The organism is Pseudomonas sp. S31 (assembly GCF_016648105.1).
Classification (GTDB): domain Bacteria; phylum Pseudomonadota; class Gammaproteobacteria; order Pseudomonadales; family Pseudomonadaceae; genus Aquipseudomonas.
Map to the genome: position 1 here is coordinate 111,908 of NZ_JACVVE010000007.1, position 55,385 is coordinate 167,292.

A 55,385-nucleotide genomic window follows, 5' to 3' on the forward strand; every position below is an offset into this window, starting at 1 on the left:
AATCATCGGCCACCTGGCAACCCCACTTCAGCCGCTACCTTTCAAAGGGAGGTTCAATTTCAAGGAAGATCACAATGCCGTTAGCCGAATCCCATCGATTGCGCCGCGGGCGCTTTTCCGAGCCAGGCAGGCTCTACATGCTGACCACCATCACGCACCAGCGAAAGCCGCTCTTCCTCGACTTCCACCATGCCCGTCTGGTGGTCAAACATCTGCGGATCTCAAATGACATTCAGGACTGCCGGTCGTTGGCATGGGTAGTGATGCCTGACCATCTGCATTGGCTGATCGAACTGAAGGAAGTGACATTGGGAACACTGATGCGCAAGTTTAAATCACGCACAGCGATTGCATTGCGCAAGGCAGGGATCAGGCACAAGCCGATATGGCAATCCGGTTACCAGGACCATGCGCTGCGGCAGGAAGAGGGAGTAGTGCATGTAGCCCGGTACATTGTTGCCAATCCCTTGAGGGCTGGATTGGTCAGGAGTGTCAGGGATTATCCACATTGGGATGCAGTATGGCTTTGAATCGGTGGTGGGGCCTTCGCGGGCTCGCCCGCTCCCACAGGGATTATCATAAACCTGAAGGTTTTGACCTCCCCTGTCCCACAGGACCCACCACAACCCTGAAGGCTGTGATGTCCCTGTGGGAGCGGGCAAGCCCGCGAAAAGGCCCGATCAGGCCGACGCGGCAACCTGGCCCGGGCGCTTGACCTGTGGCTGCGAGGCATTGGCCGCGGCACCTTCCTCGATGGCCTGCTGGATGGCCTTGCGGCGGCGCTCTTCGGCCTGGCGGCTGAAGTACCAGACGAAGAACGTCACCAGCGACACCGACAGCAGGATCAGGCTGGCCACGGCGTTGATCTCCGGCTTCACGCCCAGGCGCACGGCCGAGAACACTTCCATCGGCAGCGTGGTCGAACCGGGGCCGGAGACGAAGCTCGCCAGTACCAGGTCGTCCAGCGACAGGGCGAACGACATCATGCCGCCCGCCGCCAGCGATGGCGCGATCATCGGGATGGTGATCAGGAAGAACACCTTCCACGGCTTGGCACCGAGGTCCATGGCCGCTTCCTCGATCGACAGGTCCAGCTCACGCAGGCGCGCCGACACCACTACCGCCACATAGGCCGCGCAGAACGTGGTGTGGGCGATCCAGATGGTGACGATGCCACGTTCCTCGGGCCAGCCGATCATCTGCGCCATGGCCACGAACAGCAGCAACAGCGACAGACCGGTGATCACCTCAGGCATCACCAGCGGCGCGGTGACCAGGCCACCGAACAGCGTACGGCCCTTGAAGCGGGTGACCCGGGTCAGCACGAAGGCCGCCAGGGTACCCAGCGCCACAGCGGCCACCGCGGTGTAGCAGGCGATTTCCAGCGAGCGCATCACCGAACCCATCAACTGGGTGTTGTCGAGCAGGCCGACGTACCACTTCACCGACCAACCGCCCCACACCGTCACCAGCTTGGAGGCGTTGAACGAGTAGATCACCAGGATCAGCATCGGCAGGTAGATGAACAGCAAGCCGAGCACCAGCATCAGCTTGGAGAAACTGAAGCGTTTCATGCGCGGCCCTCCATTTCTTTGGCCTGGCTGCGGTTGAACAGCAGAATCGGCACGATCAGGATCGCCAGCATCACCACCGCCAGGGCCGAGGCCACCGGCCAGTCACGGTTGTTGAAGAACTCCTGCCACAGCACCTTGCCGATCATCAGGGTTTCCGGGCCGCCGAGCAGTTCAGGAATCACGAACTCGCCCACCACCGGGATGAACACCAGCATGCAGCCGGCGATGATGCCGTTCTTCGACAGCGGCACGGTGATCTTCCAGAAGCTGTTGAAGGTGCTCGAACCCAGGTCGGACGCCGCCTCGAGCAAGCTCGCATCGTGCTTCACCAGGTTGGCGAACAGCGGCAGGATCATGAACGGCAGGTACGAATAGACCACGCCGATGTACACCGCCAGATTGGTGTTGAGAATCTGCAGGGGCTGGTCGATCAGGCCGGTCCAGAGCAGGAAGCCATTGAGCAGGCCGTTGTTGCTGAGGATGCCCATCCAGGCATAGACACGGATCAGGATCGCGGTCCAGGTCGGCATCATGATCAACAGCAGCAGGACCGTCTGGGTCTCCTTCTTGGCGTTGGCGATGGCATAGGCCATCGGGTAGCCGATCAGCAGGCACAGCAGGGTGCTGAAGAAAGCCATCTTCAGCGAGCCCAGGTAGGCCGAGAGGTACAGTTCATCCTCGGTGAGCAGGCCGTAGTTGGCCAGGTTCAGCACCAGCTGGATCTTGTCCTCGACGTAGCTGTAGATCTCGGTGTACGGCGGGATCGCCACGTCGGCTTCGGCGAAGCTGATCTTCAGCACGATGAAGAACGGCAGCATGAAGAACAGGAACAGCCAGATGAACGGCACGCCGATCACCACATGCCGCCCCTGCGGGGTGATGCGCTGGAAGGCTCGCTTGAGCTTGCGCAGTTTCATGACCGCAGGACCACGCCGCTGTCGTCTTCCCACCACACGTACACTTCATCGCCCCAGGTCGGGCGGGTGCCCTGGCGCTCGGCGTTGGCGACGAACGACTGGACGATCTTGCCGCTCGGCAGCTCCACGTAGAACACCGAGTGGCCACCGAGGTAGGCGATGTCGTGGACCTTGCCGCGCGACCAGTTGTGCTCGAACTCCGGCTGCTGGGTCGTCACCAGCATCTTTTCCGGGCGCAGGGCGTAGGTGATGTGCTTGTCCTCGACCGACGTCGAGACACCATGCCCGACGTAGATCTTGCGCTCGAGCTCAGGCGAGGCGATCAGCGCATGACCCTCGGCATCGTCGATGACCTCGGCCTCGAACAGGTTGACGTTGCCGATGAATTCACACACCAGGCGGCTGGTCGGGGTCTCGTAGATGTCCACCGGCGAGCCGATCTGGGCGATCCAGCCCAGGTGCATGATGGCGATGCGCTGGGCCATGGTCATGGCCTCTTCCTGGTCGTGGGTCACCATCACGCAGGTCACGCCCACGCGCTCGATGATCTCCACCAGCTCCAGCTGCATCTGCGAACGCAGTTTCTTGTCCAGCGCGCCCATCGGTTCATCGAGCAGCAGCAGCTTCGGCCGCTTGGCCAGCGAGCGCGCCAGGGCCACCCGCTGGCGCTGGCCACCGGACAGCTGGTGCGGCTTGCGCTTGGCGTACTGGGTCATGTGCACCAGCTTGAGCATCTCGGCCACGCGGGCGTCGATCTCGGCCTTGGGCATCTTGTCCTGCTGCAGGCCGAAGGCGATGTTCTGCGCCACGGTCATGTGCGGGAACAGCGCATAGGACTGGAACATCATGTTGATCGGCCGCTCGTAGGGCGGCATGTCGGTGATATCGACGCCATCGAGGAAGATGCGCCCCTCGGTGGGGCGCTCGAAGCCTGCGAGCATGCGCAGCAAGGTCGACTTGCCGGAACCGGAGCCGCCCAGCAGGGCGAAGATCTCGCCCTTGCGGATTTCCAGGGACACATCGTCCACGGCGACCGTTTCGTCGAATTTTTTCGTGACCCGGTCGATCTTGACCAGCACCTGCTTGGGTTGCTGGCCACCCTCGAGGGCTTTCTTATAGGCACCGGAGGCGACTGCCATGAGTGAAACTCCCAACAAGATTGGTATACCCGCCGCCTTGTACGCAAGGCAGGCGGCGGGCCTGGATGGTGTTACTTGCCCGACTTGATCTTGGTCCAGCTACGGGTCATCAGACGTTGCACCTTGGGGGGCAACTCGGAATTGACGAACATCTTGTCCAGCACTTCCTGCGGGGGGTAGACCGCAGGATCGGTGCGTACGTCCTGGTCCATCAGGTCGCCAGCCTTGGGGTTGGGGTTGGCATAACCGACATAGTCGCTGACCTGGGCGATAACCTCAGGCTTGAGCAGATAGTCGATGAGTGCATGGGCCTCCTTGACGTTCTTGGCGTCCTTGGGGATCGCCAGCACGTCGAACCAGAGGTTGCCGCCTTCCTTGGGGATCGCGTAGGCCAGGTTGACGCCCTTCTTGGCCTCTTCAGCGCGGGACTTGGCCTGGAATACATCGCCGGAGAAACCGGCCGCGACGCAGATGTCGCCGTTGGCCAGGTCGGTGATGTACTTCGAAGAATGGAAGTAGGTGACATAAGGACGCACCGCCAGCAGTTTCTGCTCGGCCTTGGCGTAGTCCTTGGGGTCGGTGCTGTTGGGGTTCAGGCCCATGTACTGCAGCACCGCCGGAAGCATTTCGTCCGCCGAGTCGAGGAAGGCCACGCCGCAGCTGGACAGCTTCTTCATGTTCTCGGGCTCGAACAGCACCGCCCAGGAATCGATGTGATCGACGCCCAGCACGGCCTTGACCTTGTCGACGTTGTAACCGATGCCGTTGGTGCCCCACAGATACGGCACCGCATACTGGTTGCCCGGATCGTTCTTTTCAAGGCGCTTCATCAACGCCGGATCCAGGTTGGAATAATTGGGCAGCAGGCTCTTGTCGAGCTTCTGGAATGCGCCCGCCTTGATCTGCTTGCCGAGGAAATGGTTGGACGGCACGACCACGTCGTAGCCGGTGTTGCCGGCCAGGAGCTTGCCTTCCAGGGTTTCGTTGGAGTCGAACACGTCCTGCACAGGCTTGATGCCGGTGGCTTTCTCGAAGTCCGCGAGCGTGGTCGGCCCGATATAGTCTGACCAGTTGTACAGGTGCACCGTCGGCGCCGCTTGGACGCTGCAAGCCAGCGTCAGACCTGCTCCAGCCATCAAGGCCTTGCGCAATACAGAAATAGACAAGTGGGTGATCCTCACAATCATTGCCTTCGGTGGCGGCATGCTTACCGGCCTGCGCGCGACCGCATACGCAAAACCGGCGCGCAACTTACCTTCGCAGCTTCGATGCCGCAATCATCAATTGCCTTAAACTGCCTCCGGGCCGGAAAACCCCGGCCCAGAGGGCACCGCATCGGGTTTACTTGCCCGACTTGATCCTGGTCCAGCTACGGGTGATGTCACGCTGAACCTTGGCATCAGGTGCGGCGATGGCATACAGCTGTTTCTTCACGTCAGCAGGCGGATAGATGCTCGGGTCGCTGGCGATGTCCTTGTCGACGAACTGGGTCGCGGCCTTGTTGCCGTTCGGGAAGCGCACGGCGTTGGTGATCTCGGCCATGATCTCCGGCTGCATCAGGAAGTCCATGAACTTGTAGGCGGCTTCCTTGTGCTCGGCATCTTTGGGGATGGCGACCATGTCGTAGAAGGTACCGGCACCTTCTTTCGGAATGATGTAGTCGACCTTGACCTTGTCGCCCGCTTCATGGGCTCGGGCCTTGGACTGCTCCAGGTCACCCGAGTAGCCGACGGCCACGCAGATGTTGCCGTTGGCCATGTCGCCGATGTACTTGGACGAGTGGAAGTAGGTGATCGAAGGACGGATGCTCAGGAACAGGTCCTCGGCGGCCTTCAGGTCTTTCTTATCGGTGCTGTTGGTCGGCTTGCCCAGGTAGTGCAGCGCGGCCGGCAGCATCTCGGTCGGGGCATCGAGGAAGCTCACGCCGCAGCTCTTGAGCTTGGCGATGTTCTCGGGCTTGAACACGGCATCCCACGAGTCGATGTGGTCGACGCCCAGCGCGGCCTTGACCTTCTCCGGGTTGTAGCCGATGCCGATGGAGCCCCACATGTAGGGGAAGGCGTACTTGTTGCCCGGGTCGCTGGCATCACCCACGGCCTTGAGCAGGTCTTCGTCGAGGTTCTTCCAGTTCGCCAGCTTGGATCGGTCCAGTTCCTCGTAGACGCCGGCCTTGATCTGCTTGGCCAGGAAATTGTTGGACGGCACCACGATGTCGTAACCGGACTTGCCGGCCAGGAGCTTGGCTTCCAGGGTTTCGTTGCTGTCGAAGACGTCGTACTTGACCTTGATGCCGGTCTGCTTCTCGAACTTGGCGATGGTGTCCGGGGCGATGTAGTCCGACCAGTTGTAGACGTTCAGCACCTTGTCCTCAGCCTGCACAGCGGTCGCCATGGCACCCATCAGGGCGGCGGCCAGCAACGTCTTGCCCATTTTCTTCATGCGTAATGCTCCAGAATTTTTTGTTTAGCCATCTGTTCAGCGGCCAGGTCCCACGGTGCAAGCGCTGGGCGACTGAAACAGCCGCTAGTCTGGCAAGTTACAAGGCGCGGTTTCAAGGAAACCAGCCCCTTGTAACGACTTAATGTCACATTGCTAGCCTAGCAGCTGATCATTTGATCGCTTCCAGGGTCAGATCCAGGCATTTGCGTGCCTTTTCCACCAGCTCGTCGACCTCCTCATGGCTGATCACCAGAGGCGGCGCGATGATCATGGTGTCCCCCACCGCGCGCATGATCAGGCCGTTGTCGAAGCAGAAGTTGCGGCAGACCATGCCCACGCCCTTGCCCTCGTAACGGCTTCGAGTCGCCTTGTCCTTGACCAGTTCGATCGCACCGAGCAGGCCCAGGCCGCGTACCTCGCCCACCAGTGGGTGGTCCTGCAGCTCACGCAGACGTTTTTGCAAGTAGGGTGCCACTTCCGTGCGGGCCCGCTCGACGATCTTCTCGTCGCGCAGGATGCGCAGGTTTTCCAGGCCCACCGCGGCCGCCACCGGGTGCCCCGAATAGGTGAAGCCATGGTTGAAGTCGCCGCCTTCGCTGAGCACCTGGGCGACCTTGTCACGCACGATCACACCGCCCATGGGGATGTAACCGGAGGTCAGGCCCTTGGCGATGGTCATCAGGTCGGGCTCGAGGTCGTAGTAGTCGGAGCCGAACCACTCGCCGGTACGGCCGAATCCGCAGATCACCTCGTCGGCGACGAACAGGATGTCGTACTTGGCGAGGATCTCCTTGACCTTCGGCCAGTAGCTGTCCGGCGGGATGATCACGCCGCCGGCGCCCTGGATCGGCTCGGCGATGAAGGCGGCGACGTTGTCCTCGCCGACTTCGAGAATCTTCTGCTCCAACTGCTCGGCCGCCCACACGCCGAACGCATCCGGGGTCATGTCGCCGCCTTCACCGAACCAGTAAGGCTGCGGGATATGCACGATGCCCGGGATCGGCAGGCCGCCCTGCTCGTGCATGCCGCTCATGCCGCCCAGGCTGGCGCCCGCGACGGTAGAGCCGTGGTAGCCGTTGATACGACCGATGATGGTCTGCTTGTGCGGCTTGCCCTTCAGCGCCCAGTAATGGCGGACCATGCGCAGCACGGTGTCGTTGCCTTCGGAACCGGAGCCGGTGAAGAACACATGGGTCATGCCCTCGGGCGCCACCTCGGTGATCGCCTTGGCCAGTTCCAGCGCAGGCGGGTGGGCAGTCTGGAAGAACAGGTTGTAGTACGGCAGCTCGCGCATCTGCTTCTCGGCCGCCTGCACCAGCTCTTCCCGGCCATAGCCCACCGCCACGCACCACAGGCCGGCCATGCCATCGAGGATCTTGTGGCCTTCGCTGTCCCACAAATGCACACCCTGCGCCTTGGTGATGATGCGCGGCCCCTTCTCCTTCAGCTGCTTGTAGTCAGAGAAAGGAGCAAGGTGGTGCTCGCCGCTCAGGGTCTGCCATTCACGGGTTTGCGGGTTGTTGACGCTCATGTGCCTCTCCAGTTTCCAGCGCCCGCCCACAGGCGGCCTCAGGGTTGATCAGACGGCGAACAGCAGGAACTCACGCTCCCAGGAGCTGATGACGCGCTTGAAGTTCTCGTGCTCGGCTCGCTTGGTGGCGACGTAGCCGGTGATGAATTTCTTGCCCAGGTACTGCACCAGCGCACGGCTGTTTTCCATGCGCTCGAGGGCGTCTTCGATGGTCAGCGGCAGGCGCAGGTTGCGCCGCTCGTAGCCACGGCCCTGTACCGGCGCGCTGGCGGCGATGCCTTCGACCATGCCGATGTAGCCGCACAGCAGGCTGGCGGCGATGGCCAGGTAGGGGTTGGCGTCGGCGCCCGGCAGGCGGTTTTCCACCCGGCGGCTCTGCGGGCCGGCATCCGGTACGCGCAAGCCCACGGTACGGTTCTCCTCGCCCCACTCGACGTTCACCGGCGCCGAGGTGTCGGGCAGGAAGCGGCGGAACGAGTTGACGTTGGGCGCGAACAGCGGCAGCGCCTCGGGGATGAACTTCTGCAGGCCACCGATGTGGTGCAGGAACAGCTCGCTCATGCTGCCGTCTTCGTTGGAGAAGATGTTCTTGCCAGTGGCCACGTCGACCACGCTCTGGTGCAGGTGCATGGCACTGCCCGGCTCGCCGGTCATGGGCTTGGCCATGAAGGTGGCGGCCACGTTGTGCTTGAGCGCGGCCTCGCGCATGGTGCGCTTGAACACCAGAATCTGGTCGGCCAGGTGCAGGGCGTCGCCATGACGGAAGTTGATCTCCATCTGCGCCGTGCCGTCCTCGTGGATCAGCGTGTCGAGGTCCAGTTGCTGCAACTCGCACCAGTCGTAGACGTCCTCGAACAGCGGGTCGAATTCGTTGGCCGCTTCGATGGAGAACGACTGGCGACCGGTTTCCGGGCGCCCGGAGCGGCCTACCGGCGGCTGCAGGGGGAAGTCCGGGTCTTCGCTGCGCTTGGTCAGGTAGAACTCCATCTCCGGCGCGACGATCGGCTGCCAGCCTTTGTCGGCGTAGAGCTTGAGAACCTTTTTCAGGACATTGCGCGGCGACAGCTCGACCGGGTTGCCCTTCTTGTCGTAGGTGTCGTGGATCACCTGGGCGGTCGGCTCTATGGCCCACGGCACCAGGAACACGGCGTCCTCGTCGGGGCGGCAGATCATGTCGATGTCGGCCGGGTCGAGCAGTTCGTAATAGATGTCGTCGTCGACGTAGTCACCGGTCACGGTCTGCAGCAGCACGCTTTCGGGCAGACGCATGCCTTTTTCGGCGATGAACTTGTTGGTGGGCGAGATCTTGCCGCGGGTGATGCCGGTCAGGTCGCTGATCAGGCATTCGACTTCGGTGATCTTGTGCTCTTTCAACCAATCAGTGAGCTGGTCGAGGTTGTTACTCATAAATACCTCAGGAGGTAAGGTGGTCCGCGCGTTGATTCTGGATGGAGTACATTGCTAAAGCAAAAACCCCCGCGCAGGAGCACAGTGGATACACTGAAAACAGAGTACCTCGGATGAGCAGTTTGGGCAGAAAGAGGTTGGAGCGGGCGAAGGGTCACAGCGACGGAAGGGCTGAAGGCCATTTTCGTCAATTATTGCGGCCAGCGTAGGCAGCACAGCCCGAGGGCGTGCAAGGACGGCGAATTTACCCGAACGCACTGCGCAGGCAGCGCTTTCAGGTCGCGACAAGCGGACCATGTGACCCTCGTATTATTGTGTTCTGGGTTGCTCCCGAGCTTAGCCTTGTTCATTTTTTTACACAACACCTCCGTAAAAAATAAAACACGGAGCGTCGGAGATAGCCCTTCACGGGTGAAATAGCGGATAATGGCACGCCCCGATATGCAGCAAATCTGCCGTCGATGTGCCATTTCAGGGCATCATGAGGCTGGCTTGACATCAGTATGTCTTTTCGATTGACTGGACCTGCAAGCCCCCCTTGATTGATATTTTTAACAACAAAGGTGTTGCATCATGTCGGTACCCCCGCGTGCCGTTCAGCTTAACGAAGCGAACGCGTTCCTTAAGGAACATCCTGAGGTTCTCTACGTTGACCTTCTGATTGCAGATATGAATGGTGTGGTGCGTGGCAAGCGCATCGAGCGCACCAGCCTCCACAAGGTTTACGAGAAGGGCATCAACCTGCCTGCCTCCCTCTTCGCCCTGGACATCAACGGTTCCACCGTCGAAAGCACCGGGCTGGGCCTGGATATCGGCGATGCCGACCGCATCTGCTATCCGATCCCTGACACACTCTCCAACGAGCCGTGGCAGAAGCGCCCGACCGCGCAGCTGCTGATGACCATGCACGAGATCGAAGGCGAGCCGTTCTTCGCCGACCCACGCGAAGTGCTGCGCCAGGTGGTGAGCAAGTTCACCGAAATGGGCCTGACCATCTGCGCCGCATTCGAGCTGGAGTTCTACCTGATCGATCAGGAGAACGTGAACGGCCGTCCGCAGCCGCCACGCTCGCCGATTTCCGGCAAGCGCCCGCAATCGACCCAGGTCTACCTGATCGACGACCTCGACGAATACGCCGACTGCCTCCAGGACATCCTCGAGGGTGCCAAGGAGCAAGGTATTCCGGCCGACGCCATCGTCAAGGAAAGCGCCCCGGCGCAGTTCGAGGTCAACCTGCACCATGTCGCCGACCCGCTCAAGGCCTGTGACTATGCGGTGCTGCTCAAGCGCCTGATCAAGAACATCGCCTACGACCATGAAATGGACACCACCTTCATGGCCAAGCCCTATCCGGGGCAAGCAGGCAACGGCCTGCACGTTCACATCTCCGTGCTGGACAAAGATGGTAACAACATCTTCACCAGCGAGGATCCCGAGCAGAACGCCGCGCTACGTCACGCTGTCGGCGGTGTGCTCGAGACCCTGCCCGCTTCCATGGCGTTCCTCTGCCCGAACGTCAACTCGTACCGCCGTTTCGGCGCTCAGTTCTACGTGCCGAACGCGCCGAGCTGGGGCCTGGACAACCGCACCGTGGCCCTGCGCGTACCGACCGGCTCGCCGGACGCCGTGCGCATCGAGCACCGCGTGGCCGGCGCCGACGCCAACCCGTACCTGATGATGGCCGCAGTGCTGGCGGGCGTGCACCATGGCTTGACCAACAAGGTCGAGCCGGGCGAGCCGATCGAAGGCAACTCGTACGAGCAGCTGGAGCAGAGCCTGCCGAACAACCTGCGCGATGCCCTGCGCGAGCTGGACGACAGTGAGATCCTCAACAAGTACATCGATCCGAAGTACATCGACATCTTCGTCGCGTGCAAGGAGAGCGAGCTGGAGGAGTTCGAGCACTCGATCTCCGACCTCGAGTACAACTGGTATCTGCATACCGTGTGAACGAAAACGCCGCCCTTCGGGGCGGCGTTTTTCATTCCGGATCGAGTCGCCTGCTTCGCGGGTGAACCCGCTCCTACAGGTCTGCGGATACCCTGTAGGAGCGGGTTTACCCGCGAAAAGGCCAGTGCAGGCTTACAGGGATTTCTCGAAAATCTTCGAATTCCGCTGATAGTTGTACAACGAAGCTCGCGCCGACGGCAGGCGCTCCACGCCACTGGGCGCAAACCCCCGCTCGCGGAACCAGTGCGCGGTACGCGTGGTAAGCACGAACAAGGTATTGAGCCCCATCTGCCGCGCCCGGCTCTCGATGCGCTCGAGCAACTCGTCGCCGCGCCCGCCATGGCGATACTCCGGGTTCACTGCCAGGCACGCCAGCTCCCCGGCCTCGGAATCGGCAATCGGGTACAACGCCGCGCAAGCGATGATCATGCCCTCGCGCTCGACCACGCTGAACTGCTCGATTTCCCGCTCCAGCACCTCACGCGAACGGCGCACCAGGATGCCCTGCTCTTCCAGCGGGCTGATCAGCTCCAGCAGGCCGCCGACATCGTCGATGGTCGCCTCGCGCACCACTTCGAACTGCTCCTGGGACACCAGGGTGCCCCCACCGCCGCGGGTGAACAGCTCGGTCAGCAGTGCGCCATCCTCGGCATAGCTGACGATATGGCTGCGCGGCACCCCGCCCTTGCAGGCCTCGGCAGCGGCGTCGAGCAATTCGCCCTGGTAGTCGCTGCCCAGGCGCGCCAGGTGCGGCGCCACCTGCTGCGGACGCAGCTCGCGCACCAGGTTGCCTTTGTCGTCGAGCAAGCCCGATTCGGCGCCGAACAGCAGCAGCTTGTCGGCGCCCAGTTCGATCGCCGCACGGGTGGCGACGTCCTCGCAGGCCAGGTTGAAGATCTCGCCGGTCGGCGAATAGCCCAGCGGCGACAGCAGCACGATGGAGCGTTCGTCGAGCAGGCGGCCGATGCCCTTGCGGTCGATCCGCCGGACTTCGCCGGTGTGGTGGTAGTCGACCCCCTCGACCACGCCGATCGGCCGTGCGGTGACCAGGTTGCCGCAGGCCACGCGCAGGCGCGACCCCTGCATCGGCGAGGCGGCGATGTCCATCGACAGGCGCGCCTCGATGGCCAGGCGCAGCGCACCGACCGCGTCGATCACGCAGTCCAGGGTGGCGGCGTCGGTGATGCGCAGGCCGCGGTGATAGTGCGGGCTCAGGCCGCGGGCCGCCAGGCGGCTCTCGATCTGCGGGCGCGAGCCATGCACCAGCACCAGGCGCACGCCAAGGCTGTGCAGCAGGACCAGGTCATGGACGATATTGCCGAAATTGGGATGTTCCACCCCATCGCCGGGGAGCATGACCACGAAGGTGCAGTCGCGATGGGCATTGATGTACGGGGAGGCATGACGCAGCCAGTTGACGTAGTCGGGCATGACAGGGCCTGTGGATAAAGTGGACTTCGATCAGTGGAGTAACTCGGCGTTCAGGATCATCGTCGGAACAGGCTTGCGGTCACGCGCGGTCTCCTCTAGGCAAAGACGAAGTAGCTCGATGGACGTTTACTGCAGGCAATAGTGCCTGATCAGGTCACGCAATAGACGCACGGTAGGCTCGATGCGTGACATTTCAAGGTATTCCCCCGGCTGGTGGGCGCAGGCGATGTCGCCGGGGCCCAGTACCAGGGTCTCGCAACCCAGCTGTTGAAGATAAGGCGCTTCGGTGCCGAACGCCACCGCCTCGGCGCGATGCCCGGTGAGCCGCTCGGCCACCTGCACCAGCTCGGCGTCGACCGCCTGCTCGAACGGCGGCACCGCCGGGAACAGCGGCGCGTAGTCGATGCGCACCTCATGGCGCTCGGCCACTGGGCGCAGTTTTTCGCCGATGGCGGCGCGCAGTTGCTCGATATCCATGCCCGGCAACGGCCGCAGGTCGAATTCCAGGGCACACTGGCCGCAGATGCGGTTGGGGTTGTCGCCGCCGTGGATACAGCCGAAATTCATCGTCGGCGTGGGCACGCTGAACTGCGGGTTGCGGTAGGTTTCCTGCCATTGCCGACGCAGGCCCATCAATTCGCCCATCACCTCGTGCATCGCCTCCAGCGCGCTATGGCCAAGGCTCGGGTCGGAGGAATGGCCACTGCGCCCGAGGATATCGATGCGGTCCATGAGGATGCCCTTGTGCATGCGGATCGGCCGCAAGCCGGTAGGCTCGCCGATCACTGCCGCGCGGCCAAGCGGCCGGCCAGCCGCTGCCAGGGCGCGCGCGCCGGACATCGAGCTTTCTTCGTCGCAGGTGGCGAGGACCAGAAGCGGCTGCTTGAAGTCATGCTCCAGCAGCGGCAGCACAGCCTCGATGATCAGCGGGAAGAAGCCCTTCATGTCGCAGCTGCCAAGGCCGACCCAGCGGCCATCGATTTCAGTCAGCTTGAGCGGGTCGCTGGCCCACAACTGCTCGTCGTAGGGCACGGTGTCGCTGTGCCCGGCCAGCACCAGGCCGCCCGGGCCGCTGCCGCGGCTGGCCAGCAGGTTGAACTTGCCTGGGCCGACTTGCTGGATGTCGCAACTGAAGCCCAGGTCGCCCAGCCAGCCGGCCAGCAGGTCGATGACCTGGCGGTTGGACTGGTCCAGGGACGGCTGGGTGCAACTGACCGAGGGCGCGGCGATCAACGCGGCGAACTGGTCCTTGAGTCTCGGCAATGGCATGCGCGTGCTCCTCGAAAGCGTCACCCATCATAGGACTATCCGCCGTTCGGAATAAACCGTTGGCGGCGGACTGCTGTAGACTCTCTGGCAATGATGCCCTTCCCATAGAGCCTGCAATGCCCACAGAAACCGAACTCAAGCTCCGCGCCAGCCGCGAGACCCTCGCCGCCCTGCGCGAGCACCCCCTGCTGAAGAAGCGCAACAAGTCAGGCTGGCAGACCCGCGAACTGCTCAACCAGTACTTCGACACCCCCGAGCGTGACCTCAGCGCCGCCCGCGTCGCCCTGCGCCTGCGCCGCGACGGCGAGGTCATCATCCAGACCCTCAAGTGCCGTGGCCAGAGCGTCGCCGGCCTGTCCGAGCGCAACGAATTCGAGTGGCAGCTGGACAAGGTCAAGCTCGACCTGAAGAAGCTCGACGGCACTTGCTGGCCAGAGCAACTGGCCGGGCTCGACAAGAAGACCATCAAGCCACTGTTCACCACCGATTTCACCCGCGAGTACGCCGAAATCGCCTGGGGCCGTGGCAAGAGCAAGGTGGTGATCGAAGCCGCCCTGGACCAGGGCTTCGTGATCGCCAGCAAGCGCAAGGAAGAAATCTGCGAGCTGGAGCTGGAACTGCGTGAAGGGGCACCCGAAGCCTTGCTCGAACTGGCTTGCGAGCTGGCCGCCAGCCTGCCGCTGATGCCCTGCGACATCAGCAAGGCCGAGCGCGGCTATCGCCTGCTCGAGCCCGACAGCTACGAACTGGGCCTGCCCAGCACCGAGCTGGACGCGGAAATGGCCGTGGACGACGCCTTCTCGGCGCTCGCCTGGCAGCTGCTGGGCAGCAGCCAGCGCCTGGCCGAGCAGTACCGCCACAATGGCCACTGGCGCCTGCTGCAGGACTGGGTGCAGTGCCTGGCCGAGCTGCGTGCGCTGGTCGCCAGCCTGGGCCAGGCCGCACCACGGGCCACTACCCGCGAACTGCGCGCCAGCCTCGACGCGCTGCTCGAAGACTGGCGCCCGCTGGTGCAGGCCGGCAACGACGACGAAGACATCCGCCGGGCCGCGCCCGAGCAGTTCATCGAAGAGCTCGAGGACGTGCGCTGGGGCCAGTTCTCCCTGAACACCTCGCGCTGGTTGCTGGCCCGAGCCTGGACTGCCGAGCGCAAGGGCCGTGGCGAGCGCCAGGGCAAGGCGCAGCTGGCCAGCTGGCTGGCCCACCTGCTGGGCGAGGAAGGCCGTGCGTTGAAGCTGCCGCTGTACACCCAGCGTCCCGAAGACCTGGCTGAACAGTTGCCACGCATCGAGCAGCTGCTGGCCTGGCTGCATCACGCCCGCCAGGTGCTCGACGCACCGCAGATGGACCGCCTGTATGGCGACCTGAAAAAGCTGCATGAGCTGGCCGAGCAACCGTTGAGCGACGAGCTGCTGGAGGCGCGTATCGAGCAGGCACGCGTGGTCGACCAGAGCCGTGGTTGGAAGCATCTGCTCAAAGGTTGATCGGCGGTGCAATTCGCGGGTAAACCCGCTCCTACAGGTACACCGCAGCCCTGTAGGAGCGGGTTCACCCGCGAAAAGGCCGTCTGCAGCCGCTCCCCTCCAGCAATCCCCAGAAACGCTTCGCCCGCATCGCCCATCGCACCGCCGACTAGCCTTCACCAGGTTCCCGCTACCTGGCACGGAGGCCACCATGCATGACCCTCAGACCAAAGCCCTCGACCTTCGCCGCGTGCTCGATGCGCTGCTGGCCGACCAGCACCTCGACGCCGACGACGCCCTGCAGGTGCTCGAACAGGCCAAACCCTGCCCGGCCGTCCACCCACTGGAAGCCATTGCCGCCGCTGGCCTGGCAGACCGCCGCCAACCCGGCCAGCAGCTCGACCTCGAGCGACTCTGCCTTTGGCTGGCCGGCAAGGTCGGCCAACCCTACCTGAACATCGACCCGCTGCACCTGGACCTGGCTCAGATCGGCAGCCTGATGTCGCTAGCCTTCGCCCAGCGCCATGGCATCCTGGTCGTGGCCACCGACAGCGAAAGCGTCACCATCGCCAGCGCCCAACCTTACCAGGGTGACTGGCAGGCCGACCTGGCGCGCAGCCTCGGCAAGCCGATCCGCCGCGTGCTGGCCAGCCCCACGCAACTGCGCCAGCTGGCGCAGTCGGTACTGCGCCTGGCCCACTCGGTGCAGGGCGCGCAGCACCAGCAACCGGCCCGTCTGGGCGAGCTGGAACAACTGCTGGAGCTGGGCAGGCGCCAGGTCGAGGCCAGCGCCGACGATGCCCATATCGTGCACATCGTCGACTGGCTGCTGCAGTACGCCATCGAGCAGCGTGCCAGCGATATCCACCTGGAGCCGCGCCGCGACCAGGGGCACCTTCGCTACCGCATCGATGGGCTGTTGCACACGGTGTACCGGTTTCCGGCAGGGGTGATCCTGGCCCTGGTCAGCCGCCTCAAACATCTCGCGCGTATGGATGTGGCGGAAAAACGCCGCCCCCAGGATGGCCGGGTGAAGAGCCGCCTGCCCGGCGGTGACGAGGTCGAGTTGCGCCTGTCCAGCCTGCCCACGCCCTTTGGCGAAAAGCTGGTGCTGCGCCTGTTCGACGCCCGGCAACCCCTGCAAGGGTTCGAGCAGTTGGGCCTCGAAGGCAAGCAGCTGGCACAGTGGCAGACGCTTCTGGCACGGCGCCAGGGCATCATCCTGGTGACCGGGCCCACCGGCTCGGGCAAGACCAGCACGCTGTACGCCAGCCTCCGGCAACTGGCCACGCCGCAGGTCAACCTGTGCACCATCGAGGATCCCATCGAGCGCCTGGAGCCTGCCTTCAACCAGATGCAGGTCCAGCCAGCCCTCGACCTGGGCTTCGCCAACGGCGTGCGTGCCCTGCTACGCCAGGACCCGGACATCATCATGATCGGCGAGATCCGCGACCGAGAGACCGCCCAGGTGGCGGTGCAGGCGGCATTGACCGGGCACCTGGTGCTGTCCACGCTGCATACCCAGGATGCCTGTGGCGCGGTCATCCGCCTGCAGGAACTGGGCGTGGCCGACTACCTGATCAAGGCCACGCTGGTCGGCGTCATGGCCCAGCGCCTGGTGCGCACGCTGTGCGCCAGCTGCCAGGGCCGCGCGGCCGCTAGCGATGGCCAGCCCTGTCGCGATTGCCGGGGCACCGGGTTCCAGGGCCGCACCGGGTTGTTCGAGGTGTTGGTGCTCGGCGAGGGCCTGCGCAGGCTGATCGGCCCAGGCACCGACCTGAGCCGCCTGCGCCAGCAGGCCAAGGCCGATGGGCTGGTGGATCTACGCGCCAGCGGGCAGGCCAAGGTAGCCTGCGGAGCGACCTGCGCGGGTGAACTGCTGCGCGTCTGCGGTTGAGCAAAATATCCTTGTGCACGAGGAACTTGGAGCAGGCGCGCAGGACTAACCGGCACTCTATCGCCCTCATATCCAGAGGTAATTCACCATGCGTCTCAAAACCCTCGTCGCAGCCACTGCCCTGGTCGCCCTGCCCCTCGGCTCGGCCGTTGCCGACACCTTTTGGCGCAATGTCATGACGTCCGGCGCGACCACCGCGTCCAGCTACATCACCTCCCACGATCACAAGCTGGTATTGGCGGCGCAAGACGACGCCGGCAGCTTCGTCGCCAGCGGCGGCGAAATCCGCGGCCCGTTCCTCGAAGCGGCGATTCGCCAGGTGCGCGCCGAGCAGCCTGGGCTGCAAGCCAGCGACATGGAGCTGGCCAATGCCATCCTGGCCAAGAACGCCCTGGCGAACTAAACACGGCCCCTTTGTAGGAGCGGCCTTGCGCCGCGAAGGCCGCTCCTACAGTGTGTTGCATCCAGCCTTCAGCGATACGCCTCGACCGGCACGCACGCACAGAATAGGTTGCGATCCCCATACACGTTATCGACCCGGTTCACTGCCGGCCAGTACTTGTGCTGGCGTGCATGAGCGCTGGGGGCGATGCCCTGCTCCAGGCTGTAAGGCCGGTTCCACGGCGCCAGTACGTCGGCCAAGGTATGTGGCGCGTGCTTGAGGGGGTTGTCCTCGGCCGGCCAGGTACCGTCCTGCACCCGATCGATTTCCTCGCGAATCGCCAGCATCGCTTCGACGAAGCGGTCCAGCTCGGCCTTGGACTCGCTTTCGGTCGGCTCCACCATCAAGGTACCCGGCACCGGGAACGACATGGTCGGTGCATGGAAGCCATAGTCCATCAGGCGCTTGGCCACGTCCTCCTCGGTGATGCCGGTCTGCGCCTTGAGCGGGCGCAAGTCGAGGATGCATTCGTGGGCCACGCGCTGGTTGCGCCCGCGATACAGCACCGGGAAGGCGCCGCTCAGCCGGCTGGCCAGGTAGTTCGCCGAGAGGATCGCCACTTCGCTGGCATCGGCCAGCTGCGGCCCCATCATGGCGATGTACATCCAGCTGATCGGCAGGATGCTGGCACTGCCCCAGGGCGCAGCACTGACCGCGCTGTTGTTCGGGTCCAGTCCAGGTACCGGAACCACCGGGTGGCTGGCGACGAACGGCCTCAGGTGGGCGCGCACGCCGATCGGCCCCATGCCCGGGCCGCCACCGCCGTGGGGAATGCAGAAGGTCTTGTGCAGGTTCATGTGCGACACATCGGCGCCGATGTCGGCCGGGCGCGCCAGGCCGACCTGGGCATTGAGGTTGGCGCCGTCCATGTACACCTGGCCACCGTGCTGGTGGACCACCTCGCAGATTTCGCGGATACCCTCTTCGTACACCCCGTGAGTCGACGGGTAGGTGACCATCAGGCAGGACAGCTTGTCCCCGGCGGCACTGGCCTTGGCCTTGAGATCGGCCAGGTCGATGTTGCCGTCATCGTCGCAGTCGACGATCACCACCGCCATGCCGGCCATCTGCGCCGAGGCGGGGTTGGTGCCGTGGGCCGATGAAGGAATCAGGCACAAGGTGCGCTGGGGCTGGTGGCGGCTGCGGTGATAACGGGTGATCGCCATCAGCCCGGCATACTCGCCCTGGGCGCCGGAGTTGGGCTGCATGCAGATGGCGTCGAAACCGGTGATGGCGCACAACCAGCTTTCCAGCTCGTCGATCATGGCCTTGTACCCCGTGGCCTGGGCCGCCGGGGCGAAGGGGTGCAACAGGGCGAAGCCGGGCCAGGTGATAGGGATCATTTCACTGGTGGCGTTCAGCTTCATGGTGCACGAGCCCAGCGGGATCATCGATTGGTTCAGCGCCAGGTCCTTGTTCTCCAACTGCTTGAGGTAACGCAGCATCTCGGTTTCGCTGTGGTGCAGGTTGAACACCGGGTGGCCGAGAAACGCCGAACGCCGCACCAGTGCGGCCGGGATGCCTTCAGGCAAGGCTTGCTGGTCGAGGGTGGCGATGTCGAGCCCGTGATCGACGCCGAGGAAGATGTCGAACAAGCGCAGCACGGTCTGTTCGTTGCAAGTCTCGTCGAGGCTCACCCCCAGGTGGCCGCGACCGAGGATGCGCAGGTTGATCCGCGCCGCCTCGGCGCTCTCGATGATCGCCGCCTGGGCGCCACCGACGTCCAGGGTCAAGGTATCGAAGAAATGCGCGTTGAGCCGCTTGATGCCCTTGGCCTCCAGGCCTGCCGCGAGGATGAAGGCCAGCCGGTGCACGCGCTGGGCGATGCGCCGCAACCCCTCGGGGCCGTGATAGACAGCGTAGAACCCGGCGATGTTGGCCAGCAGCACCTGCGCCGTGCAGATGTTGGAGTTGGCCTTCTCGCGGCGGATATGCTGCTCGCGGGTCTGCAAGGCCATGCGCAGCGCAGTGTTGCCACGGGCATCGCGCGACACGCCGATGATCCGCCCGGGCATGGCCCGCTTGTAGTCGTCGCGGCAGGCAAAATAGGCCGCATGCGGGCCACCGTAGCCCATGGGCACGCCAAAACGCTGGGTGGAGCCGAGCACCACGTCGGCCCCCTGCTCGCCGGGTGGCGCCAGCACCACCAGGCTGAGCAGGTCGGCAGCGACGCAGGCCAGGGCCTGCTGGGCGTGCAACTGGTCGATCAGCGGGCGCAGGTCGCGGACCTCGCCATGGGTATCCGGGTATTGCAGCAAGGCGCCGAATACCGAGTGCTTGGCCAGGTTGTCGACGCTGTCGACCACCAACTCGAAGCCGAAACCCTCGGCACGGGTCTTGAGCACCGACAGAGTCTGTGGGTGGCAGTGCTCATCGGCGAAGAAGGCGTTGCTCTTGTTGCGCGCTACCCGCTTCGCCAGAGCCATGGCTTCGGCGGCCGCAGTGGCCTCATCGAGCAACGAGGCATTGGCCAGGGCCAGGCCGGTAAGGTCGATGACCATCTGCTGGAAGTTCAGCAGCGCCTCCAGCCGGCCTTGGGCGATTTCCGGCTGATAGGGCGTGTAGGCGGTGTACCAGCCCGGGTTCTCCAGTACGTTGCGCAGGATGACGGTGGGCGTGATGGTGCCGTGATAGCCCATGCCGATCAGGCTGGTCCACACTTGGTTCTGCTCGGCATAGCCGGCCAGCTTGGCCAGGGCGGCCTGTTCGTCCAGGGCCGGCGGAAGGTCGAGGGGGCGATTGAAGCGGATGCCGGGGGGAACGGTCTGCTCGATCAGCTCGTCGCGGCCCTTGAGGCCCAGGACGCCGAGCATGGCCTGCTGCTCCTGGGCATCAGGCCCAAGGTGGCGTTGCAGGAACGGGTTGAGCTGTTGCAGTTGATGCAGGGATGGCGACTGGGACATGACGACGCTCGCTTCCTGGAACAGGCCTCATGGAGACCCTTAAGTCTAGGAAGGGATCGGCGTTGGCGTGGGAAACTTTGCTTTTGCAGGCCCGGCCCTTTCGCGGCTGCCGCTCCTACAGGTAGGGTACCGCCGCCGAAAGCGGCGCAGGCCCTGTAGGAGCGGCTTTAGCCGCGAAGAAAGCGACGCGGTCTTACTCGCCGATGAGGGCCTTGTAGCCAGCGGCATCCAGCAGCTTGTCCAGCTCGGCCACGTCGCTCGGCTTGAGCTTGAAGATCCACGCATCGTAAGGCTTTTCGTTGAGCCGTTCCGGGCTGTCGGCCAGCTCTTCGTTGACCGCGATCACTTCACCGGCAACCGGTGCGTAGATATCCGAAGCGGCCTTGACCGACTCGACCACGCCTGCGGCATCGCCAGCGCCGAATACCTTGCCGACTTCGGCCAGCTCGACGAATACCACGTCACCCAAGGCTTCCTGGGCGTGGTCGCTGATGCCTACGGTCACTGTGCCGTCGGCTTCCAGGCGTGCCCACTCGTGGCTTTCGGCAAAACGCAGGTCGGCGGGGATTTGGCTCATGTCTTGTATTCCTCGTTTGGGTCAGCGGTTCGGCCCGCCGTTTGATGTTCAGATCAGGATCTTGCCATGGCGCACGAAGGTCGGCTTGACCACCCGCACCGGGTACCACTTGCCGCGTATCTCGACCTCGGCACGGTCACCCGTGGCCATCGGCAGGCGCGCCAGGGCAATGGATTTGCTCAGCGTAGGCGAGAAACTACCACTGGTGATCTCTCCTTCGCCAATCCCGGCGACACGTACCACTTGGTGAGCACGCAGTACACCACGCTCCTCCAGCACCAGGCCAACCAGTTTGCTCTGCACGCCCTGCTCGATTTCCGCCAGCAACGCAGCGCGGCCGACGAAGTCGCGCTCGGCCGGCTCCCAGGCGATGCACCAGCCCAGGTTGGAGGTGAGGGGCGTGTGGGTCTCGTCGATGTCCTGGCCGTAGAGGTTCATGCCGGCTTCCAGGCGCAGCGTGTCGCGCGCGCCCAGGCCGCTGGGGGCGATGCCCGCACCGACCAGGTCGTTGAAGAAGCCCACCGCCTGGTCGCCCGGAAGGATGATCTCCAGGCCGTCCTCACCGGTGTAGCCGGTGCGGGCGATGAACCAGTCGCCTTCGCTGACGCCTTCGAACGGACGCAGCTCGCGGATCACGGCCGCGCGCGAGGCGCTGAGCAGCGCAGCGACCTTGTCGCGGGCATGTGGGCCCTGGATGGCGAGGATGGCGAGGTCCGGGCGCACCACGAAAGCCACCGCGAAACCTGCGCGCTGCTGCTCCAGCCAGGCCAGTACCTTCTGCCGCGTGGCGGCGTTGGTGACCAGGCGGTAGCCGGTTTCGGTGCTGTAGGCGATGAGGTCGTCGATGACCCCGCCCTGTTCGTTCAGCAACGGGCTGTACAGGGCTTGGCCGATGCCGTCGAGGCGGGCCACGTCGTTGGCCAGCAGGCGCTGCAGCCAGGCCCGGGCGCCTTCGCCGGTGACATCGATGACGGTCATGTGGGAGACATCGAAGACGCCACAATCGCTGCGGACCTGATGATGCTCCTCGACCTGCGAACCATAGTGCAGGGGCATGTCCCAGCCGCCGAAGTCGACGGTCTTGGCGCCGAGTGCCAGGTGCAGGTCATACAATAGCGTGCGCTGTCCCATGGGTTTCTCCTTCCGGGCGTGGCGAAGCGGCGGGTGATGACGTCTTGCCGTCAGCTCTTGTTGTGGGTGCCGCCGCGAGAATGCCGCGCATTGTAGCCGCAAGGACGCAGGCTGGCACCTTTAGTGACTGTGACCTGGGCGCCTGGCGGAACGGCGGATCAGCCCGATGACCGGCAGCAGGCCCACCAGCACCAGGGTCAGGGCCGGCAGCGAGGCCCGTGCCCATTCGCCCTCGCTGGTCATCTCGAACACCCGCACGGCCAGGGTGTCCCAGCCGAACGGGCGCATCAGCAAGGTGGCCGGCATTTCCTTGAGCACATCGACGAACACCAGTAGCGCGGCACTCAAGGCACCGGGCACCAGCAGCGGCAGGTAGACCTTGAAGAACAGCTTCGCTCCGCCCACCCCGAGGCTGCGCGAAGCCTCGGGCAGCGATGGGCGGATGCGCGCCAGGCTGCTTTCCAGCGGCCCGTAGGCCACGGCGATGAAACGCACCAGGTAGGCCAACAGCAAGGCACCGATGCTGCCCAGCAGCAGTGGCTTGCCGGCGCCACCCAGCCAGGTCGAGAGCGGGATCACCCAGTGATTGTCGAGGTAGCTGAAGGCCAGCATGATCGCCACCGCCAGCACCGACCCGGGCAAGGCGTAACCCAGGTTGGCGATGCCCACGCCGGCGCGAATCGCCCCGCTGGGTGCCTGGCGCCGGGCGAAGGCCAGCAGCAAGGCCACGCACACGGTCAGCAGCGCGGCCAGGGCGCCGAGGTACAAGGTGTGCATGACCAGCCCGACGTAGCGCTCATCCAGGTCATGACGACCCCGTTGCCAGCACCACACCAGCAACTGCAGCAGCGGGATGACGAAGGCGCAGGCGAACACCAACAGGCACCAGCCGCTGGCCAGCGCGGCCTTGGCGCCACGCAGGTGATACAGCGCCTGGCCGCGCGGGCGTTCGTTGGCGCTGTGGCTGGCGCCGCGGGCACGGCGCTCGCCGTACAGCACCAGCATCACCGCCAGCAACAGCAGGCTGGCCAGCTGCGCCGCGCTGGACAGGCTGAAGAAGCCATACCAGGTTTTGTAGATCGCCGTGGTGAAGGTGTCGAAGTTGAACACCGCCACCGCGCCGAAGTCGGCCAGGGTTTCCATCAGCGCCAGGGCGATACCAGCCCCGATGGCCGGGCGCGCCATCGGCAGGGCCACCCGCCAGAATGCCTGCAGCGGCGACAGCCCGAGCACCCGTGCCGCTTCCATCAGGCCCTTGCCCTGGGCCAGGAAGGCAGTGCGCGCCAGCAGGTAGACGTAGGGGTAGAACACCAGCACCAGGACGACGATCACGCCGCCCGTGGAGCGCACCCGCGGCAGGCGCATCGGCCCGAACGCCTCGCGCAACGCGCTCTGCACGGGGCCGGCGAAGTCCAGCAAGCCGACGAAGACGAAAGCCAGCACGTAGGCGGGAATGGCGAACGGCAGCATCAGCGCCCAGTCCAGCCAGCGTCTGCCGGGGAACTCACAGAGGCTGGTGAGCCAAGCCAGGCTCACCCCGAGCACGGTGACACCCGCGCCCACGCCCAGCACCAGGGTCAGCGTATTGCCGAGCAGGCGGCTCATCTGGGTGTCGAGCAGGTGCGACCAGATCTGCGCGTCGATCGATTGCCAGGAAAGCAGCAAAACGCTCAGGGGCAGAAGCACCAGAGCGGCGATCAGGGTGACCGGGAGGTACCAGCGGCGTTGGGGGGAGTGGGGCACAGCTAGGGTCTCGATTGCGATGGCGACCGCTCTGCGGTCGTTCGCGGGTAAACCCGCTCCTACAGGAATCGGCGCTGACCGCGTTCCTGTAGGAGCGGGTTTACCCGCGAATGGGCCGTTAAAGACCCAGGAAGGATAGAGTCAGGTGCTCAGTTCCAGCCAGCCCGATCCATCAGGCGAATGGCCTCGGCCTGGCGCTTGCCGGCAATCTCCACCGGAATGCTGTCGGCCTTGAAACTACCCCAGGCCGCCACCTCGTCCGAGGGCTTGACCTTTGGGTTGGCCGGGAACTCCTGGTTGATGTCGGCGAACAGCTTCTGCGCCTCCTCGCCGGTCATCCACTCGACCAGTGCCTTGGCCGCTTCCGGGTGCGGTGCATGCTTGGTCAGGCCGATGCCCGACAGGTTGACGTGCACGCCGCGGTCGTTCTGGTTGGGCCAGAAGATCTTCACCGCCAGCTTCGGATTGGCCTTGTGCAGGCGCCCGTAGTAGTAGGTGTTGACCACGCCGACGTCGCACTGGCCGGCCTCGACGGCCTGGATCACCGCGTTGTCGTCGGAGAACACATCGGTGGACAGGTTGTTCACCCAGCCCTTGACGATCTGCTCGGCCTTGGCCTCGCCGTGGGTCTCGATCAGCGTGGCGGTCAGCGACTGGTTGTAGACCTTCTTCGCCGTACGCAGGCACAGGCGGCCTTCCCACTGCTTGTCGGCCAGGGCTTCGTAGGTGCTCAGCTCCTCGGGCTTGACCCGATCGGTGGCGTAGACGATGGTCCGCGCGCGCAGGCTCAGGCCGGTCCAGTCGTGGGACGAGGCGCGGTATTGCGGTGGGATGTTCTGGTCGATGACGCTGGACCTGATCGGCTGCAGGATGCCCATCTGCTCGGCTTGCCAGAGGTTGCCGGCGTCCACGGTCAGCAACAGGTCGGCCACGCCGTTCTGGCCCTCGGCCTTGATGCGCTGCATCAGCGGCGCTTCCTTGTCGGTGATGAACTTGATCTTGACCCCGGTCTTGGCGGTATAGGCATCGAACACCGGCTTGATCAGCTCGTCGATCCGCGAGGAATACACCACCACTTCATCCGCCGCCTGGGCGGTGCCGCCGAACAGGGTCAGGGCCAGGGCGGCCAGTAGAGACTTGCGTGGCAACATGGGAAGCGCTCCTCGGGATCGTCTAGAGGTGCGAATGGTAGTGAATCCCATTTTCCGACTCACCCATCGAGCAGTTACCGGATGTTGCAGGGGGCTGCTGCGCAGCCCCAGCGATCTCAAGCCCTGGCCAACTCAGGCAGATCCCCAGAAAGCCCCAGCGCCTGGCGTACGAACAGCGCCTTGGCCTCGGGCATTTGCTGCACCAGCTTCAGGCCGCTGTTGCGCAACCAGCGCAGCGGCAACGGATTGGCCTGGAACAACCGCTCGAAGCCCTCCATCGCCGCCATCAAGGCCAGGTTGTGCGGCATGCGCCGCCGCTCGTAGCGGCTGAGCACCTTCACATCCGCCAGCCGCTCGCCGCGCTCGCAGGCATTGACCAGCACCTCGGCCAGCACCGCCGCATCGAGAAAGCCCAGGTTGACGCCCTGCCCGGCCAGCGGATGGATGGTGTGCGCAGCATCGCCGATCAGCACCAGGCCTTCGTCCACGTAGCGCTTGGCGTGGCGCTGGCGCAGCGGCACGCTGACCCGGGGGTCGGCTTTCAGCACCTGGCCCAGGCGCCCCTCGAAGGCGCGCTCCAGGGCCGTGCAGAACGACGCGTCGTTCATCGCCATGACTTGCTCGGCGTGCTCTGGAGTGGTCGACCAGACGATCGAACACCAGTCCTGCTGGCCATCGCGGATGAGCGGCAGGAACGCCAGCGGCCCCTCGTCGGTGAAGCGCTGCCAGGCCGTGCCCTGGTGCGGCGCGCTGCAGCGCACGCTGGTGACGATGGCGTGATGCAGGTAATCCCACTCACGGGTCTCGCAGCCCGCCAGGCGCCGCACTGCCGAGTTGGCGCCGTCGGCGGCCACCACCAGCGGGGCGCGCAGGCGCCGGCCATCGGCCAGGGTCAGCAGCCACTCGTCACCCGAACGGCGCAGTTGCTCGACGCGGGAATTGGCCAGCAAGCCGACGTCGCTGTCGAGCAGACGCTCGAGCAGGCCGTCCTGCACCACCCGGTTCTCGACGATATGGCCAAGCACCTGGGCATGCACGCTGGCGGCCGAAAAGTGGATCTGCCCGGTGCCACTGCCATCCCAGACTTGCATGTCCGAGTACGGCGAGCAGCGCCGCTGGGCGATGCCGTCCCAGGCCCCGAGGCGCTCGAGGATGCGCTGGCTGGCCGCCGACAAGGCACTGACCCGAGCTTCGAATGGCGCCTGGGCGTCGAACGGCTTGACCGCCAGCGGACCGCCGTCGAGCAAGAGGATTTCCAGGCCGCTGTGGCGCAGCGCCAGGGCCAGGGCGCTGCCGACCATACCGGCACCGACAATCAACAGATCTGCGCGCATTTCCATGCCTTACGCCTGCCTCGCTTGCGGCTTGAGCCGCACGTATAGGGTTTTATCGACCCGCGCCACCAGCTCGCCGGCGCCATCGCGGATATCGACCTGCAAACGCGGCAGGTACTTCTTGCCGCTGGCGGTCTGCTGGCGAATGTCGTCCAGCAAGGCATCGTCCACGTGGAACTCGGCGTACACCGGGCCTTTGCCCGGGGCGATGAAGTCGATGCTCGCGGCCTTGTCCCAGACGATGTAGTCGCGGCCCAACGTCTCCATCAGCAACAGCATGTAGAACGGGTCGACCATCGAGTACAGACTGCCGCCGAACTGGGTGCCGACGTAGTTGCGGTTCCAGCGCGCCAGTTTCATGCGCACACTGGCGCTGCGCATGTCGGCGCCGATGTGCTGGATGCGGATGCCCGCGCCCAGGTACGGCGGATACAGGTTCAACAGCCACCGCAGCATGCGGGCCCGGCGTGCCAGCCGACGTGGGTCGCTCATGCCTGGCCCCGCGCGTCGGGGCGTGTGCCCAGGCCCATGGCCTGGCGGGCGAACCAGCTCTTGGCCGGGGGCAGCAGGTCGAGCCCGAGCAGGCCGATGTTGCGCCCTGCCGCCAGCAGCGGCTGGCCACTGCCGAACAGGCGGGTGACCTGGTCGGAGAAACCGATGGTCAGGGCCTGGTCCAGGCGCTGGCGCTGGCGGTAGGCCTGCAAGGTGGCCAGGTCGCCCGGCTGTTGCGGGCCGGCCAGCAAGGCCTCGGCCAGCGCCTGCACGTCACGCAGCGACAGGTTGAAGCCCTGCCCGGCGATCGGGTGCAAGCTGTGCGCCGCATTGCCCAGCACCACCAGGTGCGGGCGTACCTGCTCCTCGGCCTCGACCAGCGCCAACGGGTACAGGTGCCGTGCACCGACCTGGCGCAACGCGCCCAGGCGATAGCCGAAGGCGCCCTGCAACTCGCGCAGGAACGCCCGCTCGTCGATCTCGGCCAGGCGCTGGGCGTCCATGCCTTGGCGGCTCCAGACCAGCGCGCAGCGGTTGTCGGGCAGCGGCAGCAAGGCCATCGGGCCCTGCTCGGTGAAGCGTTCGAAAGCCTGGCCGCAATGGGCCTCGCCCGGGGTGATGTTGGCGATCAGCGCGCTCTGCGCGTAGGGCGTGCGGCGCACATGGATGCCCAGTTGCTCGCGCAGCCCCGAGCGGCCGCCATCGGCGAGCACCGCCAGGTCGCATTCGACGTGGGTATCGTCGTCGAGCTGGAGCCGGTAGCCACCCTCGATGGCCTGCAACGCGCTGACCTCGGCCGGGCAGCGCCAGCTCACCACCTCGCTGTCCAGGCCCTGCCACAGGCATTGGCCAAGCCAGGCGTTCTCGACCACGTAGCCCAGCGCCGGCACGCCTTCTTCCAGGGCGTCCAGGCGGGTGGCGCCGAAGCGGCCGCGGTCGGACACGTGGATCTGGCGAATCGGTTCGGCGCGCCGGCCGATGGCCTGCCACAGGCCCAGATGCTGGTAGATCTGCTGGGTGCCGAAGGACAGCGCCGAGGAACGCGCATCGTAGCTGGGCTGGAAGCTGTCGCCAGGGGCGAACGGCTCGACCAGCAGGATCTTCCAGCCGCGTGCCTTGGCCCCGGCCTGCAGGGCCAGGGCCAGGCTGGCGCCGACCAGCCCGCCGCCGATGATCGCCAGGTTGACCCGGCTCATGCCGCATCCTGGCGCGCGGCCTGCATCAATGCCTCGATCTCGGCCACCGTCCGTGGCACGCCCGAGGTCAGAATTTCACAGCCATGCCTGGTCACCACCACGTCGTCCTCGATCCTGATGCCGATGCCGCGCCACTTCCGGGCCACGGCCTGGTTGTCGGCGGCAATGTAGATGCCCGGTTCCACGGTCAAGGCCATGCCGGGTTCGAGCACGCGCCACTGGCCGCCGACCTTGTACTCGCCGACATCGTGCACATCCATGCCCAACCAATGCCCGGCGCGGTGCATGTAGAAGGCGCGGTAGGCCTCGCTGTCGATCAGCGCCTGCACCTCGCCCTTGAGCAGCCCCAGTTCCACCAGGCCCTCGGTGATGACCCGTACGGTCGCCTCGTGGGCGTGGTTCCAATGCTTGCCCGGGGCGATCTCGGCGAATGCCGCGGCCTGGGCCTTGAGCACCAGCTCGTAGATGGCCTTCTGCTCCGGCGAGAACCGCCCGCTGACCGGGAAGGTGCGAGTGATGTCGCTGGCATAGCAGTCGATCTCGCAGCCAGCGTCGATCAGCACCAGGTCACCGTCCTTGAGCGCGGCATCGTTCTGCTGGTAGTGCAGGATGCAGCCGTTGCGCCCGGCCGCGACGATCGAGCCGTAGGCCGGCATCTTCGCCCCGCCCTTACGGAACTCGTAGTCCAGCTCGGCTTCCAGGCTGTACTCGTGCAGCCCCGCCCGGCAGGCTTGCATGGCGCGCACATGGGCCCGCGCGGAGATGTCCGCGGCGGCGCGCATCACCTTCACTTCTGCCGCCGATTTATACAGGCGCATGTCGTGCAGCAGGTGATCCAGGGCAACGAACTCGTTCGGCGGCTGGGCACCGAGGCGCGCCTTGGAGCGAATCACGTTGATCCAGTCCATCAGCCGGCGGTCGAACTCAGGGTTGCTGCCCATGGCGCTGTAGACCCGCTCGCGGCCTTCGATCAGGCCCGGGAGGATCTCGTCGATGTCGGTGATGGGGAAGGCATCGTCGGCGCCGAAATCGCGGATCGCGCCTTCCTGGCCGGCGCGCAGGCCGTCCCACTGCTCGCGCTCGGCATTGCGCTCGCGGCAGAACAGCACGTACTCGCCGTGCTCGCGGCCCGGGATCAGCGCGATCACCGCCTCGGGCTCGGGAAAGCCGCTCAGGTACTGGAAGTCGCTGTCCTGACGGTAGACATGCTCGACGTCGCGGTTACGGATGGCGACTGCGGCGGCTGGCAGGATGGCGATGCTGTTGGGGACCATCTGCGCCATCAGCGCCTTGCGCCGACGGGCATACTCGGCCTTGGGTATGTGGCTCATGGGCAGGACTACCCCCGGTTGATCAGTGCAGCGATGGTTTTGGCGCGGGCGCGACCGGCGCGGCCAGCTCCGTGTACAGCAGCAACGGCGCGACGCGCAGGTACTCCATGACTTCCATGTAGTCGCTCTCGCCGTCCTCGGACTCTTCCAGCGCATCCTGCACCTGCGAAATGGCGACCAGATCCTGGAGCACTTCCTTCGCTTCGGTGGACAGGTCCTTGCCGCCGGCGTTCAGCCCGAAGCCGGTGATGAAGCCCTGGCACCACTGGCCCAGCGCGGTGGCGCGCTCGCCCAGCGGAGCGTCGTCGCTCGGCAGCAGCAGGACGATGGCGATGTCTTCGCCGGTCAGTTCGGTCTTGACCATTTCCTGCAGGCCGACCAGGGCGGCGCGGACGTTGTCCTGCGGCTCGCTCTCCAGGGCGGCGGCGGCATCGGCCAGCCAGGCGTCGGCGTCGAAACCGGCACCGGCGCAGCTGCGGCCGATCAGCAGGCCATGCAGCTCGGCAGGGGAAACGGGGTGGCCATTGCTCGTGAGCAACGCGGTGAAGGCGGTATAGGGCGATTGGGTATTAGGCATGGGCGGCTAGGCGCCAGACGGCGCATTTGACTAGAATGAAGACCTTGTATCCTAGCATCGGCAGGCGCGCCAAGACCATCTGCACTGGCCGTCGCCATTCACGGAAAGGCATCATTGCCGGGTGAGTCAACGACGGAGCGAATCGAGTGCAATCCACGCAAGAGAACGACCTGCAAGCGCTGATGAGCCGATTCGAGCTGCTGATCGAACGCGTCGAGCAACTTAAACGGCAAAATGCACTCTTAGTAGCTCAGGAAAAATCCTGGCGCGAGGAGCGCGCTCACCTCATCGAAAAGAACGAGATCGCAAGGCGCAAGGTCGAGTCGATGATTTTACGCCTAAAGGCCCTGGAGCAAGACTCATGAGTTCAAGCAATAGCGTCACCGTGCAGATCCTCGACAAGGAATATTCGATCATCTGCCCACCGGAAGAGCGCAACAATCTGGTCGGCGCCGCGCGCTACCTCGACGGCAAGATGCGCGAGATCCGCAGCAGCGGCAAGGTGATCGGCGCGGACCGCATTGCCGTGATGGCCGCGCTCAACATCACCCACGAGTTGCTGCACCGCCAGGAAGCCCCGGCCACGGCGACCAGCGGCACCACCCGCGAGCAGGTCCGCGACCTGCTCGAACGGGTCGATAGCGCATTGGCCGACGATCCGGGTACCAAAAACAGCTGAGGTTGTTATACTGGCGCCACTCCCTGGGGGATGCGCCAGTCGGTTATGTCCCTGAGCCGATACGCACAACCACGGGGGTTGCACGCTGGGGCCGGTGTGCATGTCCGCCCGACGGAAAGCCTTAACGCCCCCTGCAATCTCCACCTTGAACTTTCGGGTTCAAGGGCTACACCGATAGCGGTCTTATCGGGGAGCCTGATTGCTCTTGCCCGCCTCCCCGGCGGGCAAATTCGTTTGGCCGGCAGCACCGGCCAGCACACCTGGGATCGCCCGTGCCATGACCGACACCGCGCCGCTCACCCGCCCTCAGCTTCGCCGCCAGCTCCGCAACGCCCGCCGCGCCCTTACGCCAGCCCAGCAACGCCAGGCGGCACAGGGGCTGTATCGCCAGCTGGCGCAGCACCCGCTGTTCCGCCGAGCCCGGCACATTGCCCTGTACCTGCCCAACGACGGCGAGATCGACCCACGCCTGCTGCTGCGCGAGGCCCAGCGCCGGGGCAAGCGCACCTATCTGCCGGTGCTGCACGCCTGGCCACCGACGCGCATGGTGTTCCAGCGTTTCGAACAGGGCGAGAAGCTGCGCCCCAACCGCTTCCGCATTCCCGAGCCGCTGGTCGAGCGCAAGCGCCAACGGCCGATCTGGGCGCTGGACCTGATCCTGCTACCGCTGGTGGGGTTCGATGAAGTCGGTGGTCGGCTGGGCATGGGCGGTGGCTTCTACGATCGCAGCCTGGCCTATCAGGCGCGGCGCAAGGCCTGGAAGAAACCCTTGCTGCTGGGGCTGGCCCATGAGTGCCAGAAGGTCGAGCGGCTGGCGCAGGCCAGTTGGGATGTACCACTGCAAGGCACGGTCTCGGACCGTGGCTGGTACCTGGCGACGAAGTGAAAGGGTATCAGCGATGCTGCGGCTTGGCGTCCACCGGGGCCTGGTAGGCGGCGGTGTCGAGCTTGCGCTCCCAGAAACCCTGGGCATAACCGGTGGTGACCACACCAAGACCAAAGATGAAGACCAGGATCCAGAGCAGATCCGGTTTGCGTTGATTCATCGAAGATTGCCCCCCTAGGCAATTGTTCAGGCTCGGTGACCTTCTTAGGGAGTCACCGGAGCATCTAGCTTTAAAACGCGCGCATTTTCCGACAACCTGCGGCGACACGCAAACGTTGACATCTGCCGTATGTCGGTTTCATGCAACTAGTTATTTCAGACTTTGTCAGGAGCACCTTCCATGGCCTATTGGCTGATGAAATCCGAGCCAGACGAGCTTTCGATCGAGGGATTGGGCCGGCTGGGCGAGGCCCGCTGGGACGGCGTGCGCAATTACCAGGCGCGCAACTTCCTGAGGGCCATGAGCGTAGGCGATGAATTCTTCTTCTACCACTCCAGTTGCCCACAACCGGGTATCGCTGGGGTGGCCAGGATCACCCAGGCAGCGTACCCCGACCCTACTGCCCTGGACCCTCAGAGCCATTACTTCGACGCCAAGGCCAGTGCGGAAAAAAATCCCTGGAGCGCAGTGGACGTGGCCCATGTGAAGACGTTCGGCCAAGTGCTGGGGCTGGGTTTGCTGAAGCAGCAGAGCGCGCTGGAGGAATTGCCACTGGTGCAGAAAGGCAGCCGGCTTTCGGTGATGCCGGTGAGCGCGGAACAGTGGGAAGCGATCATGGCGTTGGCGCGCTGACTGACGCGCAGAATGACAAAGGGCGCCTTTCGGCGCCCTACTCACAGACAGGTCAGCTTGTCATCGCCATCCACCTGCCCGGCTCTGTGATTGCTGGTTGCACCAGGATCCGCAGAGTCTCACAAGCCCCTTTCGGGAACTCGGTCAGTATGAACCATCGAGATCTCGACTGACATACCCAACGCGCTCGTCTACTGCACAATCAGGTTATTGAACAACAAATCCTCGACGATCGGCTTGCCCTCTTCGCCTTCCAGCACCTGCTGCACCTGCTTCAGGGCTTCCTGGCGCAGTTTTTCCTTGGCGTCGACGTTGCTGAGATTATCCACGCCTTGCTGGGCGAACAGCGCCACCAGTTGGTTGCGGATCAGCGGCTCGTGGTGCTTGACGGCGGCCGCAGCGGCATCGCCGGTCACGCGCAGGGCCACGTCGGCCTTGTACACGTGCAGCTTGGGGCTGCCGTCCAGGGCATAGTTCCCCACGAAGGGTGGGCTCAGGCTGATGTAGGCCACCTTCGGCTCGCCTTCCTTGCCCTCTTCAGCCGCCACCACGGTTGGCAGCAGCAATGCCAGCACCATCAAGATCCACGCGTTCACGAATGCACTCCTCAAAACAATTGGCGCCAGCTTAACCAGCACACCGCTCAAACCCAAGCCCTGGCTCGTGCCGGCACTTATGCCAGCCCATCAGGGCAGGCCATGCTGATTGACCCGGCAGGCGACCCTCCTACACTTATCGGCCACTACACGCAAAGGAATAGCCCCGATGAAAGCTGTGTTGTGCAAAACCCTAGGCTCCGCACGCGACCTGGTGCTGGAGGAAGCCGCAAGCTCGGTACCGAAGATCAATGAAGTGCTGCTCGATGTGCAGGCTGCGGGGGTCAACTTCCCCGATACCCTGATCATCGAGGGCAAATACCAGTTCAAGCCGCCCCTGCCGTTCTCGCCTGGCGGCGAAGCGGCTGGTGTGGTGGCGGCCGTGGGCGACAAGGCCGGGCCGTTCAAGGTCGGCGACCGGGTCATGGCCCTGACCGGCTGGGGCGCATTCGCCGAGCAGGTGGCGGTACCCGGCTACAACGTGCTGCCGATCCCGCCGACCATGGACTTCACCACCGCCGCCGCCTTTTCCATGACCTACGGCACCTCGATGCACGCCCTGCGCCAGCGCGCCCAGCTGCAGCCAGGTGAGACCTTGCTGGTGCTGGGCGCCTCCGGGGGCGTGGGCCTGGCGGCAGTGGAAATCGGCAAGGCCATGGGCGCCCGGGTGATCGCCGCGGCCAGCAATGCCGACAAGCTGGCGGTAGCCAAGGCGGCCGGTGCGGACGAACTGATCGACTACAGCCAGGCCAGCCTCAAGGATGAAATCAAGCGCCTGACCGATGGCCAGGGCGCGGACGTGATCTTCGATCCGGTGGGCGGCGAGGTGTTCGAGCAGTCGGTGCGCGGGCTGGGCTGGAATGGCCGGTTGCTGGTGGTGGGCTTCGCCAGCGGGACCATCGGGCAACTGGCGGCAAACCTGGTGCTGCTCAAGGGCGCGGCGGTGATGGGGGTGTTCTGGGGAGCGTTTGCCCAGCGCCAGCCAGAGGACAATGCGGCGAATTTCCAGCAGTTGTTTGCCTGGCATGCCGAAGGGAAGTTGAAGCCGCTGGTGTCGAAGACTTATTCACTGGCTGAAGCGGGGGCTGCGATTGAAGAACTTGGGCAGCGGCGGGCTGTGGGTAAGTTGGTGGTGCTGGCCAGGTAAGGCAGGCCCCGCGAAGAGGCCGGGCCAGGCGACTCAAACCTCACGCAGGTTATGGCAGCGCCTGAAGCGCGCCTCCAGGTTGCGGTCCGGCATCTGGTGGCTGCGCAGCGCGTTGAGCGTCTGCTCCACGTAATCGCGGGTGGTGCCATAGCGACCCTTGGCGCTGGCCAGGATCTGCCTCAGCAGGCTATCAGGCAGGTTGCCGGCATAGCACGGCAAATGCCGCTCCAGCACGAAGCCCAGGGCCTGCACCCGGGTACCATCGTCCAGCTTGCAGCTCAACCAGTGCGGCCGGTAGGCCGGGTAGGGCATTTCGCGCTGCCACAACGCCAGCAACGAACCCTCGAGGTCGCGTTCATCGAGCCGGTAGGCAAAGCCACTGCACGAACCACCACGGTCGAGGCCGAACACCAGGCCCGGGGTTTCCGGCGTGCCACGATGCTCGTGGGACCACAGGTACAGCCCACGGTGATAGCCATGCACACGCGCCCGCTGGCGCTCGACCGAGTTGCACTCTGGCCGCCAGATCAACGAACCATAGGCAAACAGCCAGACCGGCCCACCTTCATGCCGTGACATGGTCAGCTTCATCGAATCCAGCAATTGCTCGCGGGTATGTTGCAAGCCGAAGTCGAGCGTGGGCGGATAGGTAACTTCGAAGGAAAGATTTTCAACTGCCGACATAAGCTGCCGCCATATTCCCGGTGAACTACGGATGTGGCACTCGCCACCAAAGACAGCCTTGCCAGGCTGCCTGCGCCGCTACCATGCGCGGCCTTGGCATCTAACGTAAGCCAAGCGGCACACTGTTCACAAGTATAAGCAGGAAATTGGACAACGCCTTCCGACGATTGGAAGTCATTATTCCAAGGGCCGATAAAGTTATTAACCCAGGCGGTAACAATTACCGCCTTATAACCACTTCAGGCAACTTGTGTTATTAGCCGCGGGGCGCGTAGGCGAACACATCGGCGCGCATGCGGTGGGCATCCATACCAGCCTCGACCAGGGCGTCGAGGGTGGCGTAGATCATGTTCGGCGAGCCGCTGGCATACACATGCACGGCATTGAGGTCGGCCACGTCGTCGCAGACCGCTTCGTGCAACATGCCGCAGCGCCCTTCCCAGCCACACAGGTCGCTGACCACCTTGTGCAGGAACAGGTTCGGCAGGCTTTGCCACTGCTCCCAGTGCTCGATGGCGTAGAAATCTTCCGGGCGTCGCACCCCCCAGTACAGGTGTACCGGGTGCTTGAAGCCCTGGGCGCGGCAATGCTCGACCAGGCTGTGCATCTGCCCCATGCCGGTGCCGGCGGCGATCAACACCAACGGGCCATCGGGCAGCTCGGCCAGGTGGGTATCGCCGAACGGCATCTCGATGCGTGCCAGGCCATCGCGGCGCAGCTGCTCGAGCAGTTGCACGGAGCTGGGTTCGCGGGCCAGGATGTGTAGCTCCAGGTCTCGGCCACTGTGCGGCGCCGAGGCCAGCGAAAACGCCGCCGGCTTGCCACCTTCGCGCTCGATCATCAGGTACTGCCCGGCGTGGTAGCGCACCGGCTTGCCAGCTGGCGCGCGCAGGCGCACACGCCAGACGTCGCCACCGACCTCGACGCACTCGCTCACACTGCACACCAGCTTGCGCACCGGCAGTTCGCCCAGCGCCAGCACACCATCCCAGAGCAACACACAATCCTCCAGCGGTTCGGCGATGCAGGTGAACAGCTCACCATGGTCACGTACCTGGCCGTCCTGGCGCACGCGCCCTTCGACCAGCAAGGCTGCGCAGACATGGCAATTGCCATTGCGACAGCTGTTGGGGCAGTCATAGCCCAGGCGCCGGGCGCCATCGAGGATCCGTTCCCCGGGTTGAAGCGTCAGCACTGCCCCGGACGGCTGCAACGTTACCTGCATCAATCTATTCCCAACTGATCCCACAACTCATCGATACGGCGGGTGACGGCCTCGTCCTTGACGATGGCCCGGCCCCATTCGCGTGTAGTCTCGCCTGGCCACTTGTGCGTGGCGTCCAGGCCCATCTTCGACCCTAGCCCCGACACTGGCGAAGCGAAATCCAGGTAGTCGATCGGCGTGTTGTCGATCATCACCGTATCACGCTTGGGGTCCATGCGCGTGGTGATGGCCCAGATCACGTCGTTCCAGTCGCGGGCGTTGATGTCGTCGTCGGTGACGATAACGAACTTGGTGTACATGAACTGTCGCAGGAACGACCACACCCCCAGCATCACACGCTTGGCGTGGCCCGGGTACTGCTTCTTCATGGTCACCACCGCCATGCGGTAGGAACACCCTTCGGGCGGCAGGTAGAAGTCGACGATCTCGGGGAACTGCTTCTGCAGGATCGGCACGAACACTTCGTTCAGTGCCACGCCGAGGATCGCCGGCTCATCCGGTGGCCGACCGGTGTAGGTGCTGTGGTAAATCGGCTTGTGCCGGTGGGTGATGCGCTCGACGGTGAACACCGGGAAGCTGTCCACCTCGTTGTAGTAGCCGGTATGGTCACCGTAGGGCCCTTCCGGGGCCGTCTCGCTCGGGTGAATGACGCCCTCGAGGATGATCTCGGCGGTGGCCGGCACCTGCAGGTCGCTGCCGCGGCACTTGACCAGCTCGGTGCGGTTGCCGCGCAGCAGGCCGGCGAAGGCATACTCGGAAAGCGTGTCGGGCACCGGGGTCACGGCCCCGAGGATGGTCGCAGGATCCGCGCCCAGGGCGACGGCGACCGGGAATGGCTGGCCGGGGTGCTTCTCGCACCACTCACGATAGTCCAGCGCGCCGCCCCGATGGCTGAGCCAGCGCATGATGACCTTGTTGCGGCCGATCAGCTGCTGGCGGTAGATACCGAGGTTCTGGCGCTCCTTGTTGGGGCCACGGGTGACGGTCAGGCCCCAGGTGATCAGCGGCGCCACGTCACCCGGCCAGCAATGCTGGATCGGCAGTTGGGTCAGATCGACGTCTTCGCCCTCGACCACCACCTCCTGGCATACCGCGTCCTTGACCACCTTCGGCGCCATCGACACGACCTTCTTGAAGATCGGCAGCTTCGACCAGGCATCCTTCAGCCCTTTCGGCGGCTCGGGCTCCTTGAGGAACGCCAGCAACTTGCCGATTTCGCGCAGCTCCTCGACCGATTCGGCACCCATGCCCATGGCCACCCGCTCCGGGGTGCCGAACAGGTTGCCCAGTACCGGAATGTCGAAGCCCGTGGGCTTTTCGAACAGCAACGCCGGCCCCTTGGCACGCAAGGTGCGGTCGCAGACCTCGGTCATTTCCAGGATGGGAGAGATCGGAACCTGGATGCGCTTGAGTTCGCCGCGCTGCTCCAGGCCACGGATGAAGTCGCGCAAATCGCGATACTGCATGCAAGAGCCTCGTGTTGGCCGTATCGGTCGGGGTTGCAGAGTGTAGCGCCGTTCGGCGCCCAATGGCCAAAAATGACTTGGGGCCGCTTCGCGCCCCATCGCGGGGCAAGCCCGCTCCTACAGGTTCGGTGGGATCCCTGTAGGAGCGGGCTTGCCCCGCGATGGGCTGCGAAGCAGCCCCAATCAATTCAGACCTGAAACGCTTACTTGCGCTTCATCGACAGGAAGAACTCGTCGTTGGTCTTGGTTTGCTTGAGCTTGTCGACCAGGAACTCGATGGCGGCGATTTCGTCCATCGGGTGCAGCAGCTTGCGCAGGATCCACATGCGCTGCAGTTCGTCGTCGGCGGTCAGCAGCTCTTCGCGGCGGGTACCGGAACGGTTGATGTTGATGGCCGGGAACACACGCTTCTCAGCGATGCGACGGTCCAGGGGCAGCTCCATGTTGCCGGTACCCTTGAACTCTTCGTAGATCACTTCGTCCATCTTCGAGCCGGTCTCGACCAGCGCGGTGGCGATGATGGTCAGCGAACCGCCTTCCTCGATGTTACGCGCGGCACCGAAGAAGCGCTTCGGCTTCTCCAGGGCGTGGGCGTCGACACCACCGGTCAGGACCTTGCCGGAGCTCGGGATCACGGTGTTGTAGGCACGGGCCAGACGAGTGATGGAGTCGAGCAGGATGACCACATCTTTCTTGTGCTCGACCAGGCGCTTGGCCTTCTCGATGACCATCTCGGCAACCTGCACGTGGCGGGTCGGCGGCTCGTCGAAGGTCGAGGCGACCACTTCGCCGCGCACGGTGCGCTGCATCTCGGTCACTTCTTCCGGGCGCTCGTCGATCAGCAGGACGATGAGGTGGCACTCGGGGTTGTTACGGGTGATGTTGGCGGCGATGTTCTGCAGCATGATCGTCTTGCCCGCTTTCGGCGGAGCGACGATCAGGCCACGCTGGCCCTTGCCGATCGGAGCGCACAGGTCGATGACGCGGCCGGTGAGGTCTTCGGTGGAGCCGTTGCCGGCCTCCATCTTCAGGCGGTCGTTGGGGAACAGCGGCGTCAGGTTCTCGAACAGGATCTTGTTCTTGGCGTTTTCCGGACGGTCGAAGTTGATGGTATCGACCTTCAGCAGAGCGAAGTAACGCTCCCCTTCCTTCGGTGGGCGGATCTTGCCGACGATGGTGTCGCCAGTGCGCAGGTTGAAACGGCGGATCTGGCTGGGCGAGACGTAGATGTCGTCGGGGCCGGCCAGGTAGGACGCATCAGCCGAACGCAGGAAACCGAAACCATCCTGGAGAATCTCCAGCACGCCGTCACCCGAGATCTCTTCGCCACTTTTCGCGTGCTTCTTCAACAGGGCGAAAATCACGTCCTGCTTGCGCGAACGGGCCATGTTTTCGATGCCCATCTGTTCGGCCATTTCCAGCAGATCGGTAATCGGCTTTTGCTTGAGTTCAGTCAGGTTCATAAGGGGAGTGACGTAATCATGTAAGAAGGGAGAATTAAGCTTCTGGCTTAATGAGGCCGCGCCGCTAGATGGCGACAGGATCGCGTACTGATTCGAATTGGGGATGCTTCGGCGACGGCGTGTAGAGGGCACTGGAAAAGCAGTGCGAGGCCGAATGTAACACTTGCTTTTTTCTGCGTCTAGTGCTCTGAAAAAGAAAAGCCCCGCATTCGCGGGGCTCTTTCACATCACAGGTGGGCGTCGAGGAACGCGGCCAGCTGCGACTTGGACAGGGCGCCGACCTTGGTGGCTTCGACGTTCCCGCCCTTGAACAGCATCAGCGTCGGGATACCACGCACGCCGTGCTTGGCTGGGGTTTCCTGGTTTTCGTCGATGTTCAGCTTGGCGATGGTCAGCTTGCCTTCGTACTCTTCGGCCAGAGCGTCCAGTACCGGAGCGATCATCTTGCATGGACCGCACCATTCAGCCCAGTAGTCGACCAGAACCGGGCCTTGAGCCTGCAGCACATCGGCTTCAAAGGTGGCGTCGGTGACGTATTTGATTTTGTCGCTCATGGAAATCTCCAAGGTCGTAAGCAGTAAAAACGTGGCCCCATGATAGCCGCACCCACGCCCTACAGGAAGTCACAGCCGATTGAGTGTAACTATAGTTGTGCAAGACACCGCGAATCGAAACTGTCACACAAGTGTCATAGCATCGAATGGCACATTGCCTTGCATCACGCCCCGGAGAGCCACGCGTTGGCGACAGCCATGGATCGTGGCACGATTGCCGGGTTAACGACCGAGAACACTCAGATCATGCCGCATACCACCGCGAAGAACCTGTCTCTGATCGCTGCCATCGACCTAGGCTCCAACAGCTTCCACATGGTCGTCGCCAAAGCCCACCACACCGAGATCCGCATTCTCGAACGGCTGGGGGAAAAGGTGCAGCTGGCAGCCGGCATCGACGACGCCCGCATGCTCAGCGAAGAGGCCATGGAACGGGGCCTGGAGTGCCTCAAACGCTTTGCCCAGCTGATCAACGGCATGCCCTCCGGTGCCGTGCGCATCGTCGGCACCAATGCCTTGCGCGAGGCGCGCAACCGCAACCAATTCATCCAGCGCGCCGAGGCCATTCTCGGCCATCCGGTCGAAGTCATCTCCGGCCGTGAAGAGGCGCGCCTGATCTACCTGGGCGTGTCGCACACCCTGGCCGACACCCCCGGCAAGCGCCTGGTCGCCGATATCGGCGGCGGCAGCACCGAGTTCATCATCGGCCAGCGTTTCGAACCGCTGCTGCGCGAAAGCCTGCAGATGGGCTGCGTCAGCTTCACCCAGCGCTATTTCCGCGACGGCAAGATCACCCCAGCGCGCTATGCCCAGGCCTACACCGCCGCGCGCCTGGAACTGATGAGCATCGAGAACGCCTTGCACCGCCTGACCTGGGACGAGGCCATCGGCTCGTCGGGGACCATCCGCGCCATCGGCGCCGCCATCAAGGCCTGTGGCTTGGGCAATGGCGAGGTCAACGCCGAGGGACTGGCCGCGGTCAAGCGCAAGCTGTTCAAGCTGGGGGAGGTCGACAAGATCGACTTCGACGGCGTCAAGCCGGACCGCCGCACCATCTTCCCTGCCGGCATGGCCATCCTCGAGGCGATCTTCGACGCTCTGGAACTGCAGCGCATGGATCACTGCGACGGCGCCCTGCGCGAAGGTGTGCTGTTCGACCTGCTCGGCCGTCACCACCACGAAGACGTGCGCGAGCGCACCCTGAACTCGCTGATGGAGCGCTACCACGTGGACCAGGGCCAGGCGGCACGAGTCGAGCGCAAGGCACTGCATGCCTTCGACCAGGTGGCCGAGGCGTGGGGGCTCACGGATGGAAACTGGCGCGACTTGCTGGGCTGGGCGGCGAAAGTCCATGAAATCGGCCTGGACATCGCCCATTACCACTACCACAAGCACGGCTCCTACCTGATCGAACACTCCGACCTGTCGGGCTTCTCCCGCGAGGACCAGCAGATGTTGGCGTTGCTGGTACGCGGGCATCGCCGCAACATCCCCAAGGACCGTTTCGCCGAGTTCGGAGATGAAGGCCGGCAGTTGATCCGCCTGTGCGTGCTGCTGCGCTTCGCCATCCTCTTCCATCACATCCGCGGCACCGCGCAAATGCCCAAAGTAGAGCTGCAGGCCGACGAAGACAGCCTGCACGTGGTATTCCCGGAAGGGTGGTTGGAACAGAACCAGCTGACCCAGGCCGACTTCGCCAACGAGGCGGAGTGGCTGGCCCGGGTCGGCTTCGTCCTCAGCGTACGTTGAGGACTGGGTTGCTCAGGCGCTCCAGCAAGGTCGCCTGGGCACTGCGCGGGTTCTGGTTGCCGGTCGGGCTGCTGCGCACGTAGCGCCCGTCGGGCTGCAGGGTCCAGGCGTGGGTGTTGTCGGTGAGGTAGCTTTCGAGCTCCTTCTTCACCCGCAGCAACAGCTTCTTGCCTTCTACCGGGAAGCAGGTCTCGACGCGCTTGTCGAGGTTGCGTTCCATCCAGTCGGCACTGGAAAGGTAGATCTGCTCCTCGCCGCCATTGAGGAAGTAGAACACCCGGGTGTGCTCCAGGAAGCGGCCGATGATCGAGCGCACCTGGATGTTGTGCGACACCCCTGGAATGCCTGGGCGCAGGCAGCACATGCCACGCACCACCAGGTCGATCTTCACGCCCGACTGGCTGGCCTTGTACAGGGCCTTGATCACCTTGGCGTCGGTCAGCGAGTTGAACTTGGCGATGATGTGCGCCGGCTTGCCGTCCAGGGCGAACTGGGTCTCGCGGGCGATCATGTCGAGCATGCCCTTCTTGAGGGTGAACGGCGCATGCAGCAGTTTCTTCATGCGCAGCGTCTTGCCCATGCCGATCAGCTGGCTGAACAGCTTGCCGACGTCCTCGGTGAGAGCGTCGTCGGAGGTCAACAGGCTGTAGTCGGTGTACAGACGGGCGTTGCCGGCGTGGTAGTTGCCGGTGCCCAGGTGCGCGTAGCGGACGATCTCGCCCTGCTCACGACGCAGGATCAGCATCATCTTGGCGTGGGTCTTGAAGCCGACCACACCGTAGATCACCACCGCGCCCGCGGCTTGCAGGCGGCTGGCCATCTGCAGGTTGGACTCTTCGTCGAAGCGCGCACGCAGCTCGATCACTGCGGTGACCTCCTTGCCGTTGCGCGCCGCGTCCACCAGGGCGTCGACGATCTCCGAGTTGGCCCCGGAGCGGTACAGGGTCTGGCGCACGGCGAGCACGTGCGGGTCTTTGGCGGCCTGGCGGAGCAGGTCGACCACCGGGGTGAACGACTCGAACGGGTGCATCAGCAGCACGTCCTGCTTGCCGATCACGCTGAAGATGTTGTCGGCGTTCTGCAGCAGTTTCGGGATCGCCGGGGTGAACGGCGTGTACTGCAGCTCCGGATGGCTATCCAGGCCGGTGATGCTGAACAGGCGCGTCAGGTTGACCGGGCCGTTGACCTGGTAGAGCTCGCTCTCGCTCAGGCTGAACTGCTTGAGCAGGTAGTCGGACAGGTGCTTGGGGCAGGTGTCGGCGACTTCCAGGCGTACGGCATCGCCGTAACGGCGCGAGAACAGCTCGCCGCGCAGGGCGCGGGCAAGATCGTCGACTTCCTCGGAATCCAGCGCCAGGTCGGCGTTGCGGGTCAGGCGGAACTGGTAACAGCCCTTGACCTTCATGCCCTGGAACAGATCGTCGGCGTGGGCGTGGATCATCGACGACAGGAACACGTAGTTGTCACCGGCACCACCGACCTCTTCCGGCACCCGGATCACCCTCGGCAGCAGGCGCGGTGCGGGGATGATCGCCAGGCCCGAGTCGCGGCCGAAGGCATCAACGCCCTCCAGTTCGACGATGAAGTTCAGGCTCTTGTTCACCAGCAGCGGGAACGGGTGGGTCGGGTCGAGGCCGATCGGGGTGATGATCGGCGCGATCTCGTCACGGAAGTAACGGCGCACCCAGGTCTTGAGCTTGGGCGTCCAATAGCGACGACGGATGAAGCGGATGGCGTGCTTCTCCAGCTCCGGCAGCAACACGTCGTTGAGGATCGCGTACTGGCGCTCCACCTCGATGTGCACCAGCTCGCTGATGCGCGCCAGCGCCTGGTGCGGCTGCAAGCCATCGGCGCCGGCCTGCTCGCGGGCGAAATTGATCTGCTTCTTGAGGCCGGCGACGCGGATCTCGAAGAACTCGTCGAGGTTGCTGGAGAAGATCAGCAGGAACTTCAAGCGTTCCAGCAACGGATAGGATTCGTCCAGCGCCTGCTCGAGCACGCGAATATTGAACTGCAGCTGCGAAAGCTCGCGATGAATGTACAGGCTGCTGTCGTCCAGGCTCGGCACGGCGATGGCCGGCGCGGGTGCAGGGGCCGGCGTCTCGGCCACCGGCTCGGGCTCCGGCTGCGGGGCTGGCGGCAGATCTGGCGGCGTCTGCACCATCTCTTCTGGAATCGCCTGGGCTTCCTTGATCGCGACAGGGGTTAGCACTTCATTATTCATCTGACGTTCCTGGAGGGCGGATACGCTCTCTGTACAATTTAGCGGCACGATAAGCGGCCATTATGACGACTGTGTTACACCCCGTGGCAAGCCTGCGTCTTATAGCCGCTGCTAGTGTCCTGACTGACAATGTTCACGTCGAGACACATTTGGACACTTTCATGAATGCGCGCGAAGGGGTAGGCTGCGCGTTCATTTCGCCAGCATCTTTCAAAATGCTTCAACAATTCCTGCAGGATTTCGGCTACTTCGCCCTTTTTCTAGGCACCTTTTTCGAAGGCGAGACCATCCTGGTGCTTGCAGGCTTCCTCGCGTTCCGCGGCTACATGGACATCAAGCTGGTGTGCCTGGTGGCCTTCCTCGGCAGTTACGCGGGCGATCAGTTGTGGTATTTCATGGGCCGCCGCCATGGGCGCCGAATCCTTGCCCGCAAGCCGCGCTGGCAGGCCATGGGCGACAGGGCCCTGGACCATATCCGTCGCCACCCCGATATCTGGGTGCTGAGCTTCCGCTTCGTCTACGGCTTGCGCACGGTGATGCCGGTGGCCATCGGCCTGTCGGGCTATCCGCCGCGCCGCTACCTGCTGCTCAACGGCATCGGTGCGGCGATCTGGGCGCTGGCCCTGGGCGCCGCCGCGTATCACTTCGGCGCCATTCTCGAAGGCCTGCTGGGCAATGTGAAGCGCTATGAGCTATGGGTACTGGGTGGCCTGCTGGTATTGGGCGGCCTGCTCTGGCTGCGCCGGCGCTTCCGCACCCTGCGCGCCGAGCGCAAGGCGGCGGCCCAGGATCAACCGGCCGACAAGTGAACACCCGGGCCTGACCGCGATCCAACCTTGTAGCGCCTCGACACAGGAGTAACGAGCATGACTAAAAAAGTAGCGGTGATTCTTTCGGGCTGCGGCGTGTACGACGGCGCGGAAATCCAGGAAAGCGTGATCACCCTCTTGCGCCTCGACCAGCGAGGTGCCCAGGTGCAGTGCTTTGCACCCAACATCGCCCAACTGCATGTGATCGACCACCTGAGCGGCGAAGAGATGCCCGAATCGCGCAACGTGCTGGTCGAGTCGGCCCGTATCGCCCGTGGCGAGGTCAAGGATATCCGCGACGCCAAGGTCGAGGACTTCGACGCGCTGATCGTGCCCGGGGGCTTTGGCGCGGCCAAGAACCTGTCCAACTTTGCCGTCGAAGGCGCCAACTGCAGCGTGCAACCCGATGTGCTGGCCCTGGCCGAAGCCTTCGCCGGCGCCTGCAAGCCGGTGGGGCTTATCTGCATCTCGCCAGCGCTGGCGGCGAAGATCTATGGCCCTGGCGTGGTGTGCACCATCGGCACCGATGCCGACACCGCCGCTGCGGTGGTGAAGATGGGCGGCACCCATGAAGACTGCGACGTGCATGACATCGTCGAGGATACCCAGCGCAAGCTGGTGACTACCCCGGCCTACATGGAAGCCAAGTCGATCAGCGAAGCCGCCAGCGGCATCTACAAGCTGGTGGACCGGGTACTCGAACTGACCCACGAAGGCCAGTAACCAGCGCCAGGGCCTGGCCTACAGGCCCCTTCAACCTTTCGCCAATCGCGTCAGGATTCGATCCAGCGCGTTGGCGAACGCCTGCTTCTCGCGCTCGCCGTAGGGCGCTTGCCCTCCCCCCACCTGCCCCTGTTCGCGCAACTCGGTGAACAGGTTGCGCACCGCCAGCCGCTCGCCCATGTTGCGTTCGTCGAACTCGCGTCCGCGTGGGTCCAGGGCGGCCACGCCCTTCTTGATCAGCCGGTCGGCCAGGGGCACATCGCTGCAGATCACCAGTTCACCGGGCATTGCGTGCTCGACCAGGTAGTCGTCGGCCGCGTCCATGCCGCTGGGCACCACGATCAGGCGCACGATGGCGAAGGCCGGCTTGGCCACTGCCTGACCGGCGACCATGATCACCTCCAGCTTGCGCTTGAGGGCGAATTTGACGATGAGGTCCTTGGCCTGCTTGGGGCAGGCGTCGGCGTCGATCCAGATGCGCATGGAACCATTCTCTCTTTGTTGTCTGCGCCGGCCTCTTCGCGGGTAAACCCGCTCCTACAACAAACGCTGATCTATTTATCAGGAATCACCTACCCCTGTAGGAGCGGGTTTACCCGCGAAGAGGCCGGCAGCCAAATTACCTAAACCGCAGCCCGCCGCTTCTCGGCCAGGCGACTACGCCCATACAACACCACGATGGCCAGCAACGCCACCGCCTGCGCCCCGAGCGAATAGGCATCGGCATGAATCCCCAGCCAGTCGAACTCGAAGAACGCCACCGGCCGCGTGCCCAGCACCCCGGCCTCCTGCAGCGCCTTCACGCCATGCCCGGCGAACACCACCGACAACGCGCACAACAACGCGGCATTGATGCTGAAGAACAGCGACAGCGGCAGCTTCGCCGAGCCCCGCAGAATCACCCAGGCCAGGCCCACCAGCAGCACCAGCGCGGTGGCGCCACCGGCCAGCACGGCCTGATGCCCGGCAGGGCCTGCCTGCAGCCACAGGGTCTCGTAGAACAGGATCACCTCGAACAGTTCGCGGTAGACCGAGAAGAACGCCAGCATGGCAAAGCCAAAACGCCCGCCGCCACTGACCAGGCTGCTCTTGATGTAGTCCTGCCAGGCGGCGGCGTGGCGGCGGTCGTGCATCCACACCCCCAGCCACAACACCATCACCGCGGCGAACAACGCCGTGCAGCCTTCGAGCAATTCGCGCTGGGCCCCGCCCACGTCGATCACATAGGCCGCCAGCGCCCAGGTCGCGAAGCCCGCGACCAGCGCCAGGGCCCAGCCGATGTTGACGCTGCGTACCGCCGATTGCTGCCCGGTGTTACGCAGGAAAGCGAGGATCGCAGCCAGTACCAGAATCGCCTCCAGGCCTTCGCGCAGCAGGATCAGCAGGCCCGAAATGTAGCTCAACGACCAGCTCAGGCCATCGCTGCCGAGCAGCTTGGCGGCGCCATCCAGCTTTGCCTTGGCCTCGGCCAGGCGCTGCTCGGCTTGCGCCACCGGCAGGCCATCCTGCAGCGATTGACGATAGGCCATCAGGGCCTTCTCGGTGTCTTTGCGAGCCTGGGTGTCGATGTTGTCCAGAGAGCTTTCGACCAGCTCGAAGCCTTCGAGATAGGCGGCCACCGACAGGTCATAGGCCTGGTCGTGATCCCCTTCACGGTAGGCCGCAAGGCTCTTGTCCAGGGTGGTGGCGGTGTAGTCGAGCAACTGCGCCGGCCCACGCTTGACCTGCGGCGGTTGGGCACGCTGGGCACGGAAGGCCTCGACAGCGGTCGCGCCTTCGCTGGCGCTCACTTCGGCGGGAGTCTGGCGGGCCAGGTCGGCCAGGTTCCAGGTCTTGTCGTCCTTGGCCGCTTCCGGCTTGGCGGTGAAGCTCGCGACATAGGCCGCCACGTCCCAGCGCTGGCGTTCGTCCAACTGGTCTGCGAACGACGGCATTTCGGTCCCTTCGATGCCCAGGCCGAGGGTGTTGTAGAGGTCGAACAGGCTCAACTGGTCGAGGCGCGCGACATCGCGCAGGTTCGCCGGCGCGGGCTCCAAGCCGACGCCGGCCGGGCCGTCGCCGGCACCGCTGTCGCCATGGCAGATGGCGCAGTTCTGCGCGTACAGCGAAGCGCCACGCGTCGGGTCCGGGGTGATCACCGGCGCCTGACTGACCTCATAGGCCACGGCCAGGCGCGCGCCCAGTTGGCGAGCCTGCTTGGCTACCGCCGCGCCGTCCTGACGCTGGTCGATGGCCTGGCGCAGTGCTGCAACGCCCTGGCTCAGGGCACTCTGCTCGGGATGCGCGGGCAGGCCCTTGACCAGCTCGGCCAGCACCGCGCTGAACTCCTGTTGTTCGCGGTATTCGCCATCGTCGATGACCTTGCCGCCCTGCACGGTCGGTGGATAGTCGGCGCCGATGTAATCGAGCAGGTGCAGGGCCTTGGTGGCCTCGGCGGGGGCTTCGGCCTGCGCCAAAGTACTGCACAGCGCCAGCAACAAGGCGGGGAGCCAGGCGAGCAGACGGGAATGGGAGTTCATGGCCAATCTCGAAGGAAATGCGAAAGAGAACATTGTTCACTCACACTCCTTTTCCCTCAAGCGTTGCGGGGCGATTTCATGAAAAATCCTGAAACGAATAAGCAATAGACCGAGGGCTGCGGGTGGCGCTCGGTTTCCGCGCCACCATGGGTGCCTGGCAGGCCCTCACGCCTCGACGTTCATCCCCCGCGCCATATCATCGACCAGCGCCTTGGCCAGTTCGCTGAGAATCCGCGCGGCACAGCCGGCCACGCGGTCGCTTTCCATTTCCGCCTCTGTGGTCAGGTGGCGGATGCAACCGAGCAATACCGACAGCTGCGAGAACGCGTGGTCGAACGGTACATCGGGCTGCATTCGGAACAGGTCGAACGTTTCCTTGCCAGCGGTGCCGGCATGCTTGGGCGACGTCATGGGGTCACGTCCTGCTTGCGCAGCGAGGCGCAGTGCTGGGTCACGGCGTCGAGCACCGAGCACATCACGCGGATGGCCATGCACAAGGCATCGTGGCGCAGGCCGGGGGGCGTTTCGCGGAGGATCTCGGCAGTCTGGGTCAGCGTCAGGAGCAGGGCATCCTGGAGCACCGGGCCATCGGCGATGGCGTCTGGGGAAGCGAGGGAGACCGTTGGGGCGTCGGTCAGGAGAAGGTCTGGTGGGTCGGGGACGATCTTTTTCATGGAAGGGCTCCTGTACTTCGGTGGGCCGCCATCCTCCTCGTCTCACGGAATTGGGTGGCAGTCGTACACGGGGTGAGACCCGGGTGTACAGGAACCCGGCCAGACCGAAGCCTGCCCGCGCACGACCGCCATTACGCGATGCTCACTGTACACACGGGTGTCTCACGCCCGATCGCCTTGTTAGGCGACCCGACGACAGTAGTCCCGCGTAACCGGCCTGGATAGCCAGCGGCATTCGACGCGAGCTGTAGGATAATTCGACTGATAGCCGCAGCTGAAGCATTTGGTTTCAGGTTCGGAAATGTCTTACGGCTTCAGTGCCTATTCGTGAGTGAACGGCACGGCGCGGGATCGGGGGAGGCCACCGGGTGCATGTCTCGAGTCATGTGGTGTCGCGCAGATCGAGCGCCGCGCGGGCGGCGCTCGATATCCGCGCCCATACAAACCTAACGGCGAACGCCCTTCAATATCCGCCCCCCTGCAAACCTAACGGCGAACACCCCTCGATCCCCCGCACAACCCAAGGCAGACCTACTGCTTGCCCGCATCCCTCCAACCACCCCCCAGCGCCAGGAACACACCAATCTGCCCCATCGCCACTTGGCTATTGGCCGCCGCAAGCTGCGCACGCATATCGGTATACGACCGGGTCGCCTGCAGATCGGCCAGGAACGACTCACGCCCAGCCTGGAAATACTGATGAGTCTGCTCGGCCGCTTGCTTGGCCGACTGCTCGGCCTCGGCCAGGGCATCGCGGCGGTCCAGCAGGGCGCTGTACTGCGCCAGGCGCGTCTGGGTCTCGCGGATGGCGTTCAGCACCACACCGTCGAAGTGGGCCAGGGCGGCCTGGGTCGAGGCTTCGGCCATGCGGATGCGCGCCCGGGTGCCATTGGTGGGAATGCTCCAGCTGATCTGCGGGCCGATACCCCAACGGTTGGTCGACGGGTCACCCAGGTCTTCGAGGATACCGATGGTGCCCACCTGGGCGCCGATGCTGATGTCCGGGTACAGCGCGCCCGTCGCCACACCGATGTTGGCCGTGGCTGCCGCCAGCTGGCGTTCGGCCTGGCGAACGTCGGGGCGGCGCTTGAGCAGCGCGGCGCCATCGCCAATCGGCACCAACTGCGCCAGGTGCGGCAACTCGGCGCAGTCGGCGGTGCCCGCCGGCAACTGATCGACCGGCTTGGCCAGCAGCGCGGCCAGGGTGTACATCCCGGCCTCGCGCTCGGCCTTGAAGCGCGGCAGCTCGGCACGCAGCGACTTGAACTGGGTCTGCGAACGGGTGACCTGGGTCTCGTCACCACGCCCGGCATCACGCAAGCGTTGGGTCAGTTGCACGCTTTGCTCCTGCAAGTCGAGCGACTCGCGGGCGATATGGTATTCCTCGTTGGCGGAGCACACCTGGGTGTAGGCTTTCACCACATCAGCCACCAACGTGATGCGTGCCGTGTCGGCAGCGGCTTGTACGGCATCGGCATTGGCCTTGGCGGCCTCGGTGCCACGCTTGAGGGTGCCCCAGAGATCGAATTGATACGAGGCGCTGATGATCGCCTCGCCGATGTTGGCCACCGGCACTTTCTCGGTCAGCAGGAACGCTTGCCCAGACTCCTGCAGGCGCTGGGCGCCGGCCTTGACCCCAGCGTTGAAGCCGCCCTGCGACTCGGCCACTTCGACCTGGGCACGAGCCCTGGCGATGTTGGCCGCCGCCACGCGCAACTCGGTGTTGGCGCTCAGGGCCTGACGCACCAGCTCGTTGAGGCGCGGGTCCTGGTACAGCTGCCACCAGTCCTCCGGCACCGGCGCCGACACCACGCTGTCGGCATCCTGGCGCAGCGGGCCGTTGAGGTCGCTGCGTTGCACCGCCGCGTCCTTGGGCACCTCGTAGTCGGGGCCGACCATCATGCATGCCCCCAACGACAGGCACAGGCCCGCCAGGATCAGCTGTTTCATGGGCGCTGCCCCTCGATGATCGAGACCGTGGCGGTGCGCCCGGCGATCATGCGGAAGTCTTGCGGCACTTCGTCGAAGGCGATGCGCACCGGAATGCGCTGGGCCAGGCGCACCCAGCTGAATGCCGGGTTGACGTTGGGCAGCAGGTTGGCGCCGCTGACCCGGTCGCGGTCCTCGATACCGGCGGCAAAGCTCTGCACGTGGCCACGCAGGCGGGTGTTGTCGCCCATCACGCGGATGTCCACGGCGTCGCCGATGTGGATGCCGCCGAGCTTGGTTTCCTCGAAGTAGCCATCGACGTGGTACGAAGCGCTGTCGACCACCGACAGCACTGGCCGGCCGGCGGTGACGAACTCGTGATTGCGCGGTGCGCGGTCGTTCAGGTAGCCATCCACCGGGCTGCGGATCACCGAGCGGTCGAGGTTGAGTTGGGCGGCATCGACCGCCACTTGCGCCTCGTTGGCCGCCGAGCGGGCGCGGGCCTCGCGCGACTGGCTCTCTTCGAGCTGCTCGGCCGCCACCAGGTTGCCCAGTTTGCGGTTACGCTGCGCCTCGCGCGAGGCCTGGGCCAGGGTTTCCTGGCGCTCTGCCAGGGTCGCCTTGGCCTGGCGCAGGGCCAGGGAGAAGCGGTCCTGGTCGATGGTGAACAGCACGTCGCCGCGCTTGACCACCTGGTTGTCGCGCACCTCGACCTTCTGGATCAGGCCGGAGACGTCCGGGGCGATCTGGATCACATCGGCGCGGATATGGCCGTCGCGGGTCCAGGGGGCGAACAGGTAGTACACCACCATCTGCCACACGAGCACGGCGGCGAAGCTCACTACCAGCAAGGTCAGGACCACGCGGCCCAAGGTCAACAAAGGTTTTTTCATGGCAGCATCAGGTTTCGGCAAAAGTGGTCGACCGCGCCCAGCATCACGGCGTAGAGGGCAACGTTGAACAACGCCCGGTGCCAGACCAGGCGGTAGAAGTGCAGGCGCACGAGCACGGCGTGCACGCCCAGGAACAGCAGGTAGGTGAACACCATCATCACCAGCAGCGTGGGCAGGAACACCCCGCTGATATCCAGATCACCAATCACAGTGGCGCTCCATCGATGCCGTGGGGCAGTTGCGGTTGTTCGCTTGGCTCGAGCATCACCTCGACCCCCGGCAGCAAGGCCAGGCGCAGGCCGCTCAAGGCATGCAGCAGGTGCAGGCGGGCGTCGCCGCGCTCGTGGCCCTGGTCCAGCGCCAGGCCCTGGCGTGCCCGCTCCATGCTGCGCAGCAGTTCGGCTGGCGCGTGCAAGCGCTGGTTGGCGCGCAGGCACGCGGCGAAATGCGTGCCGACCTCGGCGATGACCGCCTCCAGCCGCTCGCGGGCCTGCTGGCCGACACGCGGCATGTACGCCTGCAGGTCGAGCAGGTTGAGGCCCACGCGCAGGTCGCGCAGCGCCACGCCGCTGTCCTGGCCGGTCTGCGACAGCCGCGGCAAGTGCTGCATCAGGCGGTCGAGCATCTGCACGCCGAGCTGGCGGTGCTCGGCGAGGTTCGCCGGGTGGGTGATCTCGACGATGTCGCGCCAGGCGAAGCGGGTCATGCGCTTGGCCGCCAGCTCCACGCCGAACGGGCGCAGCAGCAAGGTCCAGATGAAGGCGAACAGCAAGCCCACGGGGCCGGCCAGGTTGGCGTTGATGAAGGTCAGGAAGTCGGCGTCGTAGGCGCCCTGGATGCTGATGAAGGTGGCCGTGTTGACGATGGTCAACAAGGTGCCGAGGTAGAAACGCGGCTGCACGGTCAGGGTGCCGACGCAGATGAACGGCACGGCGAAGGCCAGCACCAGCATCGGGAAGTCGTGCAGGTTGGGCAGCACCAGGAACAGGTAGACGCTGGAGAAGATCACCGACATCAGCGTCCAGAAGAAGAAGCGGTAGATCTGCGGCGCCGGGTCGTCCATCGCGGCGAAGAAGCTGCAGGCCACGGCGGCGAGAATCACCGCGCTGCCGCCATCGTTCCAGCCGAGCAGGATCCACAGGCCGCTGGCGACAATGATCGCGGTGACCGTGGAGAACACCGAGTACAGCATCAGGCCGCGGTCGAAGAACGCAGTCAGCCGCCCCAGGCGCCAGTGCCGGTAGGCGGCGCGCCAAGGCGTGGCGTCGTCCAGCCGCAGGGCGTGCTGGAGGGCGCAGCAGTCCTGCCACAGGTCGACCCATTCGGTGAGGCGGTAGAGGGCATTGGACAACAGCAGTTCGGCACGCTGGTCGAGGGCCGCGGCACTGGGCTGCAGGCGGTCGATCTGCTCGTGCACGGCGGTCCAGCGCGCCAGCGAGGCATCCTTGGCGGTGCCCTCGAGCCACTGCCGCGCTGCGTCCAGCACCGGCTGCAACTGGGCGAACTGGGCCGGGGCACGGCCTTCGAGGGCCACCAGAGCGTCGTCCAGGGCATCGATCACCGGCAGCAGGTGGATCATCCGCCCACGCAGCTCGCGGGCATTCTTCACGGTGTGGGGGCCCGCGCCTTCATGGCCGAGCTGGCCGATCATCATTTCCAGGGTGTTGAAGGTGGCCACCATCGAGGCGCGCATGCCACCCACCTTGTCGGCGGCGACGTCACGGGCCAGGTAGGTGTCGCTGTAGCGGATCGCCTCAGCGAACCAGTTGCCGGTCGAGCCGACCACCACCGGTGCCAGCCGGCGCGGCCAGAAGATCGCCCCGACCACGGCGGCGCAGACGATGCCCAGGCAGATCTCCTGGGCCCGCGAAGTGGCCACGTCGAACACCGCCGTGGGGTTGTCGACCACCGCCAGGGCGATCATCGGCAGGGTATAGCCGGCCAGCATCAGCACGTAGTTGTTGGCCGTGCGCAGGTTCAGCGAGAGGAACAGCAAGGTGCCGGTCCAGAGCGCGATGGCCACCGACAGCAGCAAAGGCGACTGCACCAGCGGTGGCACCAGGAAGATCGCCCCGCCCGCACCCAGCAGCGTGCCCAGGGCGCGGTACAAGGCCTTGGAACTGGTCGGCCCGACGAAGGGGCTGGAGACGATGTACACCGTGGCCATCGCCCAGTAGGGACGCGGCAGCTGCATGAGCAGAGCGATGTACAGAGCGATCATCGATGCCGCGAAGGTGCGCACGCCGTAGAACCAGTCCCGGGCGGGCGGGACCGAACTGAAGAAGCCCTTCATTGCGCCCCACCTGCATTGCCCAGGCCGGCAGCCTCGAAGGCGCGCAGCACGCGCAGGGCGGCTTGCAGGTCCGCTTCGCTGATGCCTTGCAGCACCTCATGGCGCACACGCACCAGCTCGGCCTCGATGGCCTCGGCCAGGGCGCGGCCTTCGGCAGTGAGGCTCAGGGCCTTGGCACGGCGGTCCAGCGGATCTTCGCTGCGGCAGACCAGGCCAGCCTTGCACAGCTGGTCGAGCAGGCGCACCAGCGACGGGCTCTCCAGGCCGGCGGCCTGGGCCACGGCCACCTGGTGCACGCCATCGCCCAGGCGCACGATCATCAGCAACGGCGCGGCGCAGGCCTCGGAAATACCGTAGCTGGTCAATGCCGCGTGGCAGATGCGCCGCCAGTGCCGAGCGGCAACGATCATGCCGCTGCTGACCTGGAGGCGCAGGGAATCAAGGGACATGTAGAGAACCAAGGATATTCATAGTTTGCTAACTATCAATATACGCCTGGCCCTCCCCCTGTCGTCAACAGGGGGCGACGGGCTGCCTGGATGAATTGTTGTTCATGTTCCGATTCGAGGCTGCACCTGATCCTCGAGCTTCATCGCCAACGCCAACGAACTTCCCAACTGCACCGCGCGGTCACGCCACCCGAGGTAGCGCACGCCGTCGCGGCTGCTGAAATGCACGGCCAGCTCCTCCGCCGCCTGCATCACCCCGGTCGCCGCCGCCAGCTCCAGCCAGTACAACGCCGCCTTGGTGTCCTGCGGCACATACAGCCCGTGCAACAAGCGATAACCGACTTCGAAACGACAGCGCGGATCACCCAAGTCCGCTCCCCGCTGGAACCATTCGTACGCCCGCTGCGGGTCGACCTGCCAGCCTTGGTCGGCATCGCAGACTTCTTCCTCGTACAAGTCGCCCAGTGCCGCTGCTGCCGCCGCCATGCCGAGGGTGAACGCCTGCCGGTAGCACTCGGCCGCCTGCTCGTAGGACGGCTCCACGCCCTTGCCGAAGTACAGCTGCTGGCCCAGGTTGAACCAGGCCGCAGCGTCGCCCTGCAACGCCGCCATGCGCAACAGGTGCCGGGCCAGCACGGTATCGGCCCGCCAGTATTTGCCGTTGAGCCAGATCCAGCCCAGGTCGTTCAGCGCGCTGACGCTGCCGGCCAGTGCCTGGCGCCGCAGGTCGGCATACACCACTTGCACGTCGGGCGCCTCGTCCAGGCGGCTGATCAACAACGCCCGCTGGCTGGGCATGCCAACGCCCGCGAACTGCCGCGCGCGCCTGCCGGCGGGCAGCGCAGCAGCAACGATACGCTCGGGCAACAGCCGGGCGAGCATCGGGTGGATATTGCTGACAGCTGACATGTTCATCCTCATTGAACGACCCACGACCTCGAGCGCGGCTGCATGAGGCGTGATTCTGCGCGACGCCACGACAAAACCTGTCGCGAACGAACCGGCATGAGGCAACCAATTGCACGTTCGTTGATCAGAGCAGGTTGTGGCAAATTGCCATGAGCCCGGACAATTGCCGCAAACCGTTGCCGCAAGCCTAGACAAGGACGTTACCTTTTGCCGTTCGCTACCACCCGCGCCACCCTCAGCCGACAATGGGCGCTGCTGCGCCAGTTGCCCAGCCGCCCCCCTGGTATCACCAGTGCCGAACTGGTGTGGCGCCTGCGTGATGTGGGTTTCACCGTGAGCAAGCGCACCGTCGAGCGCGACCTCAACGAGCTGTCGCTGATCTTCCCGCTCGAGCGTAACGACAAGAGCATTCCATTCGGCTGGCACTGGTCGGCCAGTGCCGCCAGCGACCTGCGCGGTAACTTCGATCTGCAGGGCTACTTGCGCGCCGACGCCCTGCAAGGCGCTGCGGAGCATGGTATCGCGTTGCAGGCGTGGGTCAGCGACCGGCTGGCCCGGCAGTTGCGCGAGGCGCCGTTGAGCGTGGACATGCAGCTGACTGCGCTGGCGCGCGGGCACCGGCTGTCGGCCACGGTGGATGCCGAGTGGCCCGTGCGTTGGTGGGCCTTGAGCCAGGGGGACGAGGTGGTGGTCGAGTTGCCGGAGGGGGTACGCGAGGAGATTGCCAGGACCCTGGAGAGTGCGGTAGCACAGTATAGAAATTAGTTGCCTGCACCGGCCCCCGGGGGGGGGGGGGCGCGGGGGGGGGGGGGGGGGGGGGGGGGGGG

51 protein-coding genes and 1 other RNA gene are annotated in these 55,385 nt (G+C 64.7%); 15 read left to right on the forward strand and 37 right to left on the reverse strand.

The window, feature by feature from the left end; all coding sequences use genetic code 11:
- The first annotated feature begins 74 nt into the window (after window positions 1–74).
- Entirely contained in the window at window positions 75–530 is a 456-nt protein-coding gene (locus IAE37_RS07975; RefSeq protein WP_201171948.1) for an REP-associated tyrosine transposase, read from the forward strand.
- A gap of 150 nt (window positions 531–680) precedes the next feature.
- Here IAE37_RS07975 and IAE37_RS07980 read toward each other — a convergent pair whose 3' ends face one another.
- The 7 genes from IAE37_RS07980 to IAE37_RS08010 all read right to left on the reverse strand — a co-directional run bounded on the left by IAE37_RS07980 (window position 681) and on the right by IAE37_RS08010 (window position 9,007).
- Window positions 681–1,574, reverse strand: coding sequence for an ABC transporter permease subunit (locus IAE37_RS07980; RefSeq protein ID WP_201171950.1), 894 nt, complete (start codon window positions 1,572–1,574; stop codon window positions 681–683).
- Window positions 1,571–2,491, reverse strand: a complete 921-nt coding sequence (locus IAE37_RS07985; protein ID WP_201171953.1) for an ABC transporter permease subunit — start codon at window positions 2,489–2,491, stop codon at window positions 1,571–1,573. The genes IAE37_RS07980 and IAE37_RS07985 overlap by 4 nt, the downstream gene beginning before the upstream one ends.
- Window positions 2,488–3,630, reverse strand: a complete 1,143-nt coding sequence (gene potA, locus IAE37_RS07990) for a polyamine ABC transporter ATP-binding protein (protein ID WP_201171956.1) — start codon at window positions 3,628–3,630, stop codon at window positions 2,488–2,490. Before potA ends, IAE37_RS07985 begins: the two co-directional genes overlap by 4 nt.
- 71 nt (window positions 3,631–3,701) lie before the next feature.
- Window positions 3,702–4,796: a polyamine ABC transporter substrate-binding protein gene (locus IAE37_RS07995; protein ID WP_201171959.1), complete on the reverse strand. Its 1,095-nt coding sequence runs from the start codon at window positions 4,794–4,796 to the stop codon at window positions 3,702–3,704.
- Between the two features lie 175 nt (window positions 4,797–4,971).
- Window positions 4,972–6,069 carry a polyamine ABC transporter substrate-binding protein gene (locus IAE37_RS08000; protein WP_201171962.1) on the reverse strand — a complete coding sequence of 366 codons (1,098 nt, stop codon included), beginning with the start codon at window positions 6,067–6,069 and terminating at the stop codon, window positions 4,972–4,974.
- Window positions 6,070–6,238: 169 nt separating this feature from the next.
- Window positions 6,239–7,600 carry an aspartate aminotransferase family protein gene (locus IAE37_RS08005; protein ID WP_201171965.1) on the reverse strand — a complete coding sequence of 454 codons (1,362 nt, stop codon included), beginning with the start codon at window positions 7,598–7,600 and terminating at the stop codon, window positions 6,239–6,241.
- Window positions 7,601–7,648: 48 nt separating this feature from the next.
- Window positions 7,649–9,007, reverse strand: coding sequence for a glutamine synthetase family protein (locus IAE37_RS08010; protein ID WP_133325250.1), 1,359 nt, complete (start codon window positions 9,005–9,007; stop codon window positions 7,649–7,651).
- 573 nt (window positions 9,008–9,580) lie between these two features.
- Between IAE37_RS08010 and IAE37_RS08015 the strand changes: the two genes are divergently transcribed.
- Window positions 9,581–10,957, forward strand: coding sequence for a glutamine synthetase family protein (locus IAE37_RS08015; protein ID WP_201171968.1), 1,377 nt, complete (start codon window positions 9,581–9,583; stop codon window positions 10,955–10,957).
- A gap of 132 nt (window positions 10,958–11,089) precedes the next feature.
- Here IAE37_RS08015 and argA read toward each other — a convergent pair whose 3' ends face one another.
- Together argA and argE are read right to left on the reverse strand one after the other, a co-directional pair.
- A complete protein-coding gene (gene argA, locus IAE37_RS08020) occupies window positions 11,090–12,388 on the reverse strand; it encodes an amino-acid N-acetyltransferase (protein ID WP_201171971.1) in 1,299 nt (432 codons plus the stop codon).
- A gap of 126 nt (window positions 12,389–12,514) precedes the next feature.
- Complete coding sequence (argE, locus tag IAE37_RS08025; protein ID WP_201171973.1) at window positions 12,515–13,657, reverse strand: acetylornithine deacetylase; 1,143 nt, start codon at window positions 13,655–13,657, stop codon at window positions 12,515–12,517.
- Window positions 13,658–13,773: 116 nt separating this feature from the next.
- Between argE and IAE37_RS08030 the strand changes: the two genes are divergently transcribed.
- The 3 genes from IAE37_RS08030 (at window position 13,774) to IAE37_RS08040 (ending at window position 17,420) form a co-directional block, all read left to right on the forward strand.
- Window positions 13,774–15,141, forward strand: coding sequence for a CYTH domain-containing protein (locus IAE37_RS08030; RefSeq protein WP_201171975.1), 1,368 nt, complete (start codon window positions 13,774–13,776; stop codon window positions 15,139–15,141).
- A gap of 190 nt (window positions 15,142–15,331) precedes the next feature.
- Window positions 15,332–17,017 carry a GspE/PulE family protein gene (locus tag IAE37_RS08035; protein WP_201171976.1) on the forward strand — a complete coding sequence of 562 codons (1,686 nt, stop codon included), beginning with the start codon at window positions 15,332–15,334 and terminating at the stop codon, window positions 17,015–17,017.
- An 88-nt stretch (window positions 17,018–17,105) separates the two neighbouring features.
- Complete coding sequence (locus IAE37_RS08040; RefSeq protein WP_201171978.1) at window positions 17,106–17,420, forward strand: DUF2388 domain-containing protein; 315 nt, start codon at window positions 17,106–17,108, stop codon at window positions 17,418–17,420.
- A 68-nt stretch (window positions 17,421–17,488) separates the two neighbouring features.
- Here IAE37_RS08040 and gcvP read toward each other — a convergent pair whose 3' ends face one another.
- The 10 genes from gcvP to IAE37_RS08090 form a co-directional block, all read right to left on the reverse strand.
- Window positions 17,489–20,362: an aminomethyl-transferring glycine dehydrogenase gene (gene gcvP, locus IAE37_RS08045; protein ID WP_201171980.1), complete on the reverse strand. Its 2,874-nt coding sequence runs from the start codon at window positions 20,360–20,362 to the stop codon at window positions 17,489–17,491.
- Window positions 20,363–20,555: 193 nt separating this feature from the next.
- The gene (gene gcvH / locus IAE37_RS08050; RefSeq protein WP_201171982.1) at window positions 20,556–20,939 is read right to left on the reverse strand and encodes a glycine cleavage system protein GcvH; all 384 of its coding nucleotides are present in this window, start codon (window positions 20,937–20,939) and stop codon (window positions 20,556–20,558) included.
- A 48-nt stretch (window positions 20,940–20,987) separates the two neighbouring features.
- Complete coding sequence (gene gcvT / locus IAE37_RS08055) at window positions 20,988–22,070, reverse strand: glycine cleavage system aminomethyltransferase GcvT (RefSeq protein WP_201171986.1); 1,083 nt, start codon at window positions 22,068–22,070, stop codon at window positions 20,988–20,990.
- A gap of 120 nt (window positions 22,071–22,190) precedes the next feature.
- The gene (locus IAE37_RS08060) at window positions 22,191–23,813 is read right to left on the reverse strand and encodes an ABC transporter permease (RefSeq protein WP_201171989.1); all 1,623 of its coding nucleotides are present in this window, start codon (window positions 23,811–23,813) and stop codon (window positions 22,191–22,193) included.
- Window positions 23,814–23,962: 149 nt separating this feature from the next.
- Window positions 23,963–24,964 (reverse strand): extracellular solute-binding protein, encoded by a 1,002-nt coding sequence (locus IAE37_RS08065; RefSeq protein WP_201171991.1) that lies wholly within the window; start codon window positions 24,962–24,964, stop codon window positions 23,963–23,965.
- A gap of 116 nt (window positions 24,965–25,080) precedes the next feature.
- Window positions 25,081–26,298 carry a 2-octaprenyl-3-methyl-6-methoxy-1,4-benzoquinol hydroxylase gene (locus IAE37_RS08070; protein ID WP_201172113.1) on the reverse strand — a complete coding sequence of 406 codons (1,218 nt, stop codon included), beginning with the start codon at window positions 26,296–26,298 and terminating at the stop codon, window positions 25,081–25,083.
- A 9-nt stretch (window positions 26,299–26,307) separates the two neighbouring features.
- Window positions 26,308–26,790 (reverse strand): DUF4442 domain-containing protein, encoded by a 483-nt coding sequence (locus tag IAE37_RS08075; protein WP_201171993.1) that lies wholly within the window; start codon window positions 26,788–26,790, stop codon window positions 26,308–26,310.
- Window positions 26,787–27,986 carry a 2-octaprenyl-6-methoxyphenyl hydroxylase gene (ubiH, locus tag IAE37_RS08080; protein WP_201171995.1) on the reverse strand — a complete coding sequence of 400 codons (1,200 nt, stop codon included), beginning with the start codon at window positions 27,984–27,986 and terminating at the stop codon, window positions 26,787–26,789. The genes IAE37_RS08075 and ubiH overlap by 4 nt, the downstream gene beginning before the upstream one ends.
- Entirely contained in the window at window positions 27,983–29,317 is a 1,335-nt protein-coding gene (pepP, locus tag IAE37_RS08085) for a Xaa-Pro aminopeptidase (RefSeq protein WP_201171997.1), read from the reverse strand. The genes ubiH and pepP overlap by 4 nt, the downstream gene beginning before the upstream one ends.
- A gap of 22 nt (window positions 29,318–29,339) precedes the next feature.
- On the reverse strand, window positions 29,340–29,894 hold the full coding sequence (locus IAE37_RS08090) for a YecA/YgfB family protein (RefSeq protein ID WP_201171999.1): 555 nt from the start codon (window positions 29,892–29,894) through the stop codon (window positions 29,340–29,342).
- Window positions 29,895–30,076: 182 nt separating this feature from the next.
- On the opposite strand from IAE37_RS08090, the gene IAE37_RS08095 reads away from it, so the two are divergent.
- The 4 genes from IAE37_RS08095 (at window position 30,077) to IAE37_RS08110 (ending at window position 31,459) form a co-directional block, all read left to right on the forward strand.
- Window positions 30,077–30,259: a TIGR02449 family protein gene (locus IAE37_RS08095; protein WP_033693939.1), complete on the forward strand. Its 183-nt coding sequence runs from the start codon at window positions 30,077–30,079 to the stop codon at window positions 30,257–30,259.
- Window positions 30,256–30,573, forward strand: a complete 318-nt coding sequence (locus tag IAE37_RS08100; protein WP_201172001.1) for a cell division protein ZapA — start codon at window positions 30,256–30,258, stop codon at window positions 30,571–30,573. The genes IAE37_RS08095 and IAE37_RS08100 overlap by 4 nt, the downstream gene beginning before the upstream one ends.
- A 17-nt stretch (window positions 30,574–30,590) precedes the next feature.
- Window positions 30,591–30,770: non-coding RNA, 6S RNA (ssrS, locus tag IAE37_RS08105), on the forward strand.
- 80 nt (window positions 30,771–30,850) lie between these two features.
- On the forward strand, window positions 30,851–31,459 hold the full coding sequence (locus IAE37_RS08110; protein ID WP_201172004.1) for a 5-formyltetrahydrofolate cyclo-ligase: 609 nt from the start codon (window positions 30,851–30,853) through the stop codon (window positions 31,457–31,459).
- 7 nt (window positions 31,460–31,466) lie between these two features.
- Here IAE37_RS08110 and IAE37_RS08115 read toward each other — a convergent pair whose 3' ends face one another.
- The gene (locus tag IAE37_RS08115; RefSeq protein ID WP_201172007.1) at window positions 31,467–31,619 is read right to left on the reverse strand and encodes a hypothetical protein; all 153 of its coding nucleotides are present in this window, start codon (window positions 31,617–31,619) and stop codon (window positions 31,467–31,469) included.
- 180 nt (window positions 31,620–31,799) lie between these two features.
- Here IAE37_RS08115 and IAE37_RS08120 point away from each other — a divergent pair, with 180 nt between their 5' ends.
- A complete protein-coding gene (locus IAE37_RS08120; protein ID WP_201172011.1) occupies window positions 31,800–32,252 on the forward strand; it encodes an EVE domain-containing protein in 453 nt (150 codons plus the stop codon).
- Window positions 32,253–32,443: 191 nt separating this feature from the next.
- Here the strand turns inward: IAE37_RS08120 and IAE37_RS08125 are convergent, their stop codons facing one another.
- Entirely contained in the window at window positions 32,444–32,848 is a 405-nt protein-coding gene (locus IAE37_RS08125; protein WP_201172023.1) for a flagellar basal body-associated protein FliL, read from the reverse strand.
- A gap of 169 nt (window positions 32,849–33,017) precedes the next feature.
- Between IAE37_RS08125 and IAE37_RS08130 the strand changes: the two genes are divergently transcribed.
- Entirely contained in the window at window positions 33,018–33,995 is a 978-nt protein-coding gene (locus IAE37_RS08130; RefSeq protein ID WP_201172026.1) for an NADPH:quinone oxidoreductase family protein, read from the forward strand.
- A gap of 33 nt (window positions 33,996–34,028) precedes the next feature.
- Here IAE37_RS08130 and IAE37_RS08135 read toward each other — a convergent pair whose 3' ends face one another.
- The 5 genes from IAE37_RS08135 to trxA all read right to left on the reverse strand — a co-directional run bounded on the left by IAE37_RS08135 (window position 34,029) and on the right by trxA (window position 39,387).
- A complete protein-coding gene (locus IAE37_RS08135; RefSeq protein ID WP_201172035.1) occupies window positions 34,029–34,679 on the reverse strand; it encodes a gamma-glutamylcyclotransferase in 651 nt (216 codons plus the stop codon).
- 256 nt (window positions 34,680–34,935) lie between these two features.
- Window positions 34,936–35,904 (reverse strand): CDP-6-deoxy-delta-3,4-glucoseen reductase, encoded by a 969-nt coding sequence (locus IAE37_RS08140; RefSeq protein WP_201172038.1) that lies wholly within the window; start codon window positions 35,902–35,904, stop codon window positions 34,936–34,938.
- Window positions 35,904–37,370: a 4-hydroxy-3-polyprenylbenzoate decarboxylase gene (gene ubiD / locus IAE37_RS08145; protein ID WP_201172040.1), complete on the reverse strand. Its 1,467-nt coding sequence runs from the start codon at window positions 37,368–37,370 to the stop codon at window positions 35,904–35,906. The genes IAE37_RS08140 and ubiD overlap by 1 nt, the downstream gene beginning before the upstream one ends.
- 203 nt (window positions 37,371–37,573) lie before the next feature.
- The gene (rho, locus tag IAE37_RS08150) at window positions 37,574–38,833 is read right to left on the reverse strand and encodes a transcription termination factor Rho (RefSeq protein WP_201172042.1); all 1,260 of its coding nucleotides are present in this window, start codon (window positions 38,831–38,833) and stop codon (window positions 37,574–37,576) included.
- A 227-nt stretch (window positions 38,834–39,060) separates the two neighbouring features.
- The gene (gene trxA / locus IAE37_RS08155; RefSeq protein ID WP_201172044.1) at window positions 39,061–39,387 is read right to left on the reverse strand and encodes a thioredoxin TrxA; all 327 of its coding nucleotides are present in this window, start codon (window positions 39,385–39,387) and stop codon (window positions 39,061–39,063) included.
- 246 nt (window positions 39,388–39,633) lie between these two features.
- On the opposite strand from trxA, the gene ppx reads away from it, so the two are divergent.
- Complete coding sequence (ppx, locus tag IAE37_RS08160) at window positions 39,634–41,136, forward strand: exopolyphosphatase (protein WP_201172046.1); 1,503 nt, start codon at window positions 39,634–39,636, stop codon at window positions 41,134–41,136.
- Here ppx and ppk1 read toward each other — a convergent pair.
- Window positions 41,123–43,360 (reverse strand): polyphosphate kinase 1, encoded by a 2,238-nt coding sequence (ppk1, locus tag IAE37_RS08165; protein WP_201172063.1) that lies wholly within the window; start codon window positions 43,358–43,360, stop codon window positions 41,123–41,125. The genes ppx and ppk1 overlap by 14 nt on opposite strands.
- Window positions 43,361–43,575: 215 nt before the next feature.
- On the opposite strand from ppk1, the gene IAE37_RS08170 reads away from it, so the two are divergent.
- The gene (locus IAE37_RS08170; RefSeq protein WP_201172066.1) at window positions 43,576–44,169 is read left to right on the forward strand and encodes a DedA family protein; all 594 of its coding nucleotides are present in this window, start codon (window positions 43,576–43,578) and stop codon (window positions 44,167–44,169) included.
- A gap of 57 nt (window positions 44,170–44,226) precedes the next feature.
- Window positions 44,227–44,892, forward strand: coding sequence for an isoprenoid biosynthesis glyoxalase ElbB (gene elbB, locus IAE37_RS08175; RefSeq protein ID WP_201172069.1), 666 nt, complete (start codon window positions 44,227–44,229; stop codon window positions 44,890–44,892).
- A gap of 30 nt (window positions 44,893–44,922) precedes the next feature.
- On the opposite strand, the gene IAE37_RS08180 is transcribed toward elbB, so the two are convergent.
- From IAE37_RS08180 to IAE37_RS08225, 10 genes are all read right to left on the reverse strand, one after another.
- Window positions 44,923–45,375, reverse strand: a complete 453-nt coding sequence (locus IAE37_RS08180) for a YaiI/YqxD family protein (RefSeq protein WP_201172072.1) — start codon at window positions 45,373–45,375, stop codon at window positions 44,923–44,925.
- A 140-nt stretch (window positions 45,376–45,515) separates the two neighbouring features.
- A complete protein-coding gene (locus tag IAE37_RS08185; protein WP_201172075.1) occupies window positions 45,516–47,444 on the reverse strand; it encodes an FTR1 family protein in 1,929 nt (642 codons plus the stop codon).
- Window positions 47,445–47,576: 132 nt separating this feature from the next.
- Entirely contained in the window at window positions 47,577–47,822 is a 246-nt protein-coding gene (locus tag IAE37_RS08190; RefSeq protein WP_201172078.1) for a DUF3077 domain-containing protein, read from the reverse strand.
- Window positions 47,819–48,085 (reverse strand): hypothetical protein, encoded by a 267-nt coding sequence (locus tag IAE37_RS08195; protein ID WP_201172081.1) that lies wholly within the window; start codon window positions 48,083–48,085, stop codon window positions 47,819–47,821. The genes IAE37_RS08190 and IAE37_RS08195 overlap by 4 nt, the downstream gene beginning before the upstream one ends.
- 531 nt (window positions 48,086–48,616) lie before the next feature.
- Window positions 48,617–50,035: an efflux transporter outer membrane subunit gene (locus IAE37_RS08200; RefSeq protein WP_201172085.1), complete on the reverse strand. Its 1,419-nt coding sequence runs from the start codon at window positions 50,033–50,035 to the stop codon at window positions 48,617–48,619.
- A complete protein-coding gene (locus IAE37_RS08205; RefSeq protein WP_201172088.1) occupies window positions 50,032–50,907 on the reverse strand; it encodes an efflux RND transporter periplasmic adaptor subunit in 876 nt (291 codons plus the stop codon). Before IAE37_RS08205 ends, IAE37_RS08200 begins: the two co-directional genes overlap by 4 nt.
- Entirely contained in the window at window positions 50,904–51,116 is a 213-nt protein-coding gene (locus IAE37_RS08210) for a DUF1656 domain-containing protein (protein WP_136912409.1), read from the reverse strand. Before IAE37_RS08210 ends, IAE37_RS08205 begins: the two co-directional genes overlap by 4 nt.
- Complete coding sequence (locus tag IAE37_RS08215; RefSeq protein WP_201172091.1) at window positions 51,113–53,200, reverse strand: FUSC family protein; 2,088 nt, start codon at window positions 53,198–53,200, stop codon at window positions 51,113–51,115. Before IAE37_RS08215 ends, IAE37_RS08210 begins: the two co-directional genes overlap by 4 nt.
- Complete coding sequence (locus IAE37_RS08220; RefSeq protein ID WP_201172093.1) at window positions 53,197–53,649, reverse strand: MarR family winged helix-turn-helix transcriptional regulator; 453 nt, start codon at window positions 53,647–53,649, stop codon at window positions 53,197–53,199. Before IAE37_RS08220 ends, IAE37_RS08215 begins: the two co-directional genes overlap by 4 nt.
- A gap of 102 nt (window positions 53,650–53,751) precedes the next feature.
- The gene (locus IAE37_RS08225) at window positions 53,752–54,558 is read right to left on the reverse strand and encodes a tetratricopeptide repeat protein (RefSeq protein ID WP_201172095.1); all 807 of its coding nucleotides are present in this window, start codon (window positions 54,556–54,558) and stop codon (window positions 53,752–53,754) included.
- A 207-nt stretch (window positions 54,559–54,765) separates the two neighbouring features.
- Here IAE37_RS08225 and IAE37_RS08230 point away from each other — a divergent pair, with 207 nt between their 5' ends.
- Complete coding sequence (locus IAE37_RS08230) at window positions 54,766–55,323, forward strand: WYL domain-containing protein (protein WP_201172101.1); 558 nt, start codon at window positions 54,766–54,768, stop codon at window positions 55,321–55,323.
- Window positions 55,324–55,385: the final 62 nt, after the last annotated feature.

What these genes read in the sequence shown, in the direction of transcription:
- IAE37_RS07975 (WP_201171948.1), top strand. Translation starts at nt 75, where the DNA reads ATGCCGTTAGCCGAATCCCATCGATTGCGCCGCGGGCGCTTTTCCGAG.
- IAE37_RS07980 (WP_201171950.1), bottom strand. Translation starts at nt 1,574, where the DNA reads ATGAAACGCTTCAGTTTCTCCAAGCTGATGCTGGTGCTCGGCTTGCTG.
- IAE37_RS07985 (WP_201171953.1), bottom strand. Translation starts at nt 2,491, where the DNA reads ATGAAACTGCGCAAGCTCAAGCGAGCCTTCCAGCGCATCACCCCGCAG.
- potA (WP_201171956.1), bottom strand. Translation starts at nt 3,630, where the DNA reads ATGGCAGTCGCCTCCGGTGCCTATAAGAAAGCCCTCGAGGGTGGCCAG.
- IAE37_RS08000 (WP_201171962.1), bottom strand. Translation starts at nt 6,069, where the DNA reads ATGAAGAAAATGGGCAAGACGTTGCTGGCCGCCGCCCTGATGGGTGCC.
- IAE37_RS08005 (WP_201171965.1), bottom strand. Translation starts at nt 7,600, where the DNA reads ATGAGCGTCAACAACCCGCAAACCCGTGAATGGCAGACCCTGAGCGGC.
- IAE37_RS08010 (WP_133325250.1), bottom strand. Translation starts at nt 9,007, where the DNA reads ATGAGTAACAACCTCGACCAGCTCACTGATTGGTTGAAAGAGCACAAG.
- IAE37_RS08015 (WP_201171968.1), top strand. Translation starts at nt 9,581, where the DNA reads ATGTCGGTACCCCCGCGTGCCGTTCAGCTTAACGAAGCGAACGCGTTC.
- argA (WP_201171971.1), bottom strand. Translation starts at nt 12,388, where the DNA reads ATGCCCGACTACGTCAACTGGCTGCGTCATGCCTCCCCGTACATCAAT.
- argE (WP_201171973.1), bottom strand. Translation starts at nt 13,657, where the DNA reads ATGCCATTGCCGAGACTCAAGGACCAGTTCGCCGCGTTGATCGCCGCG.
- IAE37_RS08030 (WP_201171975.1), top strand. Translation starts at nt 13,774, where the DNA reads ATGCCCACAGAAACCGAACTCAAGCTCCGCGCCAGCCGCGAGACCCTC.
- IAE37_RS08035 (WP_201171976.1), top strand. Translation starts at nt 15,332, where the DNA reads ATGCATGACCCTCAGACCAAAGCCCTCGACCTTCGCCGCGTGCTCGAT.
- IAE37_RS08040 (WP_201171978.1), top strand. Translation starts at nt 17,106, where the DNA reads ATGCGTCTCAAAACCCTCGTCGCAGCCACTGCCCTGGTCGCCCTGCCC.
- gcvP (WP_201171980.1), bottom strand. Translation starts at nt 20,362, where the DNA reads ATGTCCCAGTCGCCATCCCTGCATCAACTGCAACAGCTCAACCCGTTC.
- gcvH (WP_201171982.1), bottom strand. Translation starts at nt 20,939, where the DNA reads ATGAGCCAAATCCCCGCCGACCTGCGTTTTGCCGAAAGCCACGAGTGG.
- gcvT (WP_201171986.1), bottom strand. Translation starts at nt 22,070, where the DNA reads ATGGGACAGCGCACGCTATTGTATGACCTGCACCTGGCACTCGGCGCC.
- IAE37_RS08065 (WP_201171991.1), bottom strand. Translation starts at nt 24,964, where the DNA reads ATGTTGCCACGCAAGTCTCTACTGGCCGCCCTGGCCCTGACCCTGTTC.
- IAE37_RS08070 (WP_201172113.1), bottom strand. Translation starts at nt 26,298, where the DNA reads ATGCGCGCAGATCTGTTGATTGTCGGTGCCGGTATGGTCGGCAGCGCC.
- IAE37_RS08075 (WP_201171993.1), bottom strand. Translation starts at nt 26,790, where the DNA reads ATGAGCGACCCACGTCGGCTGGCACGCCGGGCCCGCATGCTGCGGTGG.
- ubiH (WP_201171995.1), bottom strand. Translation starts at nt 27,986, where the DNA reads ATGAGCCGGGTCAACCTGGCGATCATCGGCGGCGGGCTGGTCGGCGCC.
- pepP (WP_201171997.1), bottom strand. Translation starts at nt 29,317, where the DNA reads ATGAGCCACATACCCAAGGCCGAGTATGCCCGTCGGCGCAAGGCGCTG.
- IAE37_RS08090 (WP_201171999.1), bottom strand. Translation starts at nt 29,894, where the DNA reads ATGCCTAATACCCAATCGCCCTATACCGCCTTCACCGCGTTGCTCACG.
- IAE37_RS08095 (WP_033693939.1), top strand. Translation starts at nt 30,077, where the DNA reads ATGAGCCGATTCGAGCTGCTGATCGAACGCGTCGAGCAACTTAAACGG.
- IAE37_RS08100 (WP_201172001.1), top strand. Translation starts at nt 30,256, where the DNA reads ATGAGTTCAAGCAATAGCGTCACCGTGCAGATCCTCGACAAGGAATAT.
- IAE37_RS08110 (WP_201172004.1), top strand. Translation starts at nt 30,851, where the DNA reads ATGACCGACACCGCGCCGCTCACCCGCCCTCAGCTTCGCCGCCAGCTC.
- IAE37_RS08115 (WP_201172007.1), bottom strand. Translation starts at nt 31,619, where the DNA reads ATGAATCAACGCAAACCGGATCTGCTCTGGATCCTGGTCTTCATCTTT.
- IAE37_RS08120 (WP_201172011.1), top strand. Translation starts at nt 31,800, where the DNA reads ATGGCCTATTGGCTGATGAAATCCGAGCCAGACGAGCTTTCGATCGAG.
- IAE37_RS08130 (WP_201172026.1), top strand. Translation starts at nt 33,018, where the DNA reads ATGAAAGCTGTGTTGTGCAAAACCCTAGGCTCCGCACGCGACCTGGTG.
- IAE37_RS08135 (WP_201172035.1), bottom strand. Translation starts at nt 34,679, where the DNA reads ATGTCGGCAGTTGAAAATCTTTCCTTCGAAGTTACCTATCCGCCCACG.
- IAE37_RS08140 (WP_201172038.1), bottom strand. Translation starts at nt 35,904, where the DNA reads ATGCAGGTAACGTTGCAGCCGTCCGGGGCAGTGCTGACGCTTCAACCC.
- ubiD (WP_201172040.1), bottom strand. Translation starts at nt 37,370, where the DNA reads ATGCAGTATCGCGATTTGCGCGACTTCATCCGTGGCCTGGAGCAGCGC.
- rho (WP_201172042.1), bottom strand. Translation starts at nt 38,833, where the DNA reads ATGAACCTGACTGAACTCAAGCAAAAGCCGATTACCGATCTGCTGGAA.
- trxA (WP_201172044.1), bottom strand. Translation starts at nt 39,387, where the DNA reads ATGAGCGACAAAATCAAATACGTCACCGACGCCACCTTTGAAGCCGAT.
- ppx (WP_201172046.1), top strand. Translation starts at nt 39,634, where the DNA reads ATGCCGCATACCACCGCGAAGAACCTGTCTCTGATCGCTGCCATCGAC.
- ppk1 (WP_201172063.1), bottom strand. Translation starts at nt 43,360, where the DNA reads ATGAATAATGAAGTGCTAACCCCTGTCGCGATCAAGGAAGCCCAGGCG.
- IAE37_RS08170 (WP_201172066.1), top strand. Translation starts at nt 43,576, where the DNA reads ATGCTTCAACAATTCCTGCAGGATTTCGGCTACTTCGCCCTTTTTCTA.
- elbB (WP_201172069.1), top strand. Translation starts at nt 44,227, where the DNA reads ATGACTAAAAAAGTAGCGGTGATTCTTTCGGGCTGCGGCGTGTACGAC.
- IAE37_RS08180 (WP_201172072.1), bottom strand. Translation starts at nt 45,375, where the DNA reads ATGCGCATCTGGATCGACGCCGACGCCTGCCCCAAGCAGGCCAAGGAC.
- IAE37_RS08185 (WP_201172075.1), bottom strand. Translation starts at nt 47,444, where the DNA reads ATGTTCTCTTTCGCATTTCCTTCGAGATTGGCCATGAACTCCCATTCC.
- IAE37_RS08190 (WP_201172078.1), bottom strand. Translation starts at nt 47,822, where the DNA reads ATGACGTCGCCCAAGCATGCCGGCACCGCTGGCAAGGAAACGTTCGAC.
- IAE37_RS08195 (WP_201172081.1), bottom strand. Translation starts at nt 48,085, where the DNA reads ATGAAAAAGATCGTCCCCGACCCACCAGACCTTCTCCTGACCGACGCC.
- IAE37_RS08200 (WP_201172085.1), bottom strand. Translation starts at nt 50,035, where the DNA reads ATGAAACAGCTGATCCTGGCGGGCCTGTGCCTGTCGTTGGGGGCATGC.
- IAE37_RS08205 (WP_201172088.1), bottom strand. Translation starts at nt 50,907, where the DNA reads ATGAAAAAACCTTTGTTGACCTTGGGCCGCGTGGTCCTGACCTTGCTG.
- IAE37_RS08215 (WP_201172091.1), bottom strand. Translation starts at nt 53,200, where the DNA reads ATGAAGGGCTTCTTCAGTTCGGTCCCGCCCGCCCGGGACTGGTTCTAC.
- IAE37_RS08220 (WP_201172093.1), bottom strand. Translation starts at nt 53,649, where the DNA reads ATGTCCCTTGATTCCCTGCGCCTCCAGGTCAGCAGCGGCATGATCGTT.
- IAE37_RS08225 (WP_201172095.1), bottom strand. Translation starts at nt 54,558, where the DNA reads ATGTCAGCTGTCAGCAATATCCACCCGATGCTCGCCCGGCTGTTGCCC.